This is a genomic window from Nocardioides sp. NPDC059952, from assembly GCF_042730435.1.
Lineage (GTDB): Bacteria > Actinomycetota > Actinomycetes > Propionibacteriales > Nocardioidaceae > Nocardioides.
In genome coordinates, this window is record NZ_JBHWLY010000029.1 from 1 (window position 1) to 56192 (window position 56192).

Below are 56192 nucleotides of genomic sequence, written 5' to 3' on the forward strand. Positions count from 1 at the left end.
AGTGCCCACTCGACCGGCGTACGTGACGCCTCGGCAGGTCTCAGCCGTGGATGTCGCGGCGGCGGAAGCCGACCATCGACGCCAGGATCAGCACGGCGGCGACGGCGCAGAGGCCGAGGGTGTGGCTGAGGGGCTGGGTCTCGAGCATGGTGTTCTCGATCCACCAGAACGGCGACAGGCCGCGGACCCAGTCGGGGAGCTGGAGCGCCTCGGCCAGGATGAGCACCAGGAACATCCAGCCGAAGATCGCCCAGCTCACCGCACCGGCGGCCTGCGGCACCCAGGCGTAGAGGGCCAGTGCGAGCGCGACGATCACCAGGACCGCGGGGACGTAGGCCAGGGCGAGCACGGTGAAGTCACCGAAGCCGACCTCGTCGACGCCGGTGGCAGCAGCACCCAGGCCCATCGCCCAGATCCCGGTGACCAGCACGACCAGTGAACCGAGTCCGGCGACGAGGGCGTTCGAGAGGAGCCAGCGGAGCCTGCCGAGGGGCTTGGCCAGCACCAGGGCCGCCCGGGTGGCGTCCTCCTCCGCCTTGACCCGCAGGGTCATGATGATCGCGTACGCCGCAGCGCCGAAAGCCGAGTAGGCGGCGATGAACGCGGCGAAGGTCTTGATCATGTCCTCCGCGCCGCCCTTGAGGAGATCGGCGTAGATCGGGTTGTCGCCGACGGCCTCCAGCATGTTCGGGACCTCGCTCAGGATCGAGCCGGTCGCGAACCACATCAGTCCGAGCCCGGTGGCGGTCCAGAACAGGCCGGTACGCTGCCGCACCCACGCCAGGGCGATCGGCCCGTCGAGCAGCGGCGAGGCGTCGGCCCGACCGCGGCGTACCTTCACCATCCCGGCGCCGAAGTCACGGTGGGAGCCGAGGAAGGCGGCGACCGCGAGGAGGGCCAGCGCGACGACCGCGGCGATCCCCAGCGGCCAGATCCGGGTGTCGACGAAGACCCTGGTCTGGTGCACCCATGCGATGGGGGAGAGCCAGGACAGCGGGCTGCCCAGGGGCTCCTGGATGTCGCCGACGACACGGGCCACGTAGGTGGCGCCGACGACGGCGAAGGCCATGCCCATCGCGCCGCCGCTGCTCTCGGAGAGCTGGGAGGTGACCAGCGCGACGGCTCCGTAGACCAGCGCCGCCAGGGCGATCCCGAAGGACATCACCGCCGAGTCGACCGGGTCCAGACCCATCGCGATCATGGCCAGCATGCCGGCGGTGGCGACGATCAGGTTGGTCAGCGCGACCTCGACGATGACCGCGAGGGAGGGGGCGTGCCGGCCGAGTACGCCGGCGCGCATCAGCTCCGAGCGGCCCGACTCCTCCTCGGAGCGGGTGTGGCGGACGACCTGCAGGATCGTCATGACGGCCAGCGCGACGACCATCCAGAGGATGAGCTCGTTGGCGACCGCGGCGCCCATCGTGTAGTCGTCGAGACCGTAGCCGGGGCCGCCCATCGCGATCATCGCCGGGCTGCTCAGAGTCACCGCGCGCGCGGCGCGCGCCTCGGGGTCGTCGTTCAGCACCGCGTACTCCCCGCCTGGCGCCAGCGAGACCAGGTAGAGGACCGCGACGATCAGGGTCCACACCACGATCCGCACGCGGTCGCGGCGGAGCATGAAGCCGATCAGGTGTCCGGTGCCGGTGAACGAGTCCAGGAGTCCGCTCTTCGGGGCCGCGACCGCGGTGGCCGCGCTCATTTCGCGACCTCGGACTCGACCTCGGACTCGGTGATCACGTCGCCGTAGTGGCGCATGAACAGCTCCTCCAGCGAGGGAGGCGTGATGGTCAGGCCGTGCACGTCGAGCGCGGTGAGCGTCTTGAGCACCTCGCCGACGGAGGCGTTGTCGACGTCGAAGGCCACCCGGGTCCCAGCGCCGTTGGGGTTGATGACGAGGTCGTTGACCGCCGAGATCGTACGCAGCGTCGACGCGTCCCCGCCGACGGTGGCGACGACCGAGGAGCGGGTCAGGTGGCGCAGCTCCTCGAGCGTGCCGGACTCGACGGCGACCCCCGCGCGGATGATCGTGACGGTGTCGCAGACCTTCTCGACCTCGCTGAGGATGTGGCTGGAGAGCAGCACGGACGAGCCCGCGGCCTTGGCCTCCCGGGCGTACTCGGTGAAGACGGCCTCCATCAATGGGTCGAGGCCGGAGGTCGGCTCGTCGAAGATGTAGAGGTCGGATTGGTCGAGGAACGCCGCGACCAGGGCGACCTTCTGCCGGTTGCCCTTGGAGTAGGTGCGCGCCTTCTTGGTCGGGTCGAGGTCGAACCGCTCCAGCAGCTCGGCCTTCCGCGCCTTGCGCTTGGCCTTGTCGCCGCCCGGCTTGAGCCGGGTGAGGTAGTCGATGCACTCGCCACCCGAGAGGTTCGGCCACAGGTTGACGTCGCCGGGGACGTACGAGATCCGCTTGTGCAGCTCGACCGCGTCACGCCAGACGTCACCGCCGAAGAGGCGGGCGGTGCCGGCGTCGGAGCGCAGCAACCCGAGCAGGATCTTGATGGTGGTGGACTTGCCGGCGCCGTTGGGGCCGAGGAAGCCCGCCACCTGGCCGTGCTGGACGGTCAGGTCGAGGCCGTCGAGGGCCTTGAAGGAACCGAAGGACTTGTGCAGACCCGCGATCTCGACCGCGGGGATGTTGTCGGACATGGAAACTCGCTTCCGCGTTGGGAGGGTAGGAGGACGTACGTCGACGGGCCTGGCGTCATGGGGACGGGCGCTCGGTCGTGGCGTCCTGCGGCGGGTCTGGGACGTAGAGCAGGTATTCGTCGAGCATCCGGCGGGTGGTGAAGACGCCCTGGGTGTAGAGCTCGATCATCGGCAGGTAGCTCGTGGCCAGGAAGCCGCGCACGATGCCGCTGATGTCGCTGGGGTCCTTGGCCGGGTTGAGGGTGAGCTCGAGCATGAGCGAGCCGAGGGCGGAGAGGACCAGGTAGCGGGCCCGGGCCGTCTCGTCACGGCTCGGCTTGATCAGTCCCGCCTCGACGCCGTTCTTCGTGTAGCCGACCGCGTCCTCGATCATCTGCTCGATGAAGGTGCGGCCGACCGGGCCGCCGTCCTGCAGCGAGCGGAGGACGTAGCCGAGCATCGGCGCGTACTCGTCCGCGGCGGCGAAGCGGTGCAGGATGCTCTGCCCCGAGGACAGCTCGTCGATCGTCTCGTTCTTCGCCGAGCGGATCTCGGCGAGGACCTGCTCGTCGCACTCGGCGTGGAGCTCGTCCTTGGAGCCGAAGTGGTGGATCACCAGCGCCGGGCTGACCCCGGCGTCGGTGGCGATCGAACGGACCGAGGCGCTGAATCCGTCACGCGCGAACCGCAGCACGGCGGCGTCGCGGATCCGGTCCCGGGTGGTCGGGTCGGCAGGGGCTGAACGCATGTTTAATGCTAAACACGTGTTCAGCCCCTGCGCAAGGGGTTAGTCGGTCAGTTCCTGGTCCAGCGAAAGTCGACGGCGATCGGGAAGTGGTCGGAGAGCATCAGGCCGGTGCCGTCCTCGCGGAAGTCGGGGTCCAGGTTGCGGTAGGAGGTCGCGCTCAGGTCGACCCCGCCGCCGTCGCGGTAGAGCACCTTGTCGACGACCTCGCACTCCACGCCCGGGTTCACCTCCGGGCACCCCAGGGCGGGGCTGCCGCGGTCGGGCTCGTCCCCGTTGCGTACGAGCTCCACCCAGGCGTCGGTGAGTCCGTTGGCGGCGGCGAAGGCGGAGATCCGGTCGCCCTCGCGGGTGTAGCGCGTATTGGTGTCGCCCATGACGAGGACTGCGTTGCCGGCGGAGTGCTCGGAGAGGTACGCCGTGAGCTGCTCGAGGTTGCTGCGGCGAGCGGCCTCGTCCAGGCGGTCGTCGCCGGCGTCGGCATGCAGGTTGTAGACGTCGATCCAGGTGTCCGGGGCGATCTGGGCGCGGTGGAAGGTGAACCCCTTCGGGGTCAGGCAGTCGGCCTGGTTGACCCAGCAGCGGTTCCAGGTGACACGGTCGAGCGCCTCGTACGGCTGGTGGTGCAGGCTGTTCAGCCCGCTCCCGAACGGCACTCCGCCCGAGGTCGGGGTGCGGTGGGCGTGCACGTCGGTCTCGTAGAGATAGGCGTGGTAGTTGAAGTCCTCCTGGACGTTCACGATGTCGAACCCGGCGATCCGCCGGCCGATCTCGTTGGTGGCGCTCTTGCGGGGTGTCGGCGCGCTGGAGATGGCCTCGGGGAGGCCGGCGATGTTGTACGTCAGCGCGCTGAAGCTCCCGTCCTGGGCCTGCGCGGGCGTGGTGGCGAGGAGGGGGAGGGCCGCGGCGAGCGAGGTCGTGGCGGCGAAGGCGAGGAGACGCTTGATCTGAGGCACGAGAAACTCCGATCGAGTGTGGGGTTGTTGGCTCGCGATGAGCCCACCCATCGTGGCGGAGTTCGTGGTGCGTGTCCGCAGATCTCCTGCGTACGTCCTCAGCCCGCGTAGCGAGCAGCCCGGGCCGTCGGGTTGCCCGGCCCGGAGGTGAGCAGCGCGAGCAGCTCCTCCTCCAGGGCGGCTCCGACCCGGCGGCAGAAGTCCTCCGGCTCGTCGGCGGCGTCGGGGGACTCTGCGACGATCCGGTCGACCACGCCGATCTGCTGGAGGTCGACGGCGAGGACCCGCTGGGCCTCGGCCATCTCGGCGGCGTGGTCGGAGTCGCCGTGCACGATCGCGCTCGCACCCTCCGGCGGTAGCGGGGAGAGCCAGGCGTGCTGCGCGGCGACCACCCGGTCGGCGGGGAGGAACGCGAGCGCGCCACCACCGTTGCCCTCGCCGAGCATCAGGCTGAGCGTCGGGGTCTCGACGTTGACGAGTGTTCCCAACGTACGCGCGATCTCGCCGGCGATGCCGCCGTTCTCCGCCTCCGCCGACAGCGCCGCGCCGGGGGTGTCGATGACGGTGACGACGGGGAGCCCGAGCCCGGCGGCGAGCTTCATCCCGCGCTGCGCCTCGCGCAGCCCCTCCGGTCCGAGCGGCTGGTGAGCCTGTTCGCGCCGGTCCTGGGCCAGCACCAGGCACGGCGCCGACCCGAACCGCGCCAGCGCGATGATCAGGCCCGGGTCCCGCTCGCCCTGCCCGGTGCCGTTGAGGGGTACGACGTCCGAGGCCGCGATCCGGAGCAGTGCCCGCGCCCCCGGCCGGTCGGTGCGTCGGGACCGCGTGATCGCGTCCCAGGTATCGACCTGTCCGCTGGTCGAGCCGCCGGAGCCGCTAGGCGGAGGCGTGTCGAGACCAACACGGTCCGCTGACGCGCTCGAGCCGGCTGTGTTGGTCTCGACACGCTCGCTGGCGCTCGCGGCTCGACCAGCGGGGGAACGGAGGTCGAGGATGGTGAGAACTCGGTCGACGAGCCCGGCGAGCTCGTCGGGAGGTACGACGCCGTCGACGAGGCCGTGGGCGAAGAGGTTCTCCGAGACCTGGACGCCGGAGGGGAAGGGGCGGCCGTTGAGCACCTCGTAGACCTTCGGACCGAGGAACCCCAGGAGTGCCCCGGGCTCGGCGACGGTGACGTGGCCCAGGGAACCCCATGAGGCCATCACGCCGCCGGTGGTGGGGTGGCGCAGGTAGACGAGGTAGGGGAGTCCGGCGGTCTTGTGACGGGTGACCGCCTCGGCGATCCGCACCATCTGCACGAACGCCGGTGTGCCCTCCTGCATCCGGGTCCCGCCCGAGGCCGGCCCCGCCAGCAGGGGCAGCCCCTCGCGGGTCGCCCGCTCCACGGCCGCGATCAGCCGCTCGGCCGAAGCGCGCCCGATCGACCCGGCCAGGAACCGGAACTCCGAGAGCACCACGGCGACCCGCCGCCCGGCGATCCGGGCCTCGCCGGTGACCACCGACTCATCGGTCCCCGCCCGCTCCCGGGCGCGCACCAGGTCGGCGGCGTACGCCTCGGGGAGCTCGCCGTGGACGGGCGGGGTGTCCCAGGACGTCCAGGTGCCGGGGTCGAGGACGAGGTCGATCAGCTCGGTGGAGGTGAGGCCCATGCCGGGACCATACCCCGGGTTGGCTCATTGGCTGAGCCTCTGTCCACCAACAGACACGGCCACTCATAGTCGATAAAACCTATTAACATTAACTAGAAGACCTCATGAAGGAGTCCGGAATGAACGCCCCACACGCCCCCGAGTTCCTCTGGTATCTGCCCAACTTCGTCGAGACCGGCCACCGTGGCGACACCGCCTCGCCGGAGGAGGGGTACGGCACCCTCGACTACCAGGTCGGCCTGGCCGAGGCGGTCGAGGACGCCGGCTGGACCGGCGCCCTGCTCGGCACGAGCTGGGGGAGGCCCGACACCTTCACCGTCGCGACCGCCCTGGCCGCGCGCACGACCACCTTCGAGCCGCTCGTCGCGATCCGCCCGGGCTACTGGCGCCCGGCCAACTTCGCCACCTCCGCCGCCACCCTCGACCAGCTCAGCCGGGGCAGGGTGCGGGTCAACATCGTCTCCGGTCAGGACGACCTGGCCGCCTATGGCGACCGCGAGGACTCACGCACCGCCCGCTACGCGCGGACCAAGGAGTTCATGCGGCTGGTGCGGCGGCTGTGGACCGAGGAGAACGTCACCTTCGACGGTGACCACTTCCAGGTCACCGGCTCCACCATCACCCCGCGGCCCTATGTCACCGACGACCGGCCGCATCCCCGGCTCTACTTCGGCGGCGCCTCACCCGAGGCCGAGGCGGTAGCCGCGACCGAGGCCGACGTGCAGCTCTTCTGGGGCGAGCCGCTGGACGGCATCGCCGAGCGGGTCGAGCGCCTGCGTGGGCTGGAGGGATCGCTGGGCCGTGACCTGGAGCCGCTCGAGTTCGGGCTCAGGATCACCACACTGATCCGCGACACCCGCGAGGAGGCCTGGCGTGACGCGGAGGAGAAGGTGCGACAGATGGCCGACAACGTCGGCGACCGCGAGTTCCGGCGCGCGGGCCGCGCGGCGGTCGGGCAGAGTCGGCTCCTCGGCCTCGCCGACCGTGGCGACGTGCTCGACGACTGCCTCTACACCGCCCCGGGACGCTATGGCGGTGGCGGGGCCGGCACCACCTGGCTGGTCGGCGATGCGGACGACGTCGCCGCCGCACTGAGCCGCTACCAGGAGCTCGGTGTGACCCACTTCGTCCTCTCGGACACGCCCTACCGGACCGAGGTCGCCCGGGTCGGCGAAGCGCTGATCCCGAGGCTCCGCGACGCGGGCCGGGTCGCGCTAACGGGACCAAACGGCGTACGTCGAGCGTAGTTAACCGGAAAGACACGGTCCTGACCTGGGAAAACCGTTGGTAGGTGGAGGGTGTTCGCTCTATTCTGGTAGCACCCGGTCTCACCACCGGGCGAAATCCACCTGACCTGTTGAAGGGCCCACGCATGAGCACGCAGCACTCGACCACCGCCCCGGCGGCCTGGTCGCTGACCGCTGCGCACGAGCGCGACCCTCATGCCCGCGGGAGCCGACAGTGACCTGGGTGCATAGCCGCACCGGATCACTCCGGGCCGCTCCTGCGAGACATGTCTGTCTCGTCGGGGCGGCCCCCTTTTTTTATTCAGTCCAGTGTTTCCGTCCGATCTGCACGCGATCTCTATCCGACTCTCCTGGGAGGTAATCGAAGATGACCACGACCGTGGGTGCCGTGACCCTGTACAACGCCTCCTTCGAGCCGCTCGGGAGGGTCTCGTTCAAGCATGCCGTGCGGATGCTGTTCCGTGAGGTGGCAGTGGTTCACGAGCAACAGGGCGACAAGATGATTGGGCCACATCCATGGCCCAAGGCGGTGCGGCTGGTCCGCTACATCGCCATGCATTGGATGTATCGGCCGGCCGGCTACTCCCGCGAGGGAGTGCTCAAGCGCGACCAGCATCGTTGTGCCTACTGTGGCGGCCAGGCCCGCACCATCGACCACCTGCTGCCACAGTCACGCGGCGGCAGATGGACCTGGCTGAATACCGTGGCGGCGTGCGGCAAGTGCAACGGCCGCAAGGGCAACCGCACGCCCGAGGAGGCCCACATGGCTCTCCGCATCGAGCCGTACGTCCCGACCCGGGCCCAGCTCGCCGCCATCCTCTGACCTCTCGCCGCCAGAAATGGACTTCTCGGCGGGATTTCAGGTTCTCGACTTGACGAGACATTAATAAGTACGATGGACTTACAAACATGTCCAAGGCGAGACGTCGTACGTTGCGGCCGATCGGTAAGCTGCTGCAGGAGGATGCGCGGCGGCATCACCGATCCCTGGTGCTCCAGCATCTGTTCGCGGTGGGTCCGGCGAGCCGCGCCGACCTGGCTCGTTCCTCCGGTCTGACCCGGGCGACGGTCTCCGATCTGGTGGGCAGCCTGCTCGAGGACGGACTCGTCGAGGAGCTCGGAGCGCCGGTGGAGAGCCGGGTCGGGAAGCCGCCGATGCTGGTCGGGCTGGCCGCCGACGCCACGCACATCGTGACCATCGACGTCTCCGGTGACGACCAGGTCGCCGGAGCCGTGCTCAACCTGACCGGCGATGTCGTCCACCGCACCGCCAGGTGCCGGGAGGGCCGCACCGGAAGCGAGGCCGTGCGTCTCGTGAAGGAGCTGGTCACCGAGCTGATCGCGAGCACCGACCGGCCGATCCTCGGCATCGGGATCGGCAGTCCCGGTGTCGTCGCGGCCGACGGCACGGTGGTCGCCGCGCCCAACCTGGGCTGGGCCGATGTCGCCCTGGCCGATCAGGTGCGCCGCGAGACCGGCCGACCGACGTACGTCGCCAACGACGCCAACACCGCGGTGCTGGGGGAGTACACCTTCGGCCAGTCCGGCGACGGCGGCCTGATGCTGATCCGGGTCGGGACCGGTGTCGGTGCGGGCCTCGTGCTCGAGGGAGCGCTGCTCCACGGGTTCGTCGACGCGGCGGGTGAGGTCGGGCACGTGACCGTCGACCCCGAGGGGCCCCTGTGCGCGTGCGGGCGCAAGGGCTGCCTGGAGACCTTCCTCGCGGTGCCGCGCCTGCGGGAGCGCCTCGAGACAGCCCACGACGATGCGCTCGTGGAAGCCGGCGAACATCTTGGAAAGGCATTGGCCCCTGTGGTCGGAACCCTGAATCTTCACGAGCTGGTCCTCTCCGGACCGGCCGACCTCCTCGACGGCCCGCTGCGCGAGACCGCCGATCGGATCATCCGCGAGCGGACGATGCCGGTCAGTGGCGAGCCGCTGGAGTTCCGTACGTCGACGCTCGGCGAGGACGTCGTCATCGTCGGCGCCGCCGTGCTCGTCCTCGCCGGTGAGCTGGGGGTGTCGTGATGCCGTCCCCGACCACCGTCGAGACCCTGGCGCTGCGCGTCCAGGTCTCCGCTTTCGCCGGCCCCACCCTGCCGCCCGGCTATGCCGAGCTGCTCCGCGAGGGCCTGGGCGGGATCTGCCTCTTCGGCCCCAACACCGGGGCCGGTGAGGATTCCGTACGCAGCCTGGCGGCCGAGATCCGGACGGCATCCGCCGAGGGCGGCTGGGCTCCGGTGATCACCATCGACGAGGAGGGCGGGGACGTCACCCGGCTGGAGGCGCTCACCGGATCCTCGGTGCTCGGCGCCGCAGCCCTCGGCGCGGCCGACGACCTGGCGCTGACCGAGGAGACTGGCCGAGCGGTCGGGGTGCGGCTGGCCCGGGCCGGCATCAATCTCAACCTGGCACCCGTCGCAGACGTCAACTCCAACCCCGACAACCCGGTGATCGCGACCCGGTCGTTCTCCCACGACGCCGGCGTGGCCGCCAAGCACGTGGCCGCCTGGGTGAAGGGCCTGGAGTCGACCGGGGTCGCCGCCTGCGTCAAGCACTTCCCCGGTCACGGCGACACCGGGCAGGACAGCCATGTCTCCCTCCCGGTCCTCGACGCCGACCTGGCGACGCTGCGTGACCGAGAGCTGGTTCCCTTCCTGGCGGCCGCCGAGGCCGGAGCCGCCTCGGTGATGACCTCCCACATCATGGTTCCGGCGCTGGACCCCGAGCTCCCCGGCACGCTCTCGGCGCCGGTGCTGGGGCTGCTGCGCGAGCTCGGCTACGAAGGGCCGATCGTCTCCGACGCCCTCGACATGGCGGGTGCCTCGGCGATCCGGGGGATCCCGGCGGCCGCGGTGCTCTCGCTCGCGGCCGGCGCGGACCTGCTGATCCTCGGACCCGACAAGCCGACCTCGCTGGTCCGCGACACGGCTGCCGCGATCGTGGCCGCGGTCGAGTCCGGTGAGCTGCCGCTCGAGCGGCTCGAGGACGCGGTCGCGCGCATCGACACGCTGCTCGCCGCCTTCGCCGGGGCGCAGCAGCCGGAGGCCGTGCTCGACCCCCGGTTCGAGGAGCGCTCCCTCGAGGGCGCTCGCCGGGCGCTCGCGACGGCCAGCGACGACCTCAGCGAGATCCCGCGCCTCGCCGGAGCCCAGGTCGTGACCGTCGACACCGAGGCCAACATCGCTGTGGGCGACGTGCCCTGGGGGCTGCCGCCGGACATCGTCATCCGCCCCGGCGACCCGCTCCCGGATCTCCCCGACGCACCCCTCATCGTGCAGGTGCGTGACGCGCACCGCCGTCCCGAGGTGGGCCGGACGGTCGCCGAGCTCCCGGGCGCCGTGGTGCTGGTGGAGTGGGGGTGGCCCGGGGCGTACGACGGGACGGGGTTGCCACGACTGTGCCCGCAGGGGTTCTCCCTGCCGGGCGTGGCCGCCGTCACCGAGGTGCTGCGACGATCGGGCTGGAACCGGTGAACGGCGCACGGGTAGGCCTCGACATCGGTGGCACCAAGATCCACGGCATCGCGATCGGGCCGGACGGGGCGGTGCTCGCCGAGGACCGTGCCGCCACCACCCCCGGCGGCGAGGGCGTCGTGAAGAGCGCGGCCGCGGTGGTCGCGAGCCTGCGTGACGCGCTCGACGGCGGCGAGATCCGCTCGATCGGGGTCGGTATCCCCGGCATCGTCGACACCCGTGCCGGCACCGTGAAGCATGCGGTCAACCTGGGCCTGGACGGCGACGCCTTCCCGCTCGCGGAGCTCCTCGGCGCACGCACGGGAGCGGTCGTCACCCTCGAGAACGACACCAACGCGGCAACCCTGGGCGCACACGCGGTCGAGGACGTCGACGACCTGGTCTACCTCTCGCTCGGCACCGGCCTGGCCGCCGGTCTCTACCTCAGCGGCGCGCTCCGCCGAGGCTTCCACGGCGCCGCCGGGGAGGTCGGGCATCTCCCGGTCGACCCGGAGGGCCCGGTGTGCGGCTGCGGACAGCGCGGCTGCCTCGAGCTGGTCGCCTCCGGCGCCGCGCTCGCCGCAGCCTGGCCGACGGCGACCGGCCACCCGGCCTCGGCGCTCTTCGCTGCAGCTGCCTCGGGTGACCCGGCGGCCGTCATCGTGCGGGAACGCTTCGCCGACGGCGTCGCCGCGGCCGTACGTGCTCTGGCGCTCGCCGTCGACCCCGAACGTGTCGTCATCGGCGGAGGCGTCGCGGCGGTCGGGGAGCCGCTGCGGGAGGCGATCGCCCTCGCGCTGGTCAGGCAGACCGAGACCTCGCCGTTCCTCGCCTCCCTCGAGCTCGCCTCGCGCCTGCGGGTGGTCTCCGCTGCCCCGGTCGCCGCCATCGGCGCCGCCCTGATCACCCCAGTGAACGATCCGACGAAGGACTGACATGGAAGTAGTTGTCCTCGAGACCCCCGCCGCGGTGGCATCCCTCGCCGCGGACACGATCGAAGACGTCGTACGCCGCCGGGCGGCCGCCGGCACCCCCGCGGTGCTCGGCCTGGCCACCGGCTCGACGCCGCTGGCGACGTACGAGGAGCTCATCCGGCGCGCCCGGGGCGGTCGAGGACCGTCCTATGAGGGCGTGGAGACGTTCAACCTGGACGAGTACGTCGGCCTCCCCGAGGGGCACGAGCAGTCCTATCTGGCGACCATCCGCCGCGAGTTCACCGACGCGGTCGGCCTTCCGCCCGAGCGGGTCCACGGCCCCGACCCGACCGCGGAGACCCTGCCGAGCGCCGGTGAGCGCTACGAGGCGGCGATCGTTGCCGCGGGCGGGATCGAGGTGCAGATCCTCGGCATCGGCTCCGACGGCCATCTGGCCTTCAACGAGCCCGGCTCGTCGCTGGCCTCGCTGACCCGGATCAAGACGCTCACGGCCAGGACCCGCAAGGACAACGCCCGCTTCTTCGGCTCACCCGACGCGGTGCCGCGCCACGTACTCACCCAGGGGCTCGGCACCATCACCCGAGCCGGCCACCTGCTTCTCCTCGCCACCGGCGAGGGCAAGGCCGAGGCGGTCGCCGCCGCGGTCGAGGGCCCGGTCTCGGCGACCTGCCCCGCCTCCGTCCTCCAGCTCCACGGCCACGTCTCCGTCCTCCTGGACGAGGCCGCGGCCTCCCGCCTCGTACGCCGCGACTACTACCGCGAGGTCTACGCGGGCAAGCCGGACTGGCAGGGGCTCTAGAGAGCCTCGCGGAGGCGCTCGGCGGCGGTCTCCGGGGGGATGTCGTTGACCCAGAGAGCGACCCCGGACTCGATGCCGGCCAGGTACTTCAGCCGTCCCGGAGCCCGCCGGATGGTGAAGATCTCGGCGGCGAGGTGCCAGGTGTCCTCGCGGCCGGTCGGGGCCTGCTGCCAGCCGGCGATGTAGGGCACCGGACCGGCGTCGTCGAGCCCGTCCATACGTCGCAGGCACTCCTGGTAGAGCGCGGCGAGGTCGTCCATCTCGTCGGCGGTCAGCCCGGGCAGCGAACCCACGTGGCGCCGCGGCACGACGCGGATCTCGTAGGGCCAGCGGCCGGCATAGGGCACGTACGCCACGAACGACGCGTTCTCGGCGACCACCCGCGACCCGTCGGCGATCTCGTCGGCGAGCACCGCACACTGGAGGCACTCGCCGGTCGCCTCCCGGTGGGCGTCGGCGGCGTTCACGAGCGACTCGATCCGAGGCGGCAGCACCGGCATCGCGTAGATCTGCCCATGGGGGTGCTGCAGCGTCACCCCGATCTCCTCGCCGCGGTTCTCGAAGCAGAAGACGTAGGCCACCTCCGGCATCGCCGTCAGCTGCTCGGTGCGGTGCGCGAGCGCCGCGAGCACCGTCCGCACCCGCTCGGGCGGAAGGTCGACGAAGCTCTGCTCGTGGTCGCTGGTGAAGCAGACCACCTCGCACCGGCCCCGCCCCGGCAGAGAGACGAACGGCTCCCCGGTCGCCTCGCCGACCGCGACCGTGGACAGCGCCGGGAACCGGTTCTCGAAGGCCACCACGTCGTAGCTCTCGGCCGGGATCTCGGTCAGCCTCCCGTCGACCGACGGGCACAGTGGGCACTCGTCCGACGGCGGCTTGAACGTACGCGTCTGCCGGTGCCCCGCCACCGCCGTCCAGGTCGCGGTCAGCCGGTCCCAGCGCAGCTGCGACCCGCCCGCCCGCGGCTCCAGCGGCCGCTCGTCGTGCACCGACCGCAGCGTGGGCTGCTCGTCGAAGAACCAGATCTCGCGTCCGTCCGCCAGCTTCGCTGACGTGGCCACAGGGGTGTTCGGCATGGCCCCATTATCGCCGTGCGCCGTGGTTGCCGACGACAGGGGAGTGCGTTTCAGCGTAGGGTCACAAGGGTGTCCAGGGCTGAGTTGTCTTGACGATCCAGGAAGGGCGATGGCTGTGATCGGATCGGCGGAGTATCTCGACGCCAACCTCCGTCCGTTGCGAGAGGCGATGGCTCGGGTGCTCGACGAGGCAGCCGACATCGTCTCCTCGCGTGGCGACCTGTTGTCCCTGGAACAGACCTGCGAACGTCTGGGTGTCGACGTGGACCGGGTCCGTGAGCGGGTGCATCACGACGCGCGGGTCACTCCTGGCTGATGTCGCCGATGCGAGGCTGCGTCGAGACGCGCTGGGTTCCGGTCGGAAACTGTCGGTGCCGGGCGAGATAATCTCGCGGTGTCCTTCGAGTTGCCCGGCGTCGCCCTCCATGCGTGGGTCGATGAGTCCGTCCATGTCGACGCCGGGTTGTACGTGCTCGCTGCCGCGGTGGCGTCCACGGAGGCCTGTGATGCCCACCGTGACGCACTCAGACCGCTCGCTCGGCCCGCTCGACAGCGTACGCATTGGAAGTTCGAGGACGACAAGGACAGGCGGCGCCTCATCGAGGCCCTTTCAGGTCTCGAACTCAGACACGTCGTTGCCGTCGCCAGTCCGATCGACCACAAGCGTCAGGAGCGCGCCCGCCGGAAGTGCCTTGAGCGGCTCATGCCTCGACTTGCCGAGGTGGGCGTCACACAGGTCTGGTTCGAGTCCCGCAGCGAGGGGCAGGACAAGAAGGATCGCCCGCCCTCTCGACGAGCCCATGCTGTGGATCCCTGACGCCGTCGCTGGCGCGGTGTCGGCAGCGTGGAAAGGCCGGAACGGCCTGTACAAGGCGATGCTCGAGCTCGTCGAAGAGATAGATGTAGCGCTCTAGAAGCGCGAAAGCCGGGTCCCATCTTCGACGGGGATCCCGGCTTCACTTCCTCACACCCTCGGGGGAGGCTCGCTGTCCACAATACCTCGTCGACGTGAGAAGGCGTCAACCCCCGCATAGCGCGGTCTCGTCGCCCGGTTTCGACAGCGGGCTACTTGCTGACGCAGGCCTGGGCGGCGCCCTGGGAGACGTTGCCGTTCTCGCCGAGGGAGCGGACCTGGATGCAGACCTTGGTCGCCCCTTCGAGGCGTACGACCGCCTTGGGCTGGCTCACGTTGCCGCTGGTGGAGTTGTCGCCGACCCATTTGTAGCCGGTCGCTCCGGAGACGCCGGACCAGGTGAAGACGGCGCGGTTGCCCTTGAGCGTGCCCTTGACCTTGCCCGGGGCGGCTGGGCCGGTGACACCGGGGAGGTCGGTCTCGACGGGCGGGGGCGGGACCTCGTCGGGCTTCTCGTCCTCGCCGCCGCGGGAGAGCACGATGCCGATGACGGCGGCGATGAGGAAGAGGAGGACGACGCCGATGATCGCCGGGGTCTTGCTGCGGCTCTCCGTCGGGCGTGCGCCGGTGAGGACGGACGGGCCCTCCTCGGTCCGCGGGTAGCTGAACCGGGTGCGGTCGCCGGAGAGCGAGCCTGCGTCCGCCATCGGGGCCGAGGCCAGCGAGGCCGGGGGCTGGGTGATCGGCGCCTGCGCGATGACCTGGGACGGCGGCTTGAGCTCGGTCGCCTTCTCCATCTCCGGGTCGCTGGGCGGGGAGGGGAGCCGCGCACGGCCCGATCCCGTCGTGGGTCCTTCACCCCGCGCGGCCGGAATGTCGGGGACGACCGGGAACGACCCGCTGCCGCCGGCGTCGCGGTCGAGGACCTGCACCTCGGTGCGGCCCAGCCGCAGCTCCTGCTCGATCCGCTGGAAGTGGCGGGCCAGGTCGAGGGCAGTCCGAGGCCGGTAGGTCGGGTCCTTCGCCATCGCCTGCTGGAGCACGCGGTCGAGCGAGGGTGGCACGTCCGGGCGCCCGGTCGCCGGGGGAGCCGTGTGCAGGATGCGGGAGAAGACGGCGCGGTCGGAGTTGTTGCCCCGCTCGGCGAACGGCGAGCGCCCGACGAGGAGGTGCCAGACGGTCGCGGCCAGGGAGTAGACGTCGGAGGCCACTGAGCCGTTGGACGCCGAGGTGAGGACCTCGGGCGGCGACCACGGCAGCGAGACGCCGATGTCGCCCTCGTCGTCGCGCGGACGGCCGGCGATGCCGAAGTCGGCCAGGCCGGGCACGTCGTAGCGGGAGAGCAGGATGTTGGACGGCTTGATGTCGCGGTGGATGATCCCGGCGCGGTGCGCGGTCTCGACGGCCGAGGCCATCTGGATCCCGAAGCGCAGCGCGTCCTGCACCTTCATCGGGTTGTTGCGTACGCGGGCGCCGAGGTCGTTGTTGGGGTAGTAGCCCATCACCAGGTACGGCCGGCCGTCCGGCGTCTCACCGGCGCTGTGCACGGGCACGATGAACGGGTGCTCGGCCAGCTCGGCCATCACCGCCGCCTCGGCCGCGAACTGCGCCCGCTGCGCCTCGGCGAGATCGGAGGAGCGCATCAGTTTCACCGCGACCCGGACCTTCGGGTGGTGGCGTTCGTAGAGATAGACGTCGGCGAACCCGCCGGAGCCGAGCCTGCTCAGGCAGTTCATCCCCGGCAGCTCGGGGCCGAGCTCGGGAGGTGGTGTCTGTGTCACGCGGCCACCTCCGTAGCGCAAGCGCCAGGATACGGACGTGGCCGCGCGGTGATTCGATGGCTCACTCGCTGTCGCTCGCTCACCCGAGAACCTCATAGGTCAGATTGATCGAACCGGCCAGGCTGATCACGGCGCCGGGCTCCAGGGCGTACTCCTCCATCGGCCGCATCTGCTGCGGACGCCCACCAGGCAGGGTCAGATAGGACCCGTTGGCGGAGCCGAGGTCGCGTACGAGAACCTGCCACTCCTCCAGCCGCACCTCGGTGTGCAGCCGGCTGATGTCGGGCAGCATCACCTTCACCAGATGCGGAGGTACGCCACCAGCCCCCGTGTTGCCGTTGGCATCAGCGCGCGGCGACCGCCCGAAGACGGCACCGCGGTCCAGGACGACGACCCGGCCGTCGCCCAGCTTGAGCTGGCCCAGCGCGGGGCGCGGGACCGAGACCGGCTGCTGGTGCGGTGGCAGCGCCATCCGGCAGATGCGGCAGGTCGGGGAGTAGGGCGGCGAGGCGTGGCCCTGCGGACAGTAGACCGCCCACACCGTCGGCCCGCCCGCCGGCGGCACCGGGGTCGGGGTCGGGACGTCGCGGACGCGGGTCGCCATGTCGACCGGAGGCGGCGGCGCAGGAGCAGGCGCGGGCATCGGGGGAGGAGGCGACGCGGGCGGCATCGCGGGCGGGGGCGAGGGCTGCCGGTCCGGCGGGCCCCACGCGTTCGGGTCGGGCTTCTTGGCACCCTTCTTGCGCCACGGAAGCCCGTCGATGATGCCCTTCTTGGCCTCCGGCGCGGGCTGCACGGGCGCCACCGGTGGCGGCGGCACGGCGGCCGGGGGAGGGCTCTGGAACGAGGGCACGCCCGGAGGCGGCGCGGCGGGCGGCATCCCGGGCGGCGGCGAGGCCGCCAGGTCGGAGCGCCGGATGGTGTGGTCGAGCGGCGTCATGGTCGCGTCGGGCTGCGCCTGCGCCTGTGCGTAGTAGTGGGGGTCGAAGACGACGTCCAGCGAGCGCGCGTGGGCGGTGTCGACCAGCGGCTGGTCCTCCTCCATCCCGCCCCAGGCCCCGTTGGCGAGCTCGGCCCGCTCGGGTACGGCGGCGAAGTGGCCGTCGGCCCACTTGCCGGAGACGTCGATGCCGTCGATGAAGACCGGCACCTCGTTGACGACGGCGGTCACCTTGGCAGGGGAGCGCACGGCGTACCGCACCCGCGGGCCCTCGCGTCCGATCAGTGCGAAGCCGGGGGCTCGCGGCCCGTCCGCGGAGAGCAGTCCGGCGATCGCGTCGACCGGGTGGGGGTCGGCCAGCGCGGCCTGGACACCACCGACCCGCGGGTCGCCGGGCCCGAGCTGAACCAGCGCCCAGCACCGGTCGCCCTTCAACGCGAGCCAGTGCCCGGCACAGTAGGTAGCGGTATCACTCATGGGACGACGAGGCGTCGACTTCCATCGGGGCGGTGAAGAGCGAGGGAGGGGGCGTCACGAGTACCACAGTGACATTGTCGCGCCCGCCCGATGCAACCGCTGCGTCCACCAGCCTCTGGGCGAGGTTGTCGATGCTTCCGCCCACCCCGAGCGTCTTGGAGGCGATCTCATGGATCTCGTGGTCCTCGAGCTCGCCGGTGAGACCGTCGGAGCAGAGCAGGAAGAGGTCTTCGGGCGACACGGCCATCAGCCAGGTGTCCGCCTCGGGGGACGGGTAGGTGCCGAGCGACCGGGTGATGACGTTGCGCAGCGGGTGGACGCGAGCCTCGGCAGCGGTGATCATCCCCGCCTCGACCATGACGGCGACCTCGGAGTGGTCGACGGTCACCTGCGTCACGCCGGCCGGGGAGAGCCGGTAGACGCGCGAGTCGCCGACGTTGAACACCAGCCAGTGGGGAGCGCCCCCGGACTCGACGAGCGCCACTCCGGTCAACGTCGTGCCCATGCCCTGCTTCTCGGAGTTGCGCGCCGCCTCCGAGGTGATCGCGGAGTTGGCGGCGTGGACGGCGTCCTGGATGTCCTCGGGAACCGGGCAGATGGTCGCGAAGCGGCTCTGGAAGGTCTCCACCGCGAGAGCGCTGGCGACATCGCCGCTCGCGTGACCGCCCATCCCGTCGGCGACGACTGCCACCGCGGGCAGCATGACGAACGAGTCCTCGTTCACTTCGCGGACCCGGCCGACATCAGTCGCCCCCGCGGCACGCAGGGCTGGGTAAGCGGTCATGCTGTTCCTTTGCGATGCCAATGATCGGGACGTCCCGGTCAGGATGCGAAATAGTGGTGCTGGAAGCGGACACTTTAGAACATCACGTACGGTATCGGTGAGCGTGTTCACTGAGCCGTGTGCCACGTTTGGCTCATTCGTGTGGCTTCAACCCCTGGGCCCGCCTAGAGTAAGCCCGGCTTTTTGCGTTGGCTGGCCGTTTTGGCATGGAAGGACTTGGGGAGAGCCTTGGTGGCACGTTTCGGGATGGCGCCCGGTTGGATGCGGCGTCATCGGACCTCCATCGCGTCCTGGGTGGCTCTTGCCGTGGTCGCGGGCGGTCTGACCGTCTACGCGATCCAGTCGACGGGCTACCCCGTGCACAAGGCGGATCTCGACGACGGCGGCATCTGGGTGACCAACCAGTCCTGGGGCACCCTCGGCCGGCAGAACCGCCCCGTCGCCCAGCTCGACGGCGTCGTCTGGGCGGGCAACGAGACCGGTTCCAGGTCCGAGCGAGCCGGCCTCGACGTGGTGCAGAACGGCATCGCGGTGGCCTCCGTCGACCGCGACGCCCGCACGATCACGCCGGTCAACACCAAGCTCGCCGAGGGCATCGACGACGACGCGGTGACCGTGAAGGACAGCCGCGTGATGATGGGTGGCAACACCATCGGCGTCGCCGAGCAGAAGACCGGCAAGGTCTGGCTCACCTCCGTCGACCCGACCACCGGCGTCGGCGACCTCTCCGACCTCTCCGGCTCGACGAAGCCCACCGAGACGGTCGGCGCCGACGCGGTGCTCACCATCGGCGCCGACGGGACCGCGTACGCCGTCTCGGCCGCCAAGCGGACGCTGACCGCCTTCGCCCCGGACGGTGATCGCTTCGCCGGTCCCGAGGAGACCAAGCTCCCGAAGGCTCCGGAGTACGCGGAGACCCCCACCTCGGCGACAGTCGTCGGCGGCGAGGTCATCACTCTCGACCAGGCCGGCTGGCTGCTCGGCGCAGCCAAGGGCTCCGACGTCGCCGTGGACTTCGGCGACACCGCTGAGAGCGCGGTCCTCCAGCAGCCCTCCGTCAAGGCCACGGAGGTGCTCGTCGGCGACGCGACCGGCCTCAAGGCCGTCAAGCTGAGCAACGGCGAGATCCGCCACGTCGCCGAGTCCGCCGGCGACCCGGCCGCGCCGGTCCGGCTCGGCGACTGCGTCTTCGGTGCCTGGGCCAACGGCTCGACCGGCTCGGTGGTCACCCAGTGCGGCGAGGGCGAGCCCGTCCTGGGCGAGATCCCGACCCTCGGCCCGGCCGCCGAGCTGGAGTTCCGGGTCAACCGGGGCCAGCTGGTGCTCAACGACCTGCGCAACGGCGATGTCTGGGAGATCGACGGCGCCGACATCAAGAAGATCTCGAACTGGGAGGCGTTCCAGCCGCAGACCGAGAAGCAGAACCAGAAGAAGGACAAGCAGCAGCAGCAGACCAAGGCCGCCCAGGCGCCGAAGGCCAAGGACGACCAGCTCGGTGCCCGGGCCGGCCGCACCACGGTCCTGCACGTCCTCGACAACGACTCCTCGGCCAAGGACTCGATCCTCAGCGTCGTCTCGGTCGGCAAGGCCTCCGTCGACGGCGTCGAGGCCACCATCGCACCCGACCGGCAGTCGGTCCTGGTCACCGCCCCCGAGTCGGCCGAGGGCAAGAAGACCAGCTTCAAATACACCGTCGACGACGGGCTCAAGGGCAAGGCGGGCCAGGACGACGCCAGCGTGGAGCTCAAGATCGAGGGCTCGGGCGGCACCGGCAAGCCGACGCTGCGTGAGCACTTCACGCCGACCGACTACACCGTCGCCGCCGGCGGCACCGTGGAGATCCCGGTGGTCGGCGACTGGCGCGACGAGCGCTACGGCGACCCGGTCACCGCGCAGTCCCCGACCGCGTCCAAGGGCAAGGCGAGCGTGACCCCGGACGGCCTGGTCCGCTACACCGCGGCCCCGGACGCCACGGGTAACGAGAGCCTCGGCTACCAGGTCAGCACCGGCGGCAAGCCGTCGAAGGACAAGGTGCGGATCAACATCGTGGCCGGGGCCAACACCGCGTCCCCCGAGCCGAAGGACGACGTCGCCGAGGGCACCCAGGGCTCCTGGGTGACGATCCGTCCGCTCGACAACGACATCCCCGGCGCCGACCCGTCCAACCTCGACGCGAGCCTCACCCTCGCCGGTGACGTACCGCCCAAGGGCGGCCTCGAGGTCAGCACCGACCGGGAGACCGGCGTGGTGCGAGCCCGGGGAAGCTCGCCGGGCACCTACCAGCTCAGCTACAACGCCGGCTTCGGGGCCGCGAAGCCCGCCTCGGCGAAGATCCGGGTCGACGTCAAACCCGCCTCCCAGGCGGCGGACGAGCCGATCGCGACCCCGGACACGACCGCCGTCCTCGGCACCTCGACCCGCACCCTCGACGTCCTCGCCAACGACTACGACTCCAGGGGCCGACTCCTCGCCGTGACCCATGCCGAGCCCGTCGGCGACAGCGACCTGACGGTCGCGGTGCTCGACGGGCGCTGGCTCCGGATCCAGGCGTCGAAGCCCGACATGGACCCGGCCACCCAGGCGATCCGCTACACGATCAGCAACGGCGCGGCCGAGGCCGAGGGGTCGGTGACGGTGAGCCAGCGTCCGGCGCTGCGCGGCGCCGAGAACGCCCCGGAGGCGGTCGACGACGAGGCCACCGTGAGGGCCGCCGACTCCGTCTCGATCCCGGTCCTCGACAACGACTCGACGCCCTCGGGCGACCCGGTCGGCCTGGTCGTCGACCAGACCATCGAGACGAAGGGCCAGCTGCAGGTGCTGGGCCAGCCGACGGTCGGCGAGGCCTACATCGACGGCAACCGGGTCCGCTACGTCGCCCCCGACGACGTGAAGGGGCCGGTCGACGTCGACGTCCGCTACGTCGTGCAGAACACCGGCGACCCCTCCGCGGAGCACTCCTCGGGCAACATCCGCATCCACATCAAGCCGCTGCCGAAGAAGAAGGCCGACAACTCCGCGCCCGCGCCCAAGGCGCTGGAGTCGCGGGTGGTCCAGGGCGACGAGGTCACGCTGCGGCTGCCCACGGTCGGCACCGACCCCGACGGCGACTCGGTCTCGGTGACCCGGATCAACAGTGCGCCCTCCTACGGCCGCGTCCTGGCCCACGGCGCCAACACGATCACCTACCAGGCCTTCCCGAACGCCGCCGGCACCGACGAGTTCACCTACGAGGTCAGCGACCCGTTCGGTGCCGTCGCGACCGGCACGGTGCGGATCGCCGTCGTCGCACCCGGCGCGCCCCAGCGTCCGGTCGCCGTCGACGACCTGGTCACGCTCGACCCCAGCAAGAAGCTGACCTACGACGTGCTCGCCAACGACCTGCGTACGCCGGGGACCGAGCTGCACCTGGCTTCCACCGACAAGGTCGAGGGATCCAACGTCACCCAGCGCTCCGACGGCATCGTCACGGTCGAGGGTGGCTCCGAGGAGCCGTTCCAGCACATCCCCTACCGCGCGACCACGGGTCTTCACGAGGACACCGGCGAGCTGGCGATCCGCTATCAGGAGGGTTACGACAACCCGCCGATGGCCGGGATCGTGGTCGCCCGCCCGGAGGGCGACTCCTCGACCACCACCGTCGACGTGATGACCAAGGTGACCGACATCGACGACGCGCTCGAGGACCTCACCGTCGACGCGGTCAAGGGTCCCTCGGTCGGCGAGGACGAGTCCAAGCCGAAGATCGACGACGGCAAGGTCACCCTGCCGGTCGGCGACACCACCCGGGTCTGGACCTACCGGGTCACCGACCCGGACGGAGCCCAGGCGGTCGGCTCGATCTACGTCCCCGCGCGCCCCAAGGACGCCCCCTACCTGAAGCCGGGCTCCGAGCTCCAGCTCAACCCGGGAGAGACGAAGAACGTCGACATCACCGACTACGTCGAGGACCCCGAGGGCGACCCGGTGGTGCTGACCACCACCGACAAGATCGTGGCCGCGCCCGAGGGCATGCTCAACACCGGCGACACCACCGCGACGACCGTGAAGGTCACCGCCGGTGAGACCAAGGGCCCCGCGACCTTGACCTTCGAGGTCGCCGACCGCGAGAAGATCACCTCCGCGGACGCCCACCTCTCGGTGATCTCCCTGCCGGTCCAGATCGGCAAGGAGGAGCCGGAGATCAACTGTCCGAGCACCCCGGTCGAGGTACCCGAGAGCGGCAACGGCGCGCTGGTCGACATCGCCGCCATCTGCCACGTGTGGACCGCCGACCCGGGCGACGCCGACGACCTCGACTTCACCGCAAAGGTCGGCGACGGGCTCGACGGGGTCGAGGTCAAGCCCGAGGACGGCGGCCTGCGACTCACCGCCGAGCGCGCCGACGCCGGCGCCCAGGGCGCGCTGGAGATCGGTGTCGAGGGCACCGACGCGACCGGCCAGCTCCTCGTCACGGTGATCGCGCTGCCGGCCCCGTCCCTCTCACCGATCAAGCCGCTGCAGACCGAGGCCGGAAAGACGGTCGCCATCGACCTGGCCGACTATCTGCAGACACCGGTGCCGTCGGAGTCGCAGGAGATCGTGGTCACCAAGCTCGACCCGGTCGACGGTGACTCGCCCGACATGGGCAAGGCCAGCGGCTCGAAGATCACCTTCAACACGCCCGAGGAAGGTCACGGCCACTACCGCTACGCGATCGAGGTCAGCGACTCCGGCAAGGACTCCAAGCGGGTCAAGGCCACCGGCGTCATCGAGGTGGACGTCATCGACGTCCCCGGCGCGCCGACGGGGCTGCGTACGACCTCCGACTTCCTCTCCAACGTGGTCGCGCTGTCGTGGAACGCGCCCAAGGACAACGGCGACGACCCGATCCAGCGCTACGAGGTGGAGGCCAACGGCGACCACGTCCAGGACTGTCCCTCGACCTCGTGCCGGATCACCGGGCTGAAGAACGGCGTCGTCTACGACTTCCGGGTGCGCGCGGTGAACTCCGTGGGCCCGAGCCGCGAGTGGAGCAACTCCGCCGAGGGCGAGCCCGACGCCTACACCGGTCCGGTGCAGAACCTCAGCGTCACCCGCCAGCGCGACCACAAGGTCGAGCTGAGCTGGAGCAAGCCGGCCGCGTGCGACTGCTCGGACGTGCAGAAATACCGGATCAGCTGGCCGGGCGGCGGGATCAAGGACATCTCCGCAGGTCAGACGACTTACGCGGCGGCAGTCGCGACCAACGGCGACCCGGTGCAGTTCACCGTCGTCCCGCTCAACGACAAGGGCGTCAAGACCAACAAGGGCCCGTCGGCGACGGTCGAGGGGATGGGTGCCGGCAAGCCGGACACCCCGGCGACGCCGACCTTCCAGTGGAACGACACGGCCAACAACTCGGGCAAGTCGGTGACCGTCTCGTGGAGCCCGGTCGCGGCCAACGGCCCCGGGCCGGTCACCTATGAGGTACGCCGCACCGGCGGCACCGGCGAGAAGATCGTCTGCTCGTGGGTGACCGAGACCAGCTGCCGCGACGACGTCGCCAACGACGGCACGATCTACACCTACGCGGTCCGGGCCCGCAACGCGGAGGCGACCTCGCCTCGCGAGACCGGCTCCGGTGGTTCGCCGGAGACACACATCTCCAGCTACTCGGCGGGCGGCAAGGTCGAGGCGGCGGCGACCCCTGACGCGGTCTCCTTCGCGAGCGCGACCCCGACGGGGGCCAACGGCACGGCGGAGATCGTCTTCACCCCGCAGGCCTCTCACGGCAAGACCAACCGGGTCGAGTGCCTGCGCAACGGCTCCTCCTGCGGGAGCTGGACCTACTCGCCCGAGGGCGCAGGCCAGCAGACCAAGACGATCACCGGCTTCACCAACGGCACCTCGACGGCCGTCCAGCTGCGCGCCTGCAACGACTCCTCCGGTGGCACCGGCGCGGGGGCGTCCTGCGGCGCATCGACGTCGAAGAACGTGACCACCTACGGTCCGCTGGGCGCGCCGTCGATCTCGGCGAGCGTCGACGGCAACAAGGTCAACTGGAACGTCAGCTACAACCCCAACGGCAAGGCAGCGACCGTCACGGTCAAGCGTGGCGGCACCGAGATCGCCCAGTTCGGCACCGGCACCGGCGCGGGCTCCCGCTCGGGCACGGACACCGCGCCGGAGTGGAACACGTCCTACACCTACACCGTGACGATCAGCGACTCTGGCCGGTCCAGCAAGTCCGACTCGGTCACGGTGCGGACCGACCCGCCGCCGGACCCGATCCTCGAGGTGAACAAGGCCGGCGAGTGCACGGGCGCGTCCTGCCCCGAGCCGGACGTGGCGTGTGGCGGAACGTGCTGGTACGTCGGCTCCACCATCACCGACCTCGCCTTCCCCGGCAAGACGTGGGAGTGCAGCACCAACTCCACCACCTCACGGTGGAACGTGACCATCGGGAGCAACGGCAAGGGCACGGGCAGTGGCCGCGGCTGGGTCGGCGCCAACACCCCGTTCCGAGTGACGTGCACGACGTCCGGCAGACCCAATCTTTCGAAGAACGTTACGTGGTAGGAGAGAAGAGATGACCGTCACGACCGAGCAGGCTCGTTGGTTCCACGAGACCTTCGAGAAGCTTGCCGACAACGTCGAGAAGGCGGTGCTGGGCAAGCGCAACGTGATCCGCCTGGTGCTGACCGCGCTGCTCTCCGAGGGTCACCTGCTCCTCGAGGACTACCCGGGCACGGGCAAGACCCAGCTGGCCCGCGCGCTGGCCAACACGGTCCAGGGGTCGCACGCCCGCATCCAGTTCACGCCCGACCTCCTCCCGAGCGACGTCACCGGTGTGACCGTCTACGACCAGGGCAAGGGCGCCTTCGAGTTCCACCCGGGCCCGATCTTCCACTCGATCGTGCTCGCCGACGAGATCAACCGTGCGTCCCCGAAGACGCAGTCGGCGCTCCTGGAGGTCATGGAGGAGGGCCGGGTCACCGTCGACGGCGCCACCCGCGAGGTCGGCCGTCCGTTCATGGTGATCGCGACCCAGAACCCGATCGAGCAGGCCGGGACGTACCGGCTGCCCGAGGCGCAGCTGGACCGCTTCCTGATGAAGACGTCGGTCGGCTATCCCGACCAGAACGCCACCGTCGAGCTGCTGATGAACTCCTCGGTCCGCGACCGGGCCACGCTGGTCACCCCGATCATCACCGCCCCGACGGTCACCCAGATGGCTGAGATGGCCGACCAGGTCTACATCGACCCCGCGATCGTCGCCTACGTCTCCGCGCTGATCGACGAGTCGCGTCGCCACAAGCACATCCGCCTCGGGGCCTCCATGCGTGGCTGCCTCGCCCTGGTGCGCACCGCCAAGGTGTGGGCGCTCGCCGAAGGCCGCTCCCAGGTGCTGCCTGACGACGTCAAGTCGCTCGCCGAGCCGGTGCTCTGCCACCGCCTGATCCTCGACCCGGAGGCGATGTTCAACGGCGTCACCGTCGAGGACGTCATCGGCGACCTGCTCACCTCGGTCCCGGCTCCCACTGAGCGTGTCGCCTGAGATGAGCAGGCTCAGTGTCCGCAACATCGTTGCTGACCTGCGGAAACGACTCGCCCCGGTAGCCTCCGGGGCGGGTTCGGTCTACTCGTTCGTCGCCGACCGGGTCCGTCCGTGGTTCGGCACGGTGACCTCGATCGGCTGGGGTGTGCTGCTCCTCGGCGCGCTCGCCTGGGTCGCCGCGACCGCGCTCGGCTGGATCGAGGCGGCCGTGGTGGCGATGGCGGCGCTGTTCCTGGTGATCGGCGCGGCCTTCTTCATGATCGGGCGCACCCGGCTCGCGGTGGCGACCGTGGTCGAGCCGCCGCGGGTCGCCGTCGGCCAGGCGCTGACCGGCGAGCTGCGGGCCCGCAACGAGGCGCGCGGACCGCTCGTCTCGACGAGCCTGGAGTTCCCGATCGGGGCGGGTGGGGTGACGTACGACCTGCCGATGCTGCTTCCCGGTGCCGAGCACACCGAGCTGTTCGTGGTGCCGACCCAGCGCCGTGGGGTGATCGATGTCGGACCCGTCCGGACCGTACGCGGCGACCCGCTCGGCCTCTTCCGGCGGGTGCAGGAGTGGACCGACCGCACCGAGGTGTTCGTCCACCCCCGCACCACCCACCTGGAGCCGTTCGGGGTCGGTCTGGTCCGTGACCTCGAGGGGACCACGGCACAGAACACCTCGATGAGCGACCTCGCCTTCCACGCCCTGCGCGAGTACGTCCCCGGCGACGACCTGCGCCACATCCACTGGCGCTCCTCGGCACGCCACGGCCAGCTGCTGGTGCGTCAGTTCCTCGACACCCGCCGCTCCCACATCGTCGTCATCGTCGACTCCTCGCCGATGTCCTACGACTCCGAGGACGAGTACGAGACCGCGATGTCGATCGCGGGCTCGCTGTTGCGTCGCGGGATCCTGGACGAGTTCGACGTCTCGCTCGCGACCGGCGACGTGCTGATGGTGCGGGCCACCGCGGCGAACGGGGGAGGGCGGTCTGCCCTCGACGCCTGCTCCCGGGCGACCCCGCAGCACACCAACCTGATCGAGATCACCGCCGAGGCCGCCCGGCAGGCGCCGGACGCGTCGCTGGTGATGCTGGTGACCGGGCGCTACCCCGAGTTCGTCGCGCTGCAGCGCGCGGCCGGACAGTTCTCGGTCGATGCCACCACCGTCGCCGTGCGGGTCGACTCCTCGCAGCGCGCCGGCTTCAAGGCCGTCGCCGACCTGCCGATGCTCACCCTGCCCGATCTGGACCAGCTGCCGATCGTGCTGTCGAAGGGGCTGTCCGGATGAAGATGACGAAGCACTACGCCGTCGACGGCCTCCTCCTGTTCCTGCTCGGCACCATCGCGTTCCTCGGCTTCGACGACACCTACGCCGGCTGGACCTACCTCGTCGCCGGCGTCGCCGGGCTGCTGCTCGGGATCCTCATCGCCTTCGTCGGCCGCGGACAGCCGGTGGTCGTGCTGGCCGTCGCGATGCTGGCCGCCTTCTTCGTGCTCGGTGGCGCGGTCGCGCTGCACGGGCTCGGCAACCTCTCGTTCCTCCCGGTCCCCGACACGCTCGGCACGCTCGCCGACAACTCCGTGCACGGCTGGAAACGGCTGCTGACCACGCTCCCGCCGGTCGACGGCGGGGCGCTGCTGACGATCCCCTACATCCTCGGCCTCGTGGCCGGCTGTGTCGGCTTCGCCCTGGCGCTGCGCGTGAAGGCGGCTCTGCCGCCGGTGCTGGTCGCGTTCGCGCTGCTGGCCGGCGTGATCCTGCTCGGCGTGACGGACCCGTCCAAGACCGCCTTGCTCGGCGCACTCTTCGGGGCGGTCGCAATCACCTGGCTCTGCATCCGCGGGATGCGGGCCCGCGCCCTCGCGGCCGGTGGTCGCCGGCTCTCGCGGACCGCGATCGGTGCGTTCCTGTGCCTGGGTGCGGCCGGGCTGGCGTTCCTCGCCGGGCCGCTGCTCCCGGGTCTCGCGCCCGAGCGCACCGTGCTGCGCGGCGAGATCGAGCCGCCCTTCAACGTCGGCCAGTACCCATCGCCCCTGGCGGGCTTCCGGGTCTACACCAAGGGCTACCAGACGCCGGAGGACGACCGCCGGCTCTACGAGAAGGACCTGTTCACGGTCTCGGGCCTGCCCGAGGGCACCCGGGTCCGGGTCGCCGCGATGGACTCGTACGACGGCACCGTCTGGCGCGCGGCCAACGACTCCGGCGAGACCGAAGGTCCCGACGACACCTTCCAGAAGATCAGCTCGACGTTGCGCAACCCGCTCGCCGACGGCAAGCAGGTGCGCGGGACGATCACGATCGGGGAGGACTTCGGCGGCGTCTGGGTGCCGCTGCCGACCGCGCTCACGCACATCTCGTTCGACGGTCCCGACTCCGACTCGTTCCGCTACAACCTGGCGACCTCCACCGGAGTCCTGCCGTCGGCGCTGAAGCCCGGCGACTCCTACTCCTTCACCGCCTCGGTCGCCGACGAGAAGGTCGGCGATAAGAGCGAGACCTGGTCCGGCGGGTCGCCGATCGGCGACGAGGCCGCCCAGTTCCAGGCGCTCGCCGCCGAGTACGCCGGTGGTGGTGACTCACCGATCACCAACGCGCTGGCGGTGGCCTCGAAGCTGAAGGAGGAGGGCACCTACACCGACGGGGAGCCGCCCAATCAGCAGTACCCGGCCGGTCACTCCCTGCGTCGCCTCGCCGACTTCACCGCCAAGGGCGGCCAGCTCGCCGGCAACGACGAGCAGTACGCCGCGCTGATGGCGATCCTGGCCAACCAGGTCGGCGTGCCGGCCCGGGTGGTCCTGGGCGCGGTCGTCGGCTCCGACGGCACCGTCCAGGGCAAGGACATGCACGCCTGGGTCGAGCTGAGGATGTCGGACGGGTCCTGGGCCACCCTGGACTGGTCCGAGTTCATGAACACCGAGAAGCCGCCCGAGCAGAATGCTCCCCAGCCCGAGGAGCTCGTCACCGGCAAGGTCGTCCCGCCGCCGGCGCCCGTACGCCCGCCCGCGACCTCCGGAGACCCGCTGGACGAGTCGGTCAACCAGAAGGCCAACTCACGGCCCGACGGGTTCACGCTGCCCGGCTGGCTGATCGCCGTCTTCACGTACGTCGGCATCCCGCTGCTGCTCATCGCCGCCGTGTGCGGGGCGATCATCGGCGCCAAGATCTGGCGGCGACATCGCCGGCGGACCCGCGGGACCCCGGTCGCCCGACTCTCCGGTGGCTGGCGCGAGACGCTCGACCACGCCCGTGACTTCGGGGTCGGGGTCCCGGCCGGTGGCACCCGCCGCGAGCAGGCCTCCGTGCTGTCGGCGTCCCCGGGGATGGACGGTGCGCCGGGGCTGGCCCTGCTCACCGACACCACCATGTTCGGCGAGGCCGGACCCGACGATGCCGAGGTCGCCGCGTTCTGGGAACAGGTCGGGACGCTTCGCTCGTCGGTCTCCGACTCGCGCACTAGATGGCAGCGGATCCGGGCGGCGATCAACCCGCTCTCGCTGGTGCCCGCCCGGCTGTTCCGGAAGCGCTGAGTCAGTCCCCGAGTCCGTAGTCCCTGATCCACTCCGGGGTGATCCGGAGGATCTCGCGCGACATGCCCTTCATGGGCGGGTCCACGTCCGTGAGCGCCTCGGCGGTGCCGCGGATCTCGACCATCCGCGGCCTCCACGGGTTGGTGGAGGCGAGATCGTCGACCACGAAGGCCACCTGGTGGTGCTTCTGGGCGTTCCTGAACTTCCGTGACCTGCCCATCTGGTGGCCGCCGATGAGGATCCGGTGCTCCTCGTCGATCTTGAACCCGACCGGGTTGTTCTGCAGGCCGCCGTCGGGGGCGAGGGTCGCCAGCCGTCCGAGGAGCTGGGTGCGGAGGTAGCGGAGCTGGGTGTCGGTGAACTTCATGGCTCCAGCATCGATGCTCACGTCGAGTTGAGGTCAAGGGTCTGCGAGCGCGGGTAGCGGAAGGCGTACGTCCGGAACCGGGCCTAGCGTGAGCGCCATGGCCACCACCGATGTCAGCCGGCCGGTCGACATGACCCCGGTCATGGACGAGACCGGAACACTTCTCAGCACCCTCGACCGCATCCGGCGCACGTTCGCCTGGAAGTGCGGCGGACTTACCGACGAGCAGCTGCGCCAGCGGCTCGAGCCGTCCCGGATCACCCTCGGCTGGCTCCTCAAACACCTCGCGTTCCTCGAGGACCACTACTTCACCGCGATCCTTGCAGGCAAGGGCTACCCCGACGTCTGGGACCGCTACGACCCCAGCCAGGAGGGCTGGGATCGGAGGACCGAGGCGGACGACACCGCCGAGGGCCTGATGGCCCTCTGGGAAGGCGCGGTCGCCCGGTCCCGCCGCTCGACCGCCGAGGCCCTCGACCGCGACGGGATGGACACCCTCGCGAACAACCCCGAGTGGCAGGTCGAGGCCAACGCCCGCCGCTACGTCGCCGACATGATCGAGGAGTACGCCCGCCACACCGGCCACGCCGACCTCATCCGCGAGTCCATCGATGGCCTCGTGGGCGAGGACCCACGCGACTGAAAAGCGGCGTAGAAAAATTCTACTTCGTTGGCTATCGTGGATGTATGAGCGAAGTACGCGTGGGGGAGCTGAACCAGCAGACGGGCCGTGTGCTGAGGCGCGTCCAGAATGGCGAGTCATTGCTGGTCACGGATCACGGCCGCCCGATCGCGGTGATCTCGCCTGCGCCGAAGAGCAAGTTCGACCAGATGGTGGCTCTTGGTCAGATCCGCAGGCCCACGGGCACGGGCGGCGGATGGAGGTCTGTGAGGGCCGTGTCGCGGGACGAGGACCTGGACGTGGTCCTTGCAGAGCTGCGTGAGGACAGCATCTGATGCTGGTCTATGTGGACACCTCGGCGCTGGGCCGGATCCTGCTGGGTCATGCCGACAGGCCAGCGTTGGAGGACTACCTGGACAGTGTCCTGGAGCGCGGCGATCGCCTGGTCTCGTCGGACGTCCTGAGCATCGAGCTGGCTCGGCTCCGCGTGCGGATGGATCTCGATCCGGTGGACGTCGAGCGAGTCTGCGAAGACGTCCATTTCATCGGCATCCTGCCCGAAGCCGTCGAGTCGGCGAAGGACATCAAGCAGTCGCTCAAGTCGCTCGATGCCATCCACCTGGGCACCGCTCTACTGCTGGCCGATGAAGCCGAAGGAGAGGAAGCGGTCGAGCAGGTGGTGACCTACGACAAGCGGATGGCCCAGGTCGCCGAAGAGCTCGGCTTCGAGGTGATCAGCCCAGGGCGACCGTGAGGGCGAGGAGGGTCGCGGGGTCGTCGAGCCGGTCCCCGTACACATCGCGCAGCTGACCCATCCGGTAGCGGACGGTCTGGGGGTGGATGAAGAGGTCGGCGGCGACCTCGTCGCGCCGGCCCTGGTGGAGGAGCCAGGAGCGGAGGGTCTCGGTGAGCTTCTCGGCGGTGGCGGGGCGCAGGTCGGCCAAGGGAGCGAGAACCTGGGCGCGCAGGTCCTCGCGGGCGTCGGTGTCGGCGGAGAGGACCAGCTCGACGAGGTGCTGCTCGGTATCGGAGCCGAGGCCAGCGCTCTGGGCGCGGCGGGCGCGCTCGTAGGAGACCCGGGCCTCGCGCCAGGGCTTGGCCGGCCCGGCGACCGACCGGCGACCTTCCAGTGCCTTCATCAGCGCCCGGCGCCGACGACCGTGTGCGTCCGGGACGAGCAGCAGGGTGTGGTCGTCGAGGTCACGAAGGTCGTCGTGCTCGAGGGTGCCCTGGTTGACCTTGGCGAGGATGGTGCCGACCTGGGAGTTGGGGACCAGCACGGCGGTCAGCGTGCTGGGTGGGGTCCACTCGGCCCGTACGGCCGCGTCGTCGAGCTCCTCCGGCGTCGTCTCGGCCAGCAGCTTGCGGGCGAGCCGCTCGCGCAGCTGCCGGCGTACGCGTCCGGTCGTGGCGCGCTCGTCGGCGTGCCCGGCCGCCGAGGCCTCCGAGATCTCGTCGATCCAGGCGAAGACCAGCGCGGAGAACTCCACCAGCATCGCTGGTGCCATGCCGCCCTCGACGGCCTTGCCCGCGAGCTCTCGCCAGGCCACGCGGGCGCCGATGCGGTAGGCGGCCAGCAGAGCCTCCATCGTGCGCCCGCTCCTGGCCTCGCCTCGACCCAGGTCGTAGGCGCCCTGGAGGGCCGGCGGGGTCGCGGCCGAGACGTCGGCCGGAAGGCTCGCGCCCGACGCGAGCGAGAGGAAGCCGCCCAGGGCCACGCCCACCGCGGTGCGGATGGTCTCGCCCATGTGCCCTGAGAGCGCGTCCTGGTAGGGAGGCACCTCGGCGATGATCGCGGCGACCACGTCCTCGCCGACCTGGGGGAGCACGGCGCGGATCGAGGCGACGACCTCAGGCGTCAGATGCACGTCATAGGACGAAAGAGCGGCCACATCTCGGGAACTTTTGTTCGTCACGTATAAATCCGCCTATCAGATTCACGTCGCTAACACAGGAGTTTACCTCGAATAAGTAGCACCATGGATGCATGGCTGAGATCTCTACATCCCCCGCCCTGTTCGCCCCTGGTGGGCCCAGGCGACCCGCGCTGCGGGAGAGGCTCTCGCGCAAGGTGTGGGAGGTCGCCGAGAAGATCGCCACGCCGCTGGCGCCGGCCGACTACCTGGACATGTTCAACCCCCTCCGACCCGGTGCTGACCTGCGAGGACGCGTCGTCAAGGTCACCCCGGAGACCGCCGACGCGGCCACCATCGAGATCAAGCCGGGCGCCGACTGGAACGGCCACACCCCGGGTCAGTACGTCCGCGTGGGCGTCGACGTCAACGGCGTACGCCACTGGCGGGCCTACTCCCTGACCCACGGTCCCCGCAAGGACGGCCTCATCTCGATCACCGTCAAGGCCGTGCCCGACGGCAAGGTCTCCAGCCACCTGGTGCGCCGCCTGCACCCCGGCAAGATCGTCCACCTCGAGCAGGCCGCCGGCGACTTCGTCCTGCCCAGTGACCTGCGCGGCCACAAGTTTCTGATGGTCACCGCCGGCTCCGGCGTGACCCCTGTCATCGGGATGCTGCGCAACCTCTTCCCGGTCACCGACGAGGGCGTCGTCGAGCACCAGCGGCTCGACGTCACGGTCGTCCACGTCGCCCCCAGCCGCCCGGACTCGATCTTCATCCGCAACCTCGAGTCCCTCGCCGAGGCCGGCGCGATCCGCCTCGTCACCCGCTACACCGGCACCGAGGGCCGCATCGACATCGACACCCTCTCCGAGCTCGTCCCCGACCTGAGGGAGCGCAAGGCGTACGCCTGCGGTCCCGCCGGTCTCCTCGACAGCCTCCAGGCCTGGTACGACGAGGCCGGGCTGCCGATCCAGACCGAGCAGTTCCGGCTGGCCACCGTCGTGACCAGCGAGGGCGGCACCGTCGCCTTCACCGGCAAGACCGTCGACGCACCTGGTGACAGGCCGATCCTCGACGCCGCCGAAGAGGCCGGCGTCCTCATGCCGAGCGGATGCCGTATGGGCATCTGCTTCGGCTGTGTGCTCCCGATGAAGGAGGGCGCCGTCCGCGACCTCCGTAACGGCGAGCTCACCGTCGCCCGCCCGGGTGAGACCGGCCCCGAAGGGGTACCCATCCAGACCTGCATCTCCGCCGCCGCCGGCGAGTGCGTCATCGACCACCCTGCCTCCTGACCCCCCACAAGACGAGAGCGAGACAGACATGACCATCGCACCTGACGCTCCGGCCTACACCGGCCCGATCGCCCACCTGACCCGCGACGACATCGAGCAGCTCGGCCGCGAGCTCGACGCCATCCGCCAAGAGGTCATCGACACCCGCGGTGAGCGGGACGCGGCCTACATCCACAAGGTCATCAAGATCCAGCGCTCGCTGGAGCTCGGCTCCCGTGCCGTCCTGCTCGTGAGCATCTTCCCGCCGGCGTTCGTCGTCGGCACCGTCGGTCTCTCGATCGCCAAGATCCTGGACAACATGGAGATCGGCCACAACATCATGCACGGCCAGTGGGACTGGATGCGTGACCCGAAGATCCACTCCACCGTGTGGGAGTGGGACAACGCCTCGACGAGCGAGGGGTGGAAGCACTCCCACAACGAGCTGCACCACACCTACACGAACATCGTCGGCAAGGACAACGACCTCGGCTGGGGCATCATGCGCGTCGACGAGGAGCAGCGCTGGACCCCGTCGAGCCTGTTCCAGCCCGCGATGAACTTCATCAACATGTGCATCTTCGAGTACGGGATCGCGGCCTACGACCTCGAGCTCGGCCGGGTGATCCGGCAGAAGAAGAAGGGCCGCCGTCCGACCGCCGAGTGGCAGCTGGCGGCGAAGCGTACGGTCGCCAAGATCCGCCGCCAGGCGTTCAAGGACTACGTCGCCCACCCGCTCGTCTCGATGGTCACCCTGTCGGGCCCGACGACGCTGCTGGCCAACGTGATCGCCAACTTCACCCGCAACGTCTGGACCCACTCGGTGATCATGTGCGGTCACTTCCCCGAGGGTGTCGAGACCTTCGAGCTCAAGGACATCCCGGAGAACGAGACCCGCGGTGAGTGGTACGTCCGGCAGATGCTCGGCTCGGCCAACATCTCCGGCTCGAAGTTCCTGCACGTGATGAGCGGCAACCTGTCCCACCAGATCGAGCACCACATCTTCCCGGACCTGCCCTCGAACCGCTACGCCGAGATCGCTCCGAAGGTCCGCGCGCTCTTCGACAAGTACGGCCTCAACTACCACACCGCGCCGATGCCGCAGCAGGTCGCTTCCGCGTGGCACAAGGTCGTGCGCCTCTCGCTGCCCAACGGCTTCCTCGAGTCCACCAACGTGCGCAACGCCCCCAAGCAGGTCGTCAAGCTGGTGAAGGCGGTCCGTGGCGACACCCGCACCCGCCGCCGCCTCCTGAAGGAGTTCGAGGCAGCCGGCGCCGCCTCGGTCGGCAAGGCGATCTGAATCGATACGACGGGACGTTCTTGTCGGTCCACCCGCGGGTAACCGGCAAGAACGTCCCGTCGTATCAGTTCTCGGTCAGACGTCGTACGCGCCCGACTTGATGTCGTCCATCAGGGTCGGGCCCTTCGGGTCCCAACCCAGGGTCTTGCGAGTGATCTCGGACGAGGTCGGTAGATCCAGGCCGAACATCATCGCCATCCAGCCGAAGTGGTCCGGGGCGTCCTCCGGGTCGATCGAGCGCACCGGCAGGTCCAGACGCTGGCCGAGGGCCGCGGCGATCTCGCGAGTCGGGATGCCCTCCTCGGCAACCGGATGTGCGCGGAAGCCTGCTGGTGCCTTCTCCAGTGCGAGCCGCACCAGGTGTGCAACGTCGGGCCGGTCGGCGGATGCCCAGCGGTTGTCGCCGTCGCCGATGTAGCCGGACACCCCTCGCGTCCTGGCGACCTGAGCCAGGTAGGTGACGAAGCCGGGGTCGCCGGCGCGGCCGTGGACGATCGGAAAGCGCAGCGCCACGGGGCGTACGCCCTTGTCGGCATAGCTCAGGGCGAGGTTCTCGCTGCCGCCACGCATCGAGTCGGGGCCGTGGAAGGGGCTGGGGTCCTCCTCCGTGGCGGTGCGGCCCGGGGCTGCTCCGGCGGCGCCGCTGGCGAACAGGAATGCCTTGTCGCTGCCCTCGAGGGCCTCGAGCATGGCGCTCACCGCGGCACGCTCGGTCCGTCCGGCGGCATCGTAGTTGTCGAAGTCGTGATTGAACGCCAGGTGGATGACGGCGTCGGCCCCCTTGGCTGCGGCCGCGAGCGAGGCGGGGTCGTCGAGCGAGCCGCGCTGTGCGGTCACGCCCTTGGCCTCCAGCGCCGCAGCGCTGGCGTCGGATCGGGCCAAGCCGGTGACGGCGTAGTCGTTGGCGAGGAGCTCGTCGGTGACGGCAGAACCGATCCAGCCGGAGGCTCCGGTGACGAAGATGTTCATCGAACTTCCCTTCATGTCAGTAACTGACATCAACATAGCACGCGATGTCAGAAACTGTCATCGCGTAGACTGGTGGCATGGGTCGTTGGGAGCCGGACGCGCGAGGTCGGATGCTGGATGCCGCCATCGAGCTGTTCACCGAGAAGGGCTACGACAAGACCACCGCCGGCGACATCGCCGCCCGGGCCGGGGTCACCGAGCGCACCTTCTTCCGTCACTTCGCAGACAAGCGTGAGGTGCTCTTCGCCGGCCCGATCACGCTCGACGAGATGGTGACCAAAGCAGTGGCCGCCGCCCCCGCGGACGCGACGCCGCTGCGGATGGTGCTCGACGGCGTACGTCAGGCCGCAGTCGAGCTCAGCGCGGTCCGCAGCCGGGCGCAGGCGGCCCAGCGGGCCCGGATCGTCGAGGCGACCCCCGCCCTGCAGGAGCGTGAGCTGCTCAAGATGGCTGCGATGGCGACCGCGGCGCAGGCCGCGCTCACCGACCGCGGCGTGGGCGAACCGACTTCCGGGCTGGCCGCCTACAGCGCCGTCGCCGTCTTCCAGGCGGCCTTCTCCCGGTGGGTGTCCGGGGCCACCGACCTCGGTCTTCCCGAGTGCGTCGACGAGGCGGCCGCCGCGCTGCGCGACCTCCGCTAGTGCACACCTGGGTCACACCTCCACCACGGTGACGAATGTCGTATGGACATCACCCGCCGGGACCGGTAGACAACTAGGCACTATGGAGAACCAGCTGATTCCCGGAACTGAGTCGCGGACCGCGGTGCGGAGCTATGTGACCGCCAACGAGCCGAACCCGTCGGCGCTCGCCGAAGGCCTGTGGGTGCTGCCTCCCGACGTGCTGTCCAGCGGTGACCGCGCGGTCCTCTTCGACCAGTACAAGCTCTACGTCGCCGAGGCCGAGCGGCTCAGCGTGCGGCGCACGCTCACCAGCGCGTTCCTGCTGGTCCTCAACGTCGGGCTCCTGGTCGCAGGCACGGCGCTCGTCGCCAGCGCGCCCGAGCGGCCGTGGATCTTCACGGTCGCCCTGATCGCCGCCCTCGGCTCATGCCTCGGCTGGTTCTGGATCATCCGCTCCTACCGGCAGATGGCGAGCGGGAAGTACTCCGTCATCTCCCACCTCGAGAAGCAGCTCCCCGCGGCACCTGGTGTCGCGGAGTGGTCGGCCGTCGGCCTAGGTCGCGACAGCTCGCGCTACCTGCCGATGAGCAACGTCGAGGTGTGGGCGCCCGCGCTCTTCGGGTTCTGCCACCTCGCGACGTACGCCCTGCTCTACCTGCCCTAACGCTGGTTGAGCCGCCGGAGCCGCTAGGCGGAGGCGTGTCGAAACCAACACCTCACGCGAGCGTACGAACCTTCAGCGCCGTCTCCCCGTCCGGCCCGACGGCGTAGGCGACTCCGTCGGGCCGCTCGCTGATCGCCTCGACCAGCTCGCCGTCGCGCCACAGCAGGGCGACGCCGTCATCGGCCGCGTAGCCCGAGGGCAGTGCTCCGGAGCCGATGAACCGGACGTACGTCTCGCGCCGGTCCTCCTCGCCCAGGTAGTGCGGGCAGAACGAACCGGGGAGGAAGCCCAGGCCGTCGGGGAGCGGCGCGGTGGGGCCGAAGGAGTCGGTCGAGGACGCCTCGTACCAGCAGTTGGCCCCAGCCGAGATCCCGGCCAGGATCGTCCCGCCGGCGGCCTTCTCCAGCAGAGCGGGCAGCCCGTGCAGCCGCCACACCGCGAGCAGGTTGGCGGTGGAGCCGCCGCCCACGTAGACGATGTCCTGCTCGAGCAGCTGCTCGAGGTCGTTGATCGGGAGGGCGTACCCCTCGGGCGCCTTGTTGAACAGAGACAGGACCTTCGCCTCGGAACGGTCGGCGTACGCGGCGAGGAACTTGTCGTGATACGTGTCTGCGTCCCCGCTCGCGGTGCCGATGAAGCAGACCTTTGGCCGCTCCTTGCCGGTCAGCCGGTTCAGCTCGGCATCGATCGGCGAGAAGTCCCGCCCGTGCACCTCCGGCATCGAGAAGCCGCCACCGCCCATGGTCAGGATCGTTCCGCGCATGGCGTGAGTGTAGGGACAGAGAAGGCCCCGCCGGAAAGTAGTTTCCGGCGGGGCCCTCGAGTGGTGCTGCGTGCTTACCTGACCTTGACGGTCACCGTCTCGGTGATCGCCTCGTTCTTCCGGTCACCCGAGTAGGCCACCTGGTAGGTGTGCGTGCCGCGGCTCGCCCGGAAGGTCGCTTCCTCCCACTTCAGGCGGAACCGGCCGACGCGCTTGCCGTTCTCGGTGACGACGATCTCGCCGGAGGCGCGCTCGCCGTCGACGGTGATCTCGACCTTGCCCTTCTTGGGCGAGGTGGCGGAGATCTCCGGGACCGCCTTCTCGGTGCAGTAGCTCACCGAGACGTTGTCGACGGCCCAGCCCTCGACGCCGTTGCAGCCGTCGCGACCGAGGTCGAAGCGGAACTGCACGGTGTCACCGGCGTCGGCGATCGCGTCGAGATCGACGATCGTCGTGCCCCACTGACCGGTGAACTTGCCACCGTCGGTGCCCGTCCAGGCGGGCTCACTGGCGAGGTAGCCGCTGTCGGGGTCCATCGTCGCGCCCGGTGCGTTGAACAGATACGCGGCCTGGTCGACGAGCGCGAAGTCCCCGCCGTTGACCGACACCTTGACGTTGCCGCCGTCCCAGCTCGACTCGGTGCGTACCGAGTGGTCGAACGTGAAGCGAGGCGTCAGACCCGCGGGCACGGTGATCTCCGGGGAGATCAGGCCGTTGCGGCTGGTGATGTCACCGGCCGGGTCACCGCACTGGCCCTCGACGGGGTCGGGGCCCCACGCGGCCTTGGTCTCGTTGCCCTCGACGTCGCTCAGGGTCTCCCAGGGGTAGTCGTTCCCGGGAACCAGGGACTCGGCGTCCTGGGTCCAACCGGTCAGACCGTCCTCGAAGTCCTCGGTGTAGGTGGTGACCTCGTTGGTGCCCTCGCCACACAGGGCGGGGGTGTTCGGGTCGAGCATCGGGCCGAAGTTGCACTGGACCGGCTCGTCGGCGAGCTCGGTGGCCGTGTTGGCCGCCACGACCGCCGCACAGTCAGTGGCCGTGATCGGCTCGAGAGCCGGCGCCGCGGCCTCGCCACCCGGAGTCTCGCCGCCGCCGGTCTGCGGCGTCGAGGTGCCCAGGGTGAGCTTCTTCAGCGTCGTCACACCCACCAGGTCGGCGCACGAGGAGACCATCGCCTGGGCGTACTCGGGGAAGCCCGAGGTCGGCGTCAGGTAGTTGGTCTGCGCGTGCCAGATCAGGTTGGCAGCCTTGTCCAGGCCGATGCTCGGCACGGTGACGTCGTTGTAGGCGCCGCCGTCGACCAGCAGGGCGTAGTGGTGGTTGATGACACCGGAGTTGCTGTGTACGCCGCCGGAGTCGGTGGTGTCGCAGTGGTACTCCTCGTCGGACACCTTGCCCGGGTCGCCGTAGCAGGTCGGGTTCCACATGTCGCGGATCGCGCCGCCGAAGGCGGTCGAGTCCTCACCCATCAGCCAGCGTACGGACTCGTCCTTCGACTCGGTCGAGGTGTCCTTGATGGTGATGTTGACCGGGCCGGTGGCGTTCTTGATCTTCTGGCCGGTGGCGTAGTCGGTCGTCGCACCGTAGATGTCGGCGTTGCCGGCGATCGAGCCGATCGGCTGGCCCTCCAGGAAGCCGATCACGATGCCCTCGGCGCCGGCGGCGGACGCGTTGGCGACCTTCTGGGTGAAGGCGCAGACGCCGCGGTCGACGAAGACGAACTTGCCGGCGATGTCGGCGGCGTTGGTGAAGGCGCCACAGCCGTTGGTCGGGCTGCCGTCGGCGGGGTCGTCCTGGCCCACGACGATGTCGGAGGTCACGCCCGCGGTCGGGAAGACCGGGCCGAAGCTGGCCGCGGCGGCCGGGCAGGCGCCCGCGACGTCGGCGGGGGAGTTGATGGTCAGCTCGATCGCGCCGCGCGTGGACGAGGAGCAGTGACCGTCGGTGCGGGCCACGTCGTCGGTGGTGTTCTCACGCGCGTTGATGAAGTCGACCGTGTTGCCCCACATGTCGGAGTAGGCCTCGTTGAGCGCACCGGGCTGCCACTGGTAGATCAGACCGGAGGTGTACTCGGTGTAGGCGTGGCCCCACTCGTGCGCCACCACGTCGTCCGAGGTGACCCCGGAGCAGTAGTTGGTGGTCGCGCCGTTCCAGTTGGCGTTCGGGCACGAGATCGCCGGGTCGTTGTTGACCGTGACCATCTTCGCGCCGTTGCCGTCATAGGAGTCGCGGCCGAAGGTGTTCTTGTAGAGCCAGTAGGACTCGCCGGTGGTGGCGACCTCGTTGGCCTGGTCCTGGTCGAGCGTGCCCGGGAAGGCGTCGTTCTCGACCCAGACGGTCGCGTCGTCGCCGGTGTCGGGCGTGTTGTGCTTCTCGACGAGCTCGCGGTCGGTGGCCGAGTGGAGCATCGAGTAGCGGTTGACCGGCTTGCCGCTGGCGGCGTCGAGGACGACGGTCTCGCGCACGGTGGACCGGTTGGACACCTCGATCACCCAGGCGAGCAGGCTCTTGCCGTCCACGCCCTGGGCGGCGCCCATGCGATAGATGTTGAGGTCGGCCTTGACGACCTTGGCGCCGGTGGTGTCGACGGTGCCCTCGCCGTGGGCGTCGGCCGGCTTCGACTTCACCAGCTCGAGCGCCTTGGCGGAGGCCTTCTCCTTCGACCACTTCGGGGTCGTGCTGAGGTCGAGGTTCGGGGCGGCGAAACCGTTGACCGAGGTCAGGTCGCCGGCCTTGTCGACGTGGGCCTTCAGGACGCCGCCGAAGACCGGGACGTCCTGGTAGGTCTGCTCGAACTCGACCGTCCAGCCGGCCGGGGTGGTGCTGACCGCTGACTGGTCGAGCTGGCCGGCCTCGGCGCCGAAGACCGAGGCGTACTTGTCGAGGTATTTGCGTGCCTTCTCGGCCGCATCCGACTTGCTGTCGGCGGAGACGCCGGGCAGCAGGTCGCCCTTGGTGGACGCGTAGCCGATCTGGCCAGTGGCGCCCTCCTTCTTGAGCGTCACGGTCTGGTCGGCATCGGCCTTGAGCTGGTCGATGCCGCCGGGATCCGGTTTGGCCGCGACCGCGGCGACGGGGGTGATCACCAGGCTTGCCGTGACGAGCGCAAGGCTGATTCCTTGCTTTCCGAGCTTCACGGGTTGCTCCTCTCGGGGATTCGCCGCGTCAGGTCGCGGCGATTTCGCATCGTAGAGAGATTTGCGACGAAGAGGGGCGTAAACGCGAATCACGAGTCCGAAACGATTCGTCCTCGGGAGATTCTCTCCGGGAGCTCAGGGGAGATCTAAGGTAGTTGCCCGATGTGCGGGCCTACCTCAGGAGCAGATTCTCGTTAGGTGCCCTTGGAGATCATCCCGCCTCTGTACGCCGCCGGCCTGCCGTGCCACGGAGACGACTCTGCGTTGTGGTTCTCAGAGTCCCCCGCCGCCCTCGAGGTCGCCAAAGACCGCTGCCTCGACTGCCCGGTGATGCGTGAGTGTCTCTCCGGTGCTCTGGCCCGCTCCGAGCCGTGGGGCGTCTGGGGCGGCGAGATCGTCGAGCGCGGCCAGGTGGTCACCCACAAGCGCGGCCGCGGCCGCCCGCGGCGCCAGGCCGCCTAGCCGTGTGCTGACTCCAGCCCCAGGTCGGCGGCGAGCTTCGCGATCTGGTCGGGTGCTGCGTACGCCTCGATCTCGGTGACCTGCCCGTCGACCACGGTGAAGCCCATGACGCTGAACAGCTTGCCTCGGAGGGTGACGGCCACGCCGGCCAGGCCGTTGACGAGCGCGGGGCGGGTGATGCGCTCGGCGTGGGCGTACATGGCCGCGTTGCCTGCCACCGTCTCGGCGCCGCGATAGGTCGTGACCCCGGAGCCGGCGTCGGCGCGCAGGACGACGTCGGGATGGAGCACGCCGACCAGACGGGCCAGGTCGCCCTCCTGCGCAGCGGCGAAGAACGCGTCCACCACCTCGCGCTGAGCGCTGATGCCGTGACTCGGTGCGTGCCCTTGCACGCGTCGACGCGCACGGCTGGCGAGCTGACGGGTGGAGGTCGGAGAACGGTCGAGCATCCCCGCGATCTCGTCGAAGGGCACGGCGAAGAGATCGTGGAGCACGAAGGCCAGCCGCTCGTCAGGGGAGAGCTGTTCGAGCACCACCAGCAGCGCGATGCTGACCGAGTCGGCGAGCATCGCCCGCTCGACCGGATCCTGTGGCTCAGCGTCGTCGAGGACGACCGTGGGGTCGGGCAGCCCGGCCTCGAGCGGCACCTCGCCACGGGTCTTGCGGGAGCGCAGCATGTTGAGGCAGACCCGCGCAGTCACCGTCGTCAGCCAGCCGCCGAGGTTGTCGATCTCGTCGGTCTCGCTCCGGCTCAGCCGGAGCCAGGCCTCCTGCACCGCGTCCTCGGCCTCCGTCGCGGACCCGAGCATCCGGTAGGCCACCCCGAACAGGTGCCGGCGCTCGTCCTCGAAGCGCTCGGCCAGCCAGCTCTGTTGCATCGTGTGTCCTCGGGTTCTCTGGGTCGGGTCTCTGGGACCTGGTCTCTGGGTCCGGGGCAGGTGGCCCCATCAGACCTGACACGTGAAGCAGAGCAGATGTGACCGATCCGGCCAAAGAACTTTTTCTTTCCCCGATCTGTCACATCCGTTCGGGCTACCGGTTCAGAGATGACATGAGCAACCGAATGAAGAACCCGACAGAAGTTTTCCCGCAGGCGCTCAAGGGCGTCATGAACCTCCTGGGAGCAGTCTCCGCCGGCGGGCTGCCCGAGACCACCACCGAGCTCGTCGCCATCCGGGTGAGCCAGCTCAACGGCTGCGCGGCCTGCCTCCAGGGCCACGCCACCCGCCTCGACGCCGTCGGTCTGCCGATCGAGAAGGTCGTCGGTCTGCCGGCTTTCCGGGAGTCCCCGTTCTTCGACGAGGCGGAGAAGGCTGCGCTCGCCCTGGCTGAGGCCGTCACCCGTCTCGCTGACGCCGAGGACCCTGTGCCCGACGAGCTCTGGCGCGAGGTCACCAAGCACTACGACGAGAAGCAGGCCGCCGCCCTCGTCCTCTGCATCGCCACCCACAACCTCTTCAACCGTGTGAACGTGACCGTTCGAGAAGACCCCTCGGACCCCAAGTGGGCCCGCTGACGGGCGGTCAGGCCAACGCCGCGGAGACGACCGCCTTGGCCTCCTTCTGCACCTCGGCCAGATGGTCGGGCCCGCGGAAGGACTCGGCGTAGATCTTGTAGACGTCCTCGGTCCCGCTCGGGCGGGCGGCGAACCAGGCCGACTCGGTGGTCACCTTCAGGCCACCGATCGCCGCGCCGTTGCCCGGTGCCTCGGTGAGCTTGGCGGTGATCTCCTCACCGGCCAGGGTGGTCGCGGTGACGGCGTCGGGGGAGAGGGCGGTGAGCTTGGCCTTCTCCTCCCGTGCTGCGGGGGCGTCGATCCGGGCATACGCCGGCTCGCCGTGCTCGGCGACGAGCTCGGCGTAGCGCTGCGACGGCGACTTCCCGGTGCGCGCCAGGATCTCGGAGGCGAGCAGGGCGAGGATGATGCCGTCCTTGTCGGTGGTCCACACGGTGCCGTCGAAGCGCAGGAACGAGGCGCCCGCCGATTCCTCGCCGCCGAAGCCGAACGAGCCGTCGATCAGCCCCGGCACGAACCACTTGAACCCGACCGGCACCTCGACCAGCGGCTTGTCGAGCGCACCGGCGACCCGGTCGATCATCGAGGACGAGACCAGCGTCTTGCCGATCCGTGCGGTCGCCGGCCAGCCGGGACGCGCGCCGCCGAAGAGGTGGTCGATCGCGACCGCGAGGAAGTGGTTGGGGTTCATCAGCCCGGCATCGCGGGTGACGATCCCGTGCCGGTCGGAGTCGGCGTCGTTGCCCGTGGCGATGTCGAACTCCGGGGTGCTCTCCAGGAAACGAACCAGCTCCGCCATCGCGCTGGGGGAGGAGCAGTCCATCCGGATCTTGCCGTCCCAGTCCAGCGGCATGAACCGCCAGGTCGGGTCGACCAGCTCGTTGACCACGTTGAGGTCGATCTTGTGCCGCTCGGCGATCTCGCCCCAGTAGGCGACCGAGGCCCCACCCAGCGGGTCCGCCGCGATGCGCACCCCGGCATCGCGGATGGCGGCCAGGTCGACCACGTTGGGCAGGTCGTCGACGTAGGAGCCCAGGAAGTCGTACGCCTCGGCCTTCCGCCTCGCGGCGGCGAACGGCACCCGCTTGACGCCGGAGAGCCCGGCCCGGATCAGCTCGTTGGCGCGGGCGGCGATGACCTTGGTCGCGTCCGAGTCGGCGGGACCGCCGTGGGGCGGGTTGTACTTGAAGCCGCCGTCGGAGGGCGGGTTGTGGGACGGGGTGACGACGATCCCGTCGGCGAGACCGGGGCCGGCCAGCCGCCCGCCGTTGGCGCGAAGGATCGCGTGCGAGACCGCCGGGGTCGGGGTGTAGCCGTCGCGGTCGTCCACCAGGACGCGTACGTCGTTGGCGACCAGCACCTCCAGAGCGCTCGCCCACGCGGGCTCGGAGAGGCCGTGGGTGTCGCGCCCGATGAACAGCGGCCCGTCGAAGCCCTGCGCGGTCCGGTAGTCGACGATCGCCTGGGTCGTGGCCAGGATGTGCGTCTCGTTGAAGGCCGACCTGAGCGAGGACCCACGATGCCCCGAGGTGCCGAAGACGACCTGCTGGGACGGATCCTCCGGGTCCGGCTGCAGGTTGTAGTAGGAGGCGACCAGGTGAGGTACGTCGACCAGGTCGGCGGGCGTAGCGAGCGTTCCAGCGCGTGGGTCAGCCATGTGCCCCATCATGCCTACTGCCCCGTAATGTTCTCCTCATGCCCCTCGTCACCACCGAAATCAACGACGGCATCGCCCAGGTGCGTCTCAACCGCCCGGACAAGCTCAACGCGCTGACCCTCGAGCTGCTCCGGGAACTGGTCGACACCGCCAAGGAGCTCGGCAAGAACCACGAGCTGCGCGCGGTGGTCATCGCCGGTGAGGGGGACGCTTTCACCGCCGGTCTCGACTTCGCCTCGGTCCTGCGCGACCCGAAGAAGATCGTCGGCGCTTTCGTGCCCGTGCCCTTCCGCGGCACCAACCTCTTCCAGGAGTCGGTCTGGGCGTGGCGCCGGCTGCCGGTCCCGGTGATCGCGGCCGTCCACGGCCACTGCCTCGGCGGCGGCGTACAGATCGCGCTCGGCGCCGACTTCCGCATCGCCGAGCCCGACTCGCAGTGGTCGGTCCTCGAGGGCAAGTGGGGCATCATCCCCGACATGACCGGCATCCGGTCGCTCTCCGAGGTCGTCGGCATCGACACTGCCAAGAAGCTCACCATGACCGCCGAGCAGTTCTCCGGCGAGCGTGCCTACGAGCTCGGCCTGGTCACCGAGCTCTCCGCCGACCCGGTGGCTACCGCGACCGCCTTCGCCCGCAAGCTCTCCGAGCGCTCCCCGGACCAGCTCGCCGCTGCCAAGCGCCTCTTCAACGACACCTGGTACTCGCCCATCAAGCGCACCTTCTCCCGCGAGCGCATCGAGCAGCTCCGCCTCCTCTTCGGCGAGAACACCAAGATCGCCCGCGAGGCCGCCTTCAAGCGCGAGAAGCCGACCTACAAGCCCCGCCGCTGACCCGACTCAGCCGAGGCGTCACCCGACTCAGCCGAGGCGTCACCCCGGTCGGCCGAAGCGTCACTCGCGTCGATCGAGGCGTCATCTGATGCCTTCTCGGCCGACGTACGTGACGCCTCGGCCGACGTACCTGACGCCTCGGCCTGCGCGGCTGACGCCTCGGCGTGCTTGCGGCGACGCTTGATCTCGCCCTGGGCGAGGACGAAGGCGAGGATGACGGGCCAGACGTACTTCAGATGGTTGGCGACCCATTTCACCCATTCGGGGACCTGTACGTTCGGCAGGTCCGGCCACGGGATCGACGGCCACGGGATGCTGGGGAGGTCGGGCAGCGGCAGGTCGGGGACGTCGGGCAGGTTCGGCAGCGGGAGGTCGATGTTCGGCAGCGATATCCGGGCTAGGATCCACGCGACGACCGCCGCGACGACGATGCCGCCGACCACGCCCGCGGCGCCGCCGAGGGTCTCGATGAGCGCATAGCGCTTGGGGTGGTCGATCACCCGGCGTTCGTACGCAGCGGCCCGTGACCCCGGCTCGGGGGTGAGGTCGACGCCGCCGATGCCGGCCAGCCCGGCCAGGTCCTCGCCGGGCGCGAAGTAGGTCGCCCGCCGCGGGGTGCCGAGACCGGAGTGGATCACGAGCAGGGCGCCATGCTCCTTGCTCTCCAGCCGGGCCCGGTCGTCGGAGGTCTTCTTGGTGAGGACCTCCTCGCCGTCGACGGTCCACACGAACGTACGGATGATCTCGCCGGTCACCTCGAGATGATGGGTGATGCCGGAGATCGTCCGCGACCAGATCTGGACCTTCTTGCTCACCCTGAAGAATCTAGGAGAGGTGACACCGGGGCGGCATCGGTCGCAGGTAGCGACCGGAGTCCGACTTTGGTCAGGGGCAGGCCAATCAGGGGTAGGCGATACCAGTGGTCTGCTCGGACAGCTCCCACAGCGCCCGGGCAGCCTCCGGGTCGTGCGCCAGCCGGGTCGCGGCGACCGGCTTCGGTGCGCCCCGAGCCTCGAAGGCGTCGCCGGGCCCGACGTACGTCCCGGGCTCCAGCCCTGGGTAGGTCGCCGCCATCAGCGCAGGCCAGGCACCAGCTTCGGGAGTCTGAGCCATGGCATGGACGGCGGCCTCACTGATGCTGGCGATCGGCGCGATGAGTCTCCTGGACGTGCCGTTCGCCATGAGACGCGTCGAGGCGAGCCCCGGGTGGGCGGCGTACGCAGCGACCGGCAGCCCCGCCTTCTCCAGGCGCCGCTGGAGCTCGAAGGTGAAGAGCAGGTTGGCGAGCTTGGACTGCGAGTAGACGTTCCAGGGCGAATACCGCCCGACCTGCACGGTCGGGAAGCCCAACGGCGCCTTGCGGGCCATCTTGTGCATCATGCTCGACACGGTCACGATCCGCCCCTCGCCACTCTCGGCCAGCGGCTCCAGCAGCAGTCCGGTCAGCAGGAACGGCCCGAAGTGGTTGGTCGCCATCTGCAGGTCGAGGTCGTCCACGGTCCGTGACTGCGGTGTCGCCATCACGCCCGCGTTGTTGACCAGCAGGTGCAGCGGCCCGCCGCCTTCGAAGGTCGCCGCCGCGATCGCCTCGGCGCCGGCCCGCACCGCCTGGAGCGAGGAGAGATCGAGCGCGACCCGGTCCAGCCTGGCGCCCGGCACCTCCTCGGCCAACGCGGCGGCGGCCGCGTCGAGCTTCTCCCAGGACCGCCCCGCGAGGACCACGCGTGCCCCCGCGGCAGCGAGGCCGCGCGCGGTGAAGTAGCCGATCCCGCCCAGCGTCGGTCCGGTCACCACGGCGTTCTTGCCGGTCAGGTCAGGAATGTCGGAGGTCGTCCACGGCATGCGGCCACACTAGGCGGCCCGTCAACACAATGGACGGATTTGATCGTCGGGCCCCGCCCGATCAGCCCAGCCCACCCGCTGCGAGCCCGGCAGCGATCGCGAGCATCGTGCACCCGATGAGACAGTCGAGCACCTGCCAGGCGCGCCGGCTGGCGAGCAGCGGCCCGAGGAGCCGGGCGCCGTAGCCGAGACCGGCGAACCAGATGATGCTGGCCAAGCAGCCGCCGATGGCGAACCCCCACCGTGCCGAGCCGTAGGTCGCCGCGATCGACCCGTGGAGCACAAGTGTGTCGATGTAAACATGCGGGTTGAGCCAGGTGAAGGCGGCGGCCTTGGCGATCACCCGGGGGAGTGTCTCGCGGGGCGCATCGGCGGCATCGAGCCCCGAGGGTCGCATCGCCCGACGGAACGAGCCAATGCCGTACCAGCCGAGGAACGCCACCCCGAGCCAGCGCAGCACCTCCATCACCCACCCCGCGTGCGAGACGACCGCCCCCATGCCGCCGACCCCGGCGCAGATGAGAAGGAGGTCGGAGACCGCACACACGGCCACCACGGCGAGCACGTGCGAGCGGAGGATGCCCTGCCGCAGGACGTACGCGTTCTGGGACCCGATGGCGATGATGAGGCTGAGCCCGGTGAGGAGCCCGGCGAGGCTTGCGTTGATCACGTCGGCGACGCTAGGCGGCCAACCGACCTGCAGACCAGCGAAAGAATCTTACCGAAGATAAGCCACACTTAAGGCATGCCCGCTCTCGACCCCACTCAGCTCGAGACCCTCGTCGTGATCGCAGAGGAAGGCACCTTCGACGCCGCGGCGAGACGACTTCACATCACCCCGAGCGCCGTCAGCCAGCGGATCCGGGCGCTCGAGCGCGCGGCCGGGCAGGTGCTGGTGCGGCGTACGACTCCCTGCACGCCCACCGAGGCCGGCGAGCCGCTGATCAGGCACGGCCGACAGCTCCGCCTGCTGCTCGACGAGGCAACCGCGACCCTGAATGCCGGTGACAGCAGCGACGACACCGTCGTCGACCTTTCGATCGTGGTCAACGCGGACACCCTCGCGACCTGGTTCCGTCCGGTGCTCGATGAGGTGGCGACCTGGGATCGGACGGCGCTGCGGATCACCGTGGAGGACCAGGGCTACTCGGCCGACGCGCTACGCCGCGGGGAGGTCCTCGCTGCGGTGACCAGCGAACCGAGACCGGTCCAGGGCTGCACCGCCGAGCCCCTGGGGCGGCTCCGCTACACCCCCGGCGCGACCCCGGCGCTCATCGAGCGCCACCGCAAGGGCAGAGGCATCGACTGGGGCGCGATCCCGATGATCGTCTACAACGAGAAGGACCACCTCCAGGACGAGGTGCTGGCGGCGCACGGCGCGACCCGGCCGCCGGTGGTCCACCGCGTCCCGAGCAGCCACGACTTCCACGAGGCCATCAGGCGCGGCCTCGGCTGGGGCATGCTGCTCGACGCCCAGGCCGAGGCCGACCTCGAGAGCCGAACGACGATCCCGCTCCCGGGCGCGAAGCCGATCGACGTCCAGCTCTTCTGGCAACGCTGGCGCCTCGACTCGATCGCGCTGGACGACCTGAGCGAAGCCGTACGCCGCGCTGCGCGCGACCAGCTGCGCCCGACACGTGGCCGGCGAGCAGCTCAGCCGCGCTCGGGCGGGTAGCCACCCCCGTTGGGGCCGTTGGGGTAGCCGCCCTGCGGCGGATACTGTCCCTGGGGAGGCGGGTAGTGACCCTGCGGTCCGCCCTGATAGGGACCGGCGTCGTACTGGCGGTGCTCGACGGCCGTGGTGTGCTGCGACCGGTTGACCGACAGGAGGACCCCGATCCCGATGGCGAGGCCGCCGGCGATCACGAGGATCCAGCCCAGCGGCTCGCTCGCGATCGCGTTGGCGACGTCGTCAGGCAGGTCGACCGCGCCGGTGAGCAGGATGAGTCCGAGGACCAGCAAGATGATCCCGAGGCCGATGGTCATGAGAGAAACTCCAGACGTGTGGGGGCTGGCGCGCCACGCTACCCAGCCGGTTCAGGCCCCCATACCGTCCCCCGCATCACGGCTTGCCGCAGGTCAGGCCGTACGCCGCGACCCGGCCACGCCTCGAGCCGCGACCCCGAGCAGCACCAGCAGGAGCGCGCCGAAGGCGAGCATCGCCGGCTCGGTCGCGACGTACTGCACCAAGATCCCCAGCAGCACCACCGGCACCGTGATCCCGAGATAGGCCATCAGGAAGAGCCCGGCCAGCGCCTCGCCGCGGCTGTTCGCCGGCGCCACCGAGATCACGGTGGCGACCGCGGCCTTGAACGACATCCCCGATCCGGCTCCGGTGACGACGGCCCCGACGACCAGGATCCAGAACGTGCCCGACAGCAGGGCGCCGATGACGAGGAGCAGCCCGGTGGTCAGCGCGACCAGTCCGGTGGCGTACAGCCGATGGCGCGGCCAGCGCCCAGCCAGCACCTGGAAGAGAGCCGCGGCCCCGAAGATCGAGAACCCGACCACGCCCGCGACGGCGTGCGAGTGCATGCCCAGATCCTCGGCGAGGAACGACGGCACCAGCGAGGTGAAGAAGCCGAACATCGCGAACGCCACGAAGCTCGCCATCCCCGCGGCGAAGTACGCGCCGCGCGCGTCGGCCGGCACCCGCACCCGCTGCGGCCGGTAGGTCCACCCCGGCTGGTCGGTGTCGACCGTCTCCGGCGCCGCCACGACGGCGAGCAGCCCGAGCACCATCAGGAACGCGAAGACCGCGTACGGCGTGTAGAGCGGTCGCGGTGCCCACTCGGCCAGCGCGCCGGCGACCAGCGGGCCCAGCCCCAGGCCGCCGATGTTGGCCGCGGTCGCGACCACCTCGGCCCGGGTCGCCGACGCCTCCGGCCGCGCGGTCCGGTGCAGCTCGGCGAGATGGGCCGTCGCGGTGGCGGTCAGCATCCCGACGCCGAGCCCGGACAGCAGCCGCGCCAGCAGCAGCCAGCCGAGCTCGTGGGTCGAGAGGAAGATCAGCGCCGAGAGCACGTTGAGCAGCACCGCCGGAGCCACCACCCGCCGTCGCCCGAACCGGTCCGAGAGGTGGCCGGCGAGGAAGAGCGAGATCGCCACCCCCGCGCCGTACGTCGCGAACACCACCGTGATCACGAACGAGCCCCACCCCTGCTCGTCGACGTAGAAGACGTAGAGCGGCGCCGGCGCGGCCGCGAAGCCCATCGTCACCGCGAACAGGAACGCCACCGACCAGAACCCGCGGACGTGGTGGTGCCGCTCGGTGAGGGGCGCTGCCTGGATCGTTGTCATGCGTCCATGCTCGCCGATCCTCACGATCATCTCCAACGAATCTTATCGAAGGTAAGCATCACGATCTGCGATAGTGAGGAGCATGCAGCCGCACCAGCTGGAGTACTTCGTCGCCGTCGCCGAGACGGGCAGCTTCACCGCCGGCGCCGACCGGGTCGGTGTCGTGCAGTCCGCGGTCTCGGCAGCCATCAAGCAGCTCGAGCGCGGCCTGGGAGCGCCGTTGATCGAGCGCGGCTACCACCGCCTCGCGCTGACCGCCGAGGGCGAGGCGCTGCTCCCGCGCGCCCGCGAGGTGCTCGCCGGCATCGATGCTGCTCGCGAGGCGGTTGCCGGCGCCCATGGCCAGGTGGTCGGCACCGTCCTCTTCGGCACGCTCTCCTACACCGGCCGCTGGGACATCGCCGAGGTCCTGCAGGGCTTCGCCGCCCGTCACCCCGGCATCACCGTGCGCCTGCGCCAGACCATCTCGGGCAGCGCCACCAGCGAGGCGGACGTACGCTCCGGGGCCCTCGATCTCGCTCTGGTCTCGACGGCTGCGGCCTCGCTGCCCGGGCTGAGCCTGACCCGCATCCACAGCGACGAGCTCGTGTTCATCTGTGCACCCGGCCATCGCCTGGCGCAGGCCGGTGCCGTGTCCGCCGCCGACCTGGCCGAGGAGACCTGGGTCGACTTCCCGACGGGGTGGGGCAACCGTACGGTGGTGGACGCCGCGTTCGCCTCTGCCGGCGTCTCGCGGGCGGTCCGCACCGAGGTCACCAGCTTCGAGCTGGCGCGCAACCTCGTCTGCCGCGGTCTGGGCGTCTCGGTCGTGCCCCGCGCGTCGATCGAGGGTGACCCCGGGGTCGTCGCCGTCCCGATCGGCCTGGAGTGGTCCTTTCAGCTCGCGGTCGCGAGCAACCGACGGATCTCTGCCGCCGCCGCCCGGCTCGCCGAGGCGGTCACGGCCTCAGCGATGTGAGCAGCAGATGGCACTGCGGCCCGCCCGGAGAACCGGGCGGGCCGCAGCGTACGTGCAGATCAGGACCTGAGAATCAGAAGGCCGACTCGGGCAGATCCATGATCGAGTTGTCGATCGCCTCGGCGATCGCCCGCTCAGCGGTCAGCTTGGGCAGGTTGTAGGAGGCGAAGAACTTCGCGGCGGCGACCTTGCCGGTGTAGAAGTCCGTGTCCTTGCCGGCGTCGCCGGCCAGGGCAGCGAGGGCGATCTCGGCCTGGCGCAGCAGCAGCCACGAGACCACGACGTCGCCGACGGCGAGCAGCAGGCGCGAGGTGTTCTGGGCGACCTTGTAGATGTTGCTGATCTCCTCCTGCGAGGCCATCAGGTCGTTGAACATGTGGCCGACGATCGCGTTGACGTCCTCGAGCGCGGTCGCGAGCAGGGCGCGCGACTCCTTGAGCTCGGCGGAGCCCTCGTTGTCGAGGAAGGCCTGGATCTCGCCGGCGATCTGGCCGAGCGCGGCGCCCTGGTTCTTCACGATCTTGCGGAAGAAGAAGTCCTGGCCCTGGATCGCGGTGGTGCCCTCGTAGATCGAGTCGATCTTGGCGTCGCGGACGTACTGCTCGATCGGGTACTCCTGCAGGAAGCCCGACCCACCGAAGGTCTGCAGCGACTCGGTGCCGAGCAGCACCCAGGCGCGCTCGGAGCCGTAGCCCTTGACGATCGGCAGCAGCAGGTCGTTGACCGCGGCGGCCAGCTTGTTCTCGTCGGAGCCGTCCTCGGTGAGGACGACCTTCTCCTGCCACGAGGTCGTGTAGTAGACCAGCGCGCGCATGCCCTCGGCGAACGACTTCTGCACCAGCAGCGAGCGGCGCACGTCGGGGTGGTGGGTGATCGTGACGCGCGGGTCCGTCTTGCCGGCGGCGACGAGGTCGGCGCCCTGGACGCGGGTCTTGGCGTACTCGAGCGCGTTCAGGTAGCCGGTCGAGAGGGTCGCGATGGCCTTGGTGCCGACCATCATCCGAGCGTTCTCGATGACGTCGAACATCTGGCGGATGCCGTCGTGCACCTCGCCGAGCAGCCAGCCCTGGGCGGCCTCGCCGCCGCCGACCTGCGGGTCGCCGAAGGTGAGCTCGCAGGTGTTGGACACCTTGATGCCCATCTTGTGCTCGACGTTGGTGACGTACGCGCCGTTGCGCTCGCCGGTGAGCTCACCGGTCTCGTGGTCGAAGTGGAACTTCGGCACGAGGAAGAGGGAGAGGCCCTTGGTGCCCGGGCCGCCGACGCCCTCGACGCCCTTCGGGCGGGCGAGGACGAGGTGCATGATGTTCTCCTGCAGGTCCGACTCGGCGCTGGTGATGAAGCGCTTGACGCCGGTGATGTTCCAGGAGCCGTCCTCGTTGGGCGTGGCGAAGGTCTTGCCGGCGCCGACGTCGGAGCCCGCGTCGGGCTCGGTCAGCACCATGGTGGAGCCCCAGAGGCGCTCGACCATGATCTTGGCGATCTGCTTGTCGCGGTCGTTGCCGTTCTCGAAGACGACCTTCGAGAAGAACGGGCCGGCGGCGTACATCCAGATCGCCGGGTTCGCCCCGAGCAGCATCTCGGCGGTCGCCCAGACCAGCGAGTTCGGGGCCACCTGGCCGCCGATCTCCTCGGGAGTGTGCAGGCTCCAGAAGCCCGAATCCATCCACGCGTCATAGGACTTCTTGAACGCGGCCGGGACCGGCGCTGTGTTGGTCTTGGGGTCGAAGACCGGCGGGTTGCGGTCGGCCTCGACGAACGACTCGGCGAGGTCCTCGCGCGAAAGACGCTCGACCTCGGCGAGGATCTCCTTCGCGGTGTCGACGTCCAGGTCCGCGAAGGGACCGGTGCCGAGAACCTTGTCGGTGCCGAAGACCTCGAACAGGTTGAACTCGATGTCGCGGAGATTGCTCTTGTAGTGGCTCACTGATCCACCTTCATAACCTTTGTCGGATGTACCAGTTGCGGGAGCGCCGGTCGGCGCGGACTACTGGCGGGTAACATTAAGAATAGGCATGCGTCGGAGGGGTGGCAAGCCCGGGGCTACTGATGGGTAGGGGTCTTCGTCACAGCAGAGCGCCAGGGAAGCAGCCCGGACGAGAGCAGAAGTACGCCTCCGGCCACCGCGATCGCGATCCGCGGGCTCGTCGCCGCGGCCAGCGCCCCGGCCGCCAGTACGCCCACGGGCTGGGCGACCTTCATGGTGATCGACCACGCCGCCTGCACCCGCGACATGTGGTCGTCGGCGGTCTCGCGCATCCGGTAGGTGGCGAAGGTCGGGTTGAAGACGCCGGCGCAGAGGATCAGCCCGAAGTTCGCGGCGGTGAACCAGATGAACCCGGCCGCGCCACTCGGGGTGAGGGCGATCGGGATGGTCCACAGGGTCCGCGCGACCCCGGACCCGAGCAGCACGGCGCGCTCGCCGAGTCTGTTCGTAAGGCGGGGGGCGCACATGGCGCCGATGATGCCGCCGAGGCAGGGCAGGCCCATCGCGACGCCGTACATCCACGGTTCCATGCCGAGCTCCCGCAGTGTCAGCACGGTCTGCAGCGGGCTGGTGGCGATCACGCACGAGCCGAAGAGGGCCGCGTTGAGGAAGAGCGAGCGTAGATCGCGCCGGGCGAGGATGTAGCGCCAGCCGGCGGTCACCTCGGCCCGCCAGTGCTGCGGCTCCCTTGTCGGTGGCTGCGGTTCCGGCGTACGGATCGAGCGGATGCCGAGCGCGGAGAGCAGGTAGGTCGCCGCGTCGACGAGCACGGTCAGTGTCGGCCCGAACGCGGAGACGAGGGCGCCGCCGATCGGCGGGCCCGCGGTGAAGGTCGTCCAGAAGGTCGTCTCCAGGCGGCTGGTCGCGGCCAGCCGGGCCTCCGGCTCGACCAGCGCCTTCAGGTGGGCGCCCGAGGCTGCGGTGAAGGCGAGCTCGCAGGTCGCCGCGACGACACCGACGACGCACAGGTGCGCGTAGGTGAGCAGGTCCAGGAGCCCGGCCGCCGGGATGCTGAGCATCGCCGCGAACCGGATCAGGTCGGCGCCGACCATCGTCGGCCGCTTGTGGCGATACTCGATCCACGGCCCGAGCCGCACTCCCGCCGCAGCGGCCGCGAACCCGGACAGCGCCGCCAGCAGCGACACCTGGAACGTCGAGGAGCCGAGGACCAGCACCGCGACCAGCGGCAGGGCGCCGTAGGCGATGGTCGATCCCGCCTGGCTCGTCGCCGTCGCCAGCCAGAGCCGGTTGAAGTCCCGCCCCGGTGCGGCCGTCCTTCGATCGGCCTCCGTGACGGTCACCCGCCGACCCTATCCGGGAGGGACTCGGCGATCAGGTAGAACACGTTTCAGTTTCGGCGTACGATCGCCTGCATGATCACCTCCGACGCCATCACCTGGAACGCCCCCGACGACGACCACCCCGCACGTACGGCCGGCCAGCGCTCCTATGCCGCCGTCGCCAAGGGCGACCTCGACGAGTGGCTGACGATCTATGCCGAGGACTGCGTGCTCGAGGACCCGGTCGGGCCGTCGATGTTCGACCCCGAGGGCAAGGGCCACCACGGCCACGAGGGGCTCAAGGCGTTCTGGGAGAAGGCGATCGCCTCGGTCCACACCTTCGAGTTCGAGATCAACGACTCCTTCGCCAACCCCGAGGGCAACACCTGCGCCAACATCGGCCGGATCAAGACGAGCTTCCCCGACGGCAGCTACACCACCACCGACCTGATCATGGTCTACACCGTCAACGACGAGGGCCGCATCGCCTCCATGAAGGCCTTCTGGGAGCCGGAGCGCACGATGGCGAGCTTCACCTCGGCCTGATCGAGTTGGTCCCAGACGTTCCCGCCCTTCTACCACTCGGTAGCGGGCTCGTACGTCTGGGACCAACTCGTATGGGTCCTGGTCAGGGAGTCCAGTAGGTGCCGCCGCTTGGCGGTCCGGTCGGCAGATGACGTGTGGCCAGGCAGGAGGACGTCACGCCGGCACCGGGTTCAGAGGCGCACTGATCCGCTCCGGACTCGCCTCGCACGACATCGGCGAGCGGGCCGCCGTTCAGGCTGTCGTTCCCACCGCCCCCGAGAAGTCGATCGCGGCCGTCTCCGCCGACGAGCGAGTCGCCGTCGGGGCCGGCGGCCAGGTAGTCGGCACCGCTGAAGCCCTTGAGCCAGTCGCGCCCCGAGCCACCGTAGATCCGGTCGTTGCCTGACATGCCGTGAAGGCTGTCCCGCCCGGCGTTGCCGTAGATGAGGTCGGCGCCGCTGCCGCCGACGACGACGTCGGCGCCGTCGCTGGCGTAGATCTGGTCGTCCCCGATGCCGCCGCGGAGGGTGTCGTCTCCCGCTGCGCCCCACATCCTGTCGTTGCCGCCGCCGCCGCTCAGTGCGTCCGGGCCCTCCTCGCCGTAGAGGCGGTCGTTGCCTCCTTGGCCGTGGAGGGAGTCCCGGCCGGTGCCGCCGTAGAGGAGGTCGCCGCTGTCGGTCCCTGCTGTCGAGTCGAACGTGCCGGCGATGAAGTGTCCGGCGATCGTGTCGCTCCCGCTGCCGCCGTTGATCGTGTCGGAGCCGGTGCCACCGGTGAGCTCGTCGTCACCGGACGTCCCGTAGATCCTGTCGTTGCCCGACTCCCCGTTGGCCCAGTTGCTACCCCGGATCTCGTCGTTACCGGGGCCGGCAAGTACGCGACTCCCGCCGCGGATCCGGTCGTCTCCAG

Annotated in this window: 49 protein-coding genes (1 of these 49 running past the window's edge); 25 read left to right on the forward strand and 24 right to left on the reverse strand. The window is 70.1% G+C overall.

The features are described 5' to 3' along the window. Positions 1-40 precede the first annotated feature (40 nt). The 5 genes from ACFV9G_RS14940 to ACFV9G_RS14960 all read right to left on the reverse strand — a co-directional run bounded on the left by ACFV9G_RS14940 (position 41) and on the right by ACFV9G_RS14960 (position 5978). Complete coding sequence (locus tag ACFV9G_RS14940; RefSeq protein WP_378728257.1) at positions 41-1699, reverse strand: ABC transporter permease; 1659 nt, start codon at positions 1697-1699, stop codon at positions 41-43. Continuing rightward, positions 1696-2649 carry an ATP-binding cassette domain-containing protein gene (locus ACFV9G_RS14945; RefSeq protein WP_378728258.1) on the reverse strand — a complete coding sequence of 318 codons (954 nt, stop codon included), beginning with the start codon at positions 2647-2649 and terminating at the stop codon, positions 1696-1698. The genes ACFV9G_RS14940 and ACFV9G_RS14945 overlap by 4 nt, the downstream gene beginning before the upstream one ends. 55 nt (positions 2650-2704) lie before the next feature. Continuing rightward, positions 2705-3376 carry a TetR family transcriptional regulator gene (locus ACFV9G_RS14950; RefSeq protein WP_378728259.1) on the reverse strand — a complete coding sequence of 224 codons (672 nt, stop codon included), beginning with the start codon at positions 3374-3376 and terminating at the stop codon, positions 2705-2707. Between the two features lie 47 nt (positions 3377-3423). Next, complete coding sequence (locus tag ACFV9G_RS14955; protein ID WP_378728260.1) at positions 3424-4329, reverse strand: hypothetical protein; 906 nt, start codon at positions 4327-4329, stop codon at positions 3424-3426. 98 nt (positions 4330-4427) lie between these two features. Continuing rightward, positions 4428-5978 carry a carboxyl transferase domain-containing protein gene (locus ACFV9G_RS14960; RefSeq protein WP_378728261.1) on the reverse strand — a complete coding sequence of 517 codons (1551 nt, stop codon included), beginning with the start codon at positions 5976-5978 and terminating at the stop codon, positions 4428-4430. Between the two features lie 119 nt (positions 5979-6097). On the opposite strand from ACFV9G_RS14960, the gene ACFV9G_RS14965 reads away from it, so the two are divergent. The 6 genes from ACFV9G_RS14965 to nagB all read left to right on the forward strand — a co-directional run bounded on the left by ACFV9G_RS14965 (position 6098) and on the right by nagB (position 12414). After that, positions 6098-7225: an LLM class flavin-dependent oxidoreductase gene (locus ACFV9G_RS14965; RefSeq protein WP_378728262.1), complete on the forward strand. Its 1128-nt coding sequence runs from the start codon at positions 6098-6100 to the stop codon at positions 7223-7225. Between the two features lie 367 nt (positions 7226-7592). Beyond that, positions 7593-8048, forward strand: a complete 456-nt coding sequence (locus ACFV9G_RS14970) for an HNH endonuclease (protein WP_378728263.1) — start codon at positions 7593-7595, stop codon at positions 8046-8048. Positions 8049-8134: 86 nt separating this feature from the next. Next, a complete protein-coding gene (locus tag ACFV9G_RS14975; protein ID WP_378728264.1) occupies positions 8135-9253 on the forward strand; it encodes an ROK family protein in 1119 nt (372 codons plus the stop codon). Continuing rightward, positions 9253-10701 (forward strand): glycoside hydrolase family 3 N-terminal domain-containing protein, encoded by a 1449-nt coding sequence (locus tag ACFV9G_RS14980; RefSeq protein WP_378728265.1) that lies wholly within the window; start codon positions 9253-9255, stop codon positions 10699-10701. Before ACFV9G_RS14975 ends, ACFV9G_RS14980 begins: the two co-directional genes overlap by 1 nt. Further along, entirely contained in the window at positions 10698-11615 is a 918-nt protein-coding gene (locus ACFV9G_RS14985) for an ROK family protein (protein ID WP_378728266.1), read from the forward strand. Before ACFV9G_RS14980 ends, ACFV9G_RS14985 begins: the two co-directional genes overlap by 4 nt. 1 nt (position 11616) lies before the next feature. Further along, positions 11617-12414, forward strand: a complete 798-nt coding sequence (nagB, locus tag ACFV9G_RS14990) for a glucosamine-6-phosphate deaminase (protein ID WP_378728267.1) — start codon at positions 11617-11619, stop codon at positions 12412-12414. Here the strand turns inward: nagB and galT are convergent. Continuing rightward, entirely contained in the window at positions 12411-13490 is a 1080-nt protein-coding gene (gene galT, locus ACFV9G_RS14995) for a galactose-1-phosphate uridylyltransferase (protein ID WP_378728268.1), read from the reverse strand. The genes nagB and galT overlap by 4 nt on opposite strands. Before the next feature lie 109 nt (positions 13491-13599). Here galT and ACFV9G_RS15000 point away from each other — a divergent pair, with 109 nt between their 5' ends. Both ACFV9G_RS15000 and ACFV9G_RS15005 read left to right on the forward strand, forming a co-directional pair. Continuing rightward, entirely contained in the window at positions 13600-13806 is a 207-nt protein-coding gene (locus ACFV9G_RS15000) for a hypothetical protein (RefSeq protein WP_378728269.1), read from the forward strand. A 78-nt stretch (positions 13807-13884) separates the two neighbouring features. Further along, positions 13885-14307 carry a hypothetical protein gene (locus tag ACFV9G_RS15005; RefSeq protein WP_378728270.1) on the forward strand — a complete coding sequence of 141 codons (423 nt, stop codon included), beginning with the start codon at positions 13885-13887 and terminating at the stop codon, positions 14305-14307. A 248-nt stretch (positions 14308-14555) separates the two neighbouring features. Here the strand turns inward: ACFV9G_RS15005 and ACFV9G_RS15010 are convergent, their stop codons facing one another. The 3 genes from ACFV9G_RS15010 to ACFV9G_RS15020 form a co-directional block, all read right to left on the reverse strand. Beyond that, positions 14556-16124: a protein kinase gene (locus ACFV9G_RS15010; RefSeq protein ID WP_378728271.1), complete on the reverse strand. Its 1569-nt coding sequence runs from the start codon at positions 16122-16124 to the stop codon at positions 14556-14558. Positions 16125-16203: 79 nt separating this feature from the next. Beyond that, on the reverse strand, positions 16204-17541 hold the full coding sequence (locus tag ACFV9G_RS15015) for an FHA domain-containing protein (protein WP_378728272.1): 1338 nt from the start codon (positions 17539-17541) through the stop codon (positions 16204-16206). After that, positions 17534-18325 carry a PP2C family protein-serine/threonine phosphatase gene (locus ACFV9G_RS15020; RefSeq protein WP_378728273.1) on the reverse strand — a complete coding sequence of 264 codons (792 nt, stop codon included), beginning with the start codon at positions 18323-18325 and terminating at the stop codon, positions 17534-17536. Before ACFV9G_RS15020 ends, ACFV9G_RS15015 begins: the two co-directional genes overlap by 8 nt. A gap of 231 nt (positions 18326-18556) precedes the next feature. Here ACFV9G_RS15020 and ACFV9G_RS15025 point away from each other — a divergent pair, with 231 nt between their 5' ends. The 4 genes from ACFV9G_RS15025 to ACFV9G_RS15040 are packed head-to-tail and all read left to right on the forward strand — an operon-like array spanning position 18557 to position 29354. Beyond that, complete coding sequence (locus ACFV9G_RS15025; protein ID WP_378728274.1) at positions 18557-24862, forward strand: Ig-like domain-containing protein; 6306 nt, start codon at positions 18557-18559, stop codon at positions 24860-24862. 10 nt (positions 24863-24872) lie between these two features. Continuing rightward, complete coding sequence (locus ACFV9G_RS15030; protein ID WP_378728275.1) at positions 24873-25841, forward strand: AAA family ATPase; 969 nt, start codon at positions 24873-24875, stop codon at positions 25839-25841. 1 nt (position 25842) lies between these two features. Then, positions 25843-27114 carry a DUF58 domain-containing protein gene (locus ACFV9G_RS15035; protein WP_378728276.1) on the forward strand — a complete coding sequence of 424 codons (1272 nt, stop codon included), beginning with the start codon at positions 25843-25845 and terminating at the stop codon, positions 27112-27114. Continuing rightward, entirely contained in the window at positions 27111-29354 is a 2244-nt protein-coding gene (locus tag ACFV9G_RS15040; RefSeq protein ID WP_378728277.1) for a DUF3488 and transglutaminase-like domain-containing protein, read from the forward strand. Before ACFV9G_RS15035 ends, ACFV9G_RS15040 begins: the two co-directional genes overlap by 4 nt. Before the next feature lies 1 nt (position 29355). On the opposite strand, the gene ACFV9G_RS15045 is transcribed toward ACFV9G_RS15040, so the two are convergent. Then, positions 29356-29721 carry a PPOX class F420-dependent oxidoreductase gene (locus tag ACFV9G_RS15045; protein WP_378728278.1) on the reverse strand — a complete coding sequence of 122 codons (366 nt, stop codon included), beginning with the start codon at positions 29719-29721 and terminating at the stop codon, positions 29356-29358. A gap of 97 nt (positions 29722-29818) precedes the next feature. Between ACFV9G_RS15045 and ACFV9G_RS15050 the strand changes: the two genes are divergently transcribed. Genes ACFV9G_RS15050 through ACFV9G_RS15060 form a run of 3 tightly spaced genes read left to right on the forward strand, consistent with a single transcriptional unit; the run spans position 29819 to position 31097 of the window. Beyond that, the gene (locus ACFV9G_RS15050) at positions 29819-30364 is read left to right on the forward strand and encodes a DinB family protein (protein ID WP_378728279.1); all 546 of its coding nucleotides are present in this window, start codon (positions 29819-29821) and stop codon (positions 30362-30364) included. A gap of 44 nt (positions 30365-30408) precedes the next feature. Continuing rightward, positions 30409-30678 (forward strand): type II toxin-antitoxin system Phd/YefM family antitoxin, encoded by a 270-nt coding sequence (locus ACFV9G_RS15055; protein ID WP_378728280.1) that lies wholly within the window; start codon positions 30409-30411, stop codon positions 30676-30678. Further along, the gene (locus ACFV9G_RS15060) at positions 30678-31097 is read left to right on the forward strand and encodes a type II toxin-antitoxin system VapC family toxin (protein ID WP_378728281.1); all 420 of its coding nucleotides are present in this window, start codon (positions 30678-30680) and stop codon (positions 31095-31097) included. The genes ACFV9G_RS15055 and ACFV9G_RS15060 overlap by 1 nt, the downstream gene beginning before the upstream one ends. Here ACFV9G_RS15060 and ACFV9G_RS15065 read toward each other — a convergent pair. Further along, positions 31078-32211: a PucR family transcriptional regulator gene (locus tag ACFV9G_RS15065; RefSeq protein ID WP_378728282.1), complete on the reverse strand. Its 1134-nt coding sequence runs from the start codon at positions 32209-32211 to the stop codon at positions 31078-31080. The genes ACFV9G_RS15060 and ACFV9G_RS15065 overlap by 20 nt on opposite strands. 119 nt (positions 32212-32330) lie before the next feature. Between ACFV9G_RS15065 and ACFV9G_RS15070 the strand changes: the two genes are divergently transcribed. Together ACFV9G_RS15070 and ACFV9G_RS15075 are read left to right on the forward strand one after the other, a co-directional pair. After that, a complete protein-coding gene (locus ACFV9G_RS15070; RefSeq protein WP_378728283.1) occupies positions 32331-33491 on the forward strand; it encodes a ferredoxin reductase in 1161 nt (386 codons plus the stop codon). Between the two features lie 28 nt (positions 33492-33519). Then, positions 33520-34770 (forward strand): fatty acid desaturase family protein, encoded by a 1251-nt coding sequence (locus tag ACFV9G_RS15075; RefSeq protein WP_378728284.1) that lies wholly within the window; start codon positions 33520-33522, stop codon positions 34768-34770. Positions 34771-34845: 75 nt separating this feature from the next. Here the strand turns inward: ACFV9G_RS15075 and ACFV9G_RS15080 are convergent, their stop codons facing one another. Continuing rightward, the gene (locus tag ACFV9G_RS15080; protein ID WP_378728285.1) at positions 34846-35739 is read right to left on the reverse strand and encodes an SDR family oxidoreductase; all 894 of its coding nucleotides are present in this window, start codon (positions 35737-35739) and stop codon (positions 34846-34848) included. 77 nt (positions 35740-35816) lie between these two features. On the opposite strand from ACFV9G_RS15080, the gene ACFV9G_RS15085 reads away from it, so the two are divergent. Together ACFV9G_RS15085 and ACFV9G_RS15090 are read left to right on the forward strand one after the other, a co-directional pair. Continuing rightward, positions 35817-36380, forward strand: a complete 564-nt coding sequence (locus ACFV9G_RS15085; protein ID WP_378728286.1) for a helix-turn-helix domain-containing protein — start codon at positions 35817-35819, stop codon at positions 36378-36380. Between the two features lie 136 nt (positions 36381-36516). After that, positions 36517-37026 (forward strand): hypothetical protein, encoded by a 510-nt coding sequence (locus ACFV9G_RS15090; protein WP_378728287.1) that lies wholly within the window; start codon positions 36517-36519, stop codon positions 37024-37026. Positions 37027-37078: 52 nt separating this feature from the next. Here ACFV9G_RS15090 and ACFV9G_RS15095 read toward each other — a convergent pair whose 3' ends face one another. Both ACFV9G_RS15095 and ACFV9G_RS15100 read right to left on the reverse strand, forming a co-directional pair. After that, positions 37079-37789 (reverse strand): Type 1 glutamine amidotransferase-like domain-containing protein, encoded by a 711-nt coding sequence (locus tag ACFV9G_RS15095; RefSeq protein ID WP_378728288.1) that lies wholly within the window; start codon positions 37787-37789, stop codon positions 37079-37081. 74 nt (positions 37790-37863) lie between these two features. Beyond that, a complete protein-coding gene (locus ACFV9G_RS15100) occupies positions 37864-40926 on the reverse strand; it encodes a M4 family metallopeptidase (protein ID WP_378728289.1) in 3063 nt (1020 codons plus the stop codon). Between the two features lie 198 nt (positions 40927-41124). Here ACFV9G_RS15100 and ACFV9G_RS15105 point away from each other — a divergent pair, with 198 nt between their 5' ends. Further along, positions 41125-41388, forward strand: a complete 264-nt coding sequence (locus ACFV9G_RS15105; RefSeq protein ID WP_292649912.1) for a WhiB family transcriptional regulator — start codon at positions 41125-41127, stop codon at positions 41386-41388. On the opposite strand, the gene ACFV9G_RS15110 is transcribed toward ACFV9G_RS15105, so the two are convergent. Further along, on the reverse strand, positions 41385-42266 hold the full coding sequence (locus ACFV9G_RS15110; RefSeq protein ID WP_378728290.1) for a sigma-70 family RNA polymerase sigma factor: 882 nt from the start codon (positions 42264-42266) through the stop codon (positions 41385-41387). The genes ACFV9G_RS15105 and ACFV9G_RS15110 overlap by 4 nt on opposite strands. Before the next feature lie 173 nt (positions 42267-42439). Between ACFV9G_RS15110 and ACFV9G_RS15115 the strand changes: the two genes are divergently transcribed. Further along, positions 42440-42904, forward strand: coding sequence for a carboxymuconolactone decarboxylase family protein (locus tag ACFV9G_RS15115; protein ID WP_378728291.1), 465 nt, complete (start codon positions 42440-42442; stop codon positions 42902-42904). Positions 42905-42911: 7 nt separating this feature from the next. Here ACFV9G_RS15115 and pgm read toward each other — a convergent pair whose 3' ends face one another. Continuing rightward, a complete protein-coding gene (pgm, locus tag ACFV9G_RS15120) occupies positions 42912-44561 on the reverse strand; it encodes a phosphoglucomutase (alpha-D-glucose-1,6-bisphosphate-dependent) (protein ID WP_378728292.1) in 1650 nt (549 codons plus the stop codon). Positions 44562-44599: 38 nt separating this feature from the next. Here pgm and ACFV9G_RS15125 point away from each other — a divergent pair, with 38 nt between their 5' ends. Beyond that, the gene (locus ACFV9G_RS15125) at positions 44600-45391 is read left to right on the forward strand and encodes a crotonase/enoyl-CoA hydratase family protein (protein ID WP_378728293.1); all 792 of its coding nucleotides are present in this window, start codon (positions 44600-44602) and stop codon (positions 45389-45391) included. Here ACFV9G_RS15125 and ACFV9G_RS15130 read toward each other — a convergent pair. The 3 genes from ACFV9G_RS15130 to ACFV9G_RS15140 form a co-directional block, all read right to left on the reverse strand. Beyond that, a complete protein-coding gene (locus ACFV9G_RS15130; RefSeq protein ID WP_378728294.1) occupies positions 45373-46206 on the reverse strand; it encodes a hypothetical protein in 834 nt (277 codons plus the stop codon). The genes ACFV9G_RS15125 and ACFV9G_RS15130 overlap by 19 nt on opposite strands. 85 nt (positions 46207-46291) lie before the next feature. Then, positions 46292-47233, reverse strand: coding sequence for an oxidoreductase (locus tag ACFV9G_RS15135; protein WP_378728295.1), 942 nt, complete (start codon positions 47231-47233; stop codon positions 46292-46294). A gap of 61 nt (positions 47234-47294) precedes the next feature. Then, entirely contained in the window at positions 47295-47903 is a 609-nt protein-coding gene (locus ACFV9G_RS15140) for a LysE/ArgO family amino acid transporter (RefSeq protein WP_378728296.1), read from the reverse strand. Between the two features lie 75 nt (positions 47904-47978). On the opposite strand from ACFV9G_RS15140, the gene ACFV9G_RS15145 reads away from it, so the two are divergent. Further along, on the forward strand, positions 47979-48908 hold the full coding sequence (locus tag ACFV9G_RS15145) for a LysR family transcriptional regulator ArgP (RefSeq protein ID WP_378728297.1): 930 nt from the start codon (positions 47979-47981) through the stop codon (positions 48906-48908). On the opposite strand, the gene ACFV9G_RS15150 is transcribed toward ACFV9G_RS15145, so the two are convergent. Both ACFV9G_RS15150 and ACFV9G_RS15155 read right to left on the reverse strand, forming a co-directional pair. Continuing rightward, positions 48887-49219 (reverse strand): hypothetical protein, encoded by a 333-nt coding sequence (locus ACFV9G_RS15150; RefSeq protein WP_357339938.1) that lies wholly within the window; start codon positions 49217-49219, stop codon positions 48887-48889. The two genes, ACFV9G_RS15145 and ACFV9G_RS15150, sit on opposite strands and share 22 nt — an antisense overlap. A 93-nt stretch (positions 49220-49312) precedes the next feature. Further along, positions 49313-50533: an MFS transporter gene (locus ACFV9G_RS15155; protein WP_378728298.1), complete on the reverse strand. Its 1221-nt coding sequence runs from the start codon at positions 50531-50533 to the stop codon at positions 49313-49315. An 82-nt stretch (positions 50534-50615) separates the two neighbouring features. Here ACFV9G_RS15155 and ACFV9G_RS15160 point away from each other — a divergent pair, with 82 nt between their 5' ends. Continuing rightward, positions 50616-51491 carry a LysR family transcriptional regulator gene (locus tag ACFV9G_RS15160; protein ID WP_378728299.1) on the forward strand — a complete coding sequence of 292 codons (876 nt, stop codon included), beginning with the start codon at positions 50616-50618 and terminating at the stop codon, positions 51489-51491. A gap of 73 nt (positions 51492-51564) precedes the next feature. Here the strand turns inward: ACFV9G_RS15160 and ACFV9G_RS15165 are convergent, their stop codons facing one another. Both ACFV9G_RS15165 and ACFV9G_RS15170 read right to left on the reverse strand, forming a co-directional pair. Further along, a complete protein-coding gene (locus tag ACFV9G_RS15165; protein WP_378728300.1) occupies positions 51565-53418 on the reverse strand; it encodes an acyl-CoA dehydrogenase in 1854 nt (617 codons plus the stop codon). Positions 53419-53534: 116 nt separating this feature from the next. Then, complete coding sequence (locus tag ACFV9G_RS15170; RefSeq protein WP_378728301.1) at positions 53535-54779, reverse strand: MFS transporter; 1245 nt, start codon at positions 54777-54779, stop codon at positions 53535-53537. A 72-nt stretch (positions 54780-54851) separates the two neighbouring features. On the opposite strand from ACFV9G_RS15170, the gene ACFV9G_RS15175 reads away from it, so the two are divergent. Beyond that, positions 54852-55304, forward strand: a complete 453-nt coding sequence (locus ACFV9G_RS15175) for a nuclear transport factor 2 family protein (RefSeq protein WP_378728302.1) — start codon at positions 54852-54854, stop codon at positions 55302-55304. Between the two features lie 82 nt (positions 55305-55386). Here the strand turns inward: ACFV9G_RS15175 and ACFV9G_RS15180 are convergent, their stop codons facing one another. Next, on the reverse strand, positions 55387-56192 hold the 3' portion of the coding sequence (locus ACFV9G_RS15180) for a calcium-binding protein (protein ID WP_378728303.1). Its footprint extends 232 nt past the window's final position; only the last 806 of its 1038 coding nucleotides appear in the window; its start codon lies off the right edge, out of view — the gene reads right to left on this strand; the stop codon is at positions 55387-55389.

Excerpts from the sequence above, each read along its gene's own strand:
- ACFV9G_RS15045 (WP_378728278.1), bottom strand. The coding sequence starts at position 29,721 with ATGAAGTTCACCGACACCCAGCTCCGCTACCTCCGCACCCAGCTCCTC.
- ACFV9G_RS15110 (WP_378728290.1), bottom strand. The coding sequence starts at position 42,266 with ATGCAACAGAGCTGGCTGGCCGAGCGCTTCGAGGACGAGCGCCGGCAC.
- ACFV9G_RS15020 (WP_378728273.1), bottom strand. The coding sequence starts at position 18,325 with ATGACCGCTTACCCAGCCCTGCGTGCCGCGGGGGCGACTGATGTCGGC.
- galT (WP_378728268.1), bottom strand. The coding sequence starts at position 13,490 with ATGCCGAACACCCCTGTGGCCACGTCAGCGAAGCTGGCGGACGGACGC.
- ACFV9G_RS15115 (WP_378728291.1), top strand. The coding sequence starts at position 42,440 with ATGAGCAACCGAATGAAGAACCCGACAGAAGTTTTCCCGCAGGCGCTC.
- ACFV9G_RS14970 (WP_378728263.1), top strand. The coding sequence starts at position 7,593 with ATGACCACGACCGTGGGTGCCGTGACCCTGTACAACGCCTCCTTCGAG.
- ACFV9G_RS15075 (WP_378728284.1), top strand. The coding sequence starts at position 33,520 with ATGACCATCGCACCTGACGCTCCGGCCTACACCGGCCCGATCGCCCAC.
- ACFV9G_RS15035 (WP_378728276.1), top strand. The coding sequence starts at position 25,843 with ATGAGCAGGCTCAGTGTCCGCAACATCGTTGCTGACCTGCGGAAACGA.
- ACFV9G_RS15095 (WP_378728288.1), bottom strand. The coding sequence starts at position 37,789 with ATGCGCGGAACGATCCTGACCATGGGCGGTGGCGGCTTCTCGATGCCG.
- ACFV9G_RS14945 (WP_378728258.1), bottom strand. The coding sequence starts at position 2,649 with ATGTCCGACAACATCCCCGCGGTCGAGATCGCGGGTCTGCACAAGTCC.
- pgm (WP_378728292.1), bottom strand. The coding sequence starts at position 44,561 with ATGGCTGACCCACGCGCTGGAACGCTCGCTACGCCCGCCGACCTGGTC.
- ACFV9G_RS15125 (WP_378728293.1), top strand. The coding sequence starts at position 44,600 with ATGCCCCTCGTCACCACCGAAATCAACGACGGCATCGCCCAGGTGCGT.
- ACFV9G_RS14940 (WP_378728257.1), bottom strand. The coding sequence starts at position 1,699 with ATGAGCGCGGCCACCGCGGTCGCGGCCCCGAAGAGCGGACTCCTGGAC.
- nagB (WP_378728267.1), top strand. The coding sequence starts at position 11,617 with ATGGAAGTAGTTGTCCTCGAGACCCCCGCCGCGGTGGCATCCCTCGCC.
- ACFV9G_RS15175 (WP_378728302.1), top strand. The coding sequence starts at position 54,852 with ATGATCACCTCCGACGCCATCACCTGGAACGCCCCCGACGACGACCAC.
- ACFV9G_RS14960 (WP_378728261.1), bottom strand. The coding sequence starts at position 5,978 with ATGGGCCTCACCTCCACCGAGCTGATCGACCTCGTCCTCGACCCCGGC.
- ACFV9G_RS15145 (WP_378728297.1), top strand. The coding sequence starts at position 47,979 with ATGCCCGCTCTCGACCCCACTCAGCTCGAGACCCTCGTCGTGATCGCA.
- ACFV9G_RS15155 (WP_378728298.1), bottom strand. The coding sequence starts at position 50,533 with ATGACAACGATCCAGGCAGCGCCCCTCACCGAGCGGCACCACCACGTC.
- ACFV9G_RS15000 (WP_378728269.1), top strand. The coding sequence starts at position 13,600 with ATGGCTGTGATCGGATCGGCGGAGTATCTCGACGCCAACCTCCGTCCG.
- ACFV9G_RS15015 (WP_378728272.1), bottom strand. The coding sequence starts at position 17,541 with ATGAGTGATACCGCTACCTACTGTGCCGGGCACTGGCTCGCGTTGAAG.
- ACFV9G_RS15160 (WP_378728299.1), top strand. The coding sequence starts at position 50,616 with ATGCAGCCGCACCAGCTGGAGTACTTCGTCGCCGTCGCCGAGACGGGC.
- ACFV9G_RS15030 (WP_378728275.1), top strand. The coding sequence starts at position 24,873 with ATGACCGTCACGACCGAGCAGGCTCGTTGGTTCCACGAGACCTTCGAG.
- ACFV9G_RS14980 (WP_378728265.1), top strand. The coding sequence starts at position 9,253 with ATGCCGTCCCCGACCACCGTCGAGACCCTGGCGCTGCGCGTCCAGGTC.
- ACFV9G_RS15080 (WP_378728285.1), bottom strand. The coding sequence starts at position 35,739 with ATGAACATCTTCGTCACCGGAGCCTCCGGCTGGATCGGTTCTGCCGTC.
- ACFV9G_RS15150 (WP_357339938.1), bottom strand. The coding sequence starts at position 49,219 with ATGACCATCGGCCTCGGGATCATCTTGCTGGTCCTCGGACTCATCCTG.
- ACFV9G_RS15060 (WP_378728281.1), top strand. The coding sequence starts at position 30,678 with ATGCTGGTCTATGTGGACACCTCGGCGCTGGGCCGGATCCTGCTGGGT.
- ACFV9G_RS15050 (WP_378728279.1), top strand. The coding sequence starts at position 29,819 with ATGGCCACCACCGATGTCAGCCGGCCGGTCGACATGACCCCGGTCATG.
- ACFV9G_RS15135 (WP_378728295.1), bottom strand. The coding sequence starts at position 47,233 with ATGCCGTGGACGACCTCCGACATTCCTGACCTGACCGGCAAGAACGCC.
- ACFV9G_RS15070 (WP_378728283.1), top strand. The coding sequence starts at position 32,331 with ATGGCTGAGATCTCTACATCCCCCGCCCTGTTCGCCCCTGGTGGGCCC.
- ACFV9G_RS14950 (WP_378728259.1), bottom strand. The coding sequence starts at position 3,376 with ATGCGTTCAGCCCCTGCCGACCCGACCACCCGGGACCGGATCCGCGAC.
- ACFV9G_RS14975 (WP_378728264.1), top strand. The coding sequence starts at position 8,135 with ATGTCCAAGGCGAGACGTCGTACGTTGCGGCCGATCGGTAAGCTGCTG.
- ACFV9G_RS15085 (WP_378728286.1), top strand. The coding sequence starts at position 35,817 with ATGGGTCGTTGGGAGCCGGACGCGCGAGGTCGGATGCTGGATGCCGCC.
- ACFV9G_RS15040 (WP_378728277.1), top strand. The coding sequence starts at position 27,111 with ATGAAGATGACGAAGCACTACGCCGTCGACGGCCTCCTCCTGTTCCTG.
- ACFV9G_RS15055 (WP_378728280.1), top strand. The coding sequence starts at position 30,409 with ATGAGCGAAGTACGCGTGGGGGAGCTGAACCAGCAGACGGGCCGTGTG.
- ACFV9G_RS14965 (WP_378728262.1), top strand. The coding sequence starts at position 6,098 with ATGAACGCCCCACACGCCCCCGAGTTCCTCTGGTATCTGCCCAACTTC.